The organism is Novosphingobium sp. 9 (assembly GCF_025340265.1).
In the GTDB taxonomy this organism is placed as follows: domain Bacteria; phylum Pseudomonadota; class Alphaproteobacteria; order Sphingomonadales; family Sphingomonadaceae; genus Novosphingobium.
This window is the reverse complement of sequence record NZ_CP022707.1, coordinates 453615-511285: the sequence shown is the minus strand read 5'-3', so window position 1 is coordinate 511285 and position 57671 is coordinate 453615. Positions and strand designations below refer to the sequence as shown.

50 protein-coding genes, 1 tRNA gene and 4 pseudogenes (2 of these 55 cut by a window edge) are annotated in these 57671 nt (G+C 65.3%); 24 read left to right on the top strand and 31 right to left on the bottom strand.

Going from position 1 to position 57671, the window contains the following annotated elements; all coding sequences use genetic code 11:
- The 3 genes from CI805_RS02535 to CI805_RS02525 all read right to left on the bottom strand — a co-directional run.
- Positions 1-105 carry the 5' portion of a phytase gene (locus CI805_RS02535; protein ID WP_260925889.1) on the bottom strand. 960 nt of this gene lie to the left of the window's left edge, so only the first 105 of its 1065 coding nucleotides appear in the window; its start codon is at positions 103-105; its stop codon lies off the left edge, out of view.
- Between the two features lie 54 nt (positions 106-159).
- Complete coding sequence (locus tag CI805_RS02530) at positions 160-2946, bottom strand: TonB-dependent receptor (RefSeq protein ID WP_260925877.1); 2787 nt, start codon at positions 2944-2946, stop codon at positions 160-162.
- A gap of 346 nt (positions 2947-3292) precedes the next feature.
- Positions 3293-3367: transfer RNA gene (locus CI805_RS02525), tRNA-Thr, on the bottom strand.
- 114 nt (positions 3368-3481) lie between these two features.
- Here CI805_RS02525 and CI805_RS02520 point away from each other — a divergent pair.
- From CI805_RS02520 to CI805_RS02475, 10 genes are all read left to right on the top strand, one after another.
- The gene (locus CI805_RS02520) at positions 3482-3700 is read left to right on the top strand and encodes a hypothetical protein (protein WP_260925876.1); all 219 of its coding nucleotides are present in this window, start codon (positions 3482-3484) and stop codon (positions 3698-3700) included.
- Positions 3701-3811: 111 nt separating this feature from the next.
- Positions 3812-4498, top strand: a complete 687-nt coding sequence (gene gpmA, locus CI805_RS02515; protein WP_260925869.1) for a 2,3-diphosphoglycerate-dependent phosphoglycerate mutase — start codon at positions 3812-3814, stop codon at positions 4496-4498.
- Positions 4499-4537: 39 nt separating this feature from the next.
- Positions 4538-4993 (top strand): 5-(carboxyamino)imidazole ribonucleotide mutase, encoded by a 456-nt coding sequence (gene purE, locus CI805_RS02510; protein WP_260925867.1) that lies wholly within the window; start codon positions 4538-4540, stop codon positions 4991-4993.
- A 24-nt stretch (positions 4994-5017) separates the two neighbouring features.
- On the top strand, positions 5018-6076 hold the full coding sequence (locus CI805_RS02505) for a 5-(carboxyamino)imidazole ribonucleotide synthase (RefSeq protein ID WP_260925855.1): 1059 nt from the start codon (positions 5018-5020) through the stop codon (positions 6074-6076).
- Between the two features lie 14 nt (positions 6077-6090).
- Complete coding sequence (locus CI805_RS02500; protein ID WP_260925843.1) at positions 6091-6576, top strand: dihydrofolate reductase; 486 nt, start codon at positions 6091-6093, stop codon at positions 6574-6576.
- Positions 6577-6588: 12 nt separating this feature from the next.
- Entirely contained in the window at positions 6589-7536 is a 948-nt protein-coding gene (locus CI805_RS02495) for a bifunctional riboflavin kinase/FAD synthetase (protein ID WP_260925840.1), read from the top strand.
- An 81-nt stretch (positions 7537-7617) separates the two neighbouring features.
- The gene (ileS, locus tag CI805_RS02490; protein WP_260925837.1) at positions 7618-10608 is read left to right on the top strand and encodes an isoleucine--tRNA ligase; all 2991 of its coding nucleotides are present in this window, start codon (positions 7618-7620) and stop codon (positions 10606-10608) included.
- Positions 10605-11135, top strand: coding sequence for a signal peptidase II (gene lspA, locus CI805_RS02485; RefSeq protein WP_260925835.1), 531 nt, complete (start codon positions 10605-10607; stop codon positions 11133-11135). Before ileS ends, lspA begins: the two co-directional genes overlap by 4 nt.
- A gap of 4 nt (positions 11136-11139) precedes the next feature.
- A complete protein-coding gene (locus CI805_RS02480) occupies positions 11140-11556 on the top strand; it encodes a DUF3035 domain-containing protein (RefSeq protein WP_260925832.1) in 417 nt (138 codons plus the stop codon).
- Positions 11557-11740: 184 nt separating this feature from the next.
- Entirely contained in the window at positions 11741-13648 is a 1908-nt protein-coding gene (locus tag CI805_RS02475) for a bifunctional sugar phosphate isomerase/epimerase/4-hydroxyphenylpyruvate dioxygenase family protein (RefSeq protein ID WP_260925830.1), read from the top strand.
- Positions 13649-13733: 85 nt separating this feature from the next.
- Here the strand turns inward: CI805_RS02475 and CI805_RS02470 are convergent, their stop codons facing one another.
- Positions 13734-15083 (bottom strand): MFS transporter, encoded by a 1350-nt coding sequence (locus CI805_RS02470; protein WP_260925828.1) that lies wholly within the window; start codon positions 15081-15083, stop codon positions 13734-13736.
- 120 nt (positions 15084-15203) lie between these two features.
- Complete coding sequence (locus tag CI805_RS02465) at positions 15204-16115, bottom strand: LysR family transcriptional regulator (protein ID WP_260927721.1); 912 nt, start codon at positions 16113-16115, stop codon at positions 15204-15206.
- A 143-nt stretch (positions 16116-16258) separates the two neighbouring features.
- Between CI805_RS02465 and CI805_RS02460 the strand changes: the two genes are divergently transcribed.
- Both CI805_RS02460 and CI805_RS02455 read left to right on the top strand, forming a co-directional pair.
- On the top strand, positions 16259-16906 hold the full coding sequence (locus tag CI805_RS02460) for a hypothetical protein (RefSeq protein WP_260925826.1): 648 nt from the start codon (positions 16259-16261) through the stop codon (positions 16904-16906).
- Positions 16900-17256 carry a hypothetical protein gene (locus CI805_RS02455; protein WP_313958540.1) on the top strand — a complete coding sequence of 119 codons (357 nt, stop codon included), beginning with the start codon at positions 16900-16902 and terminating at the stop codon, positions 17254-17256. The genes CI805_RS02460 and CI805_RS02455 overlap by 7 nt, the downstream gene beginning before the upstream one ends.
- Here the strand turns inward: CI805_RS02455 and CI805_RS02450 are convergent.
- From CI805_RS02450 to CI805_RS02435, 4 genes are read right to left on the bottom strand one after another with little or no spacing between them, the layout of a single operon-like run.
- Positions 17216-18064, bottom strand: coding sequence for a hypothetical protein (locus tag CI805_RS02450; protein WP_260925824.1), 849 nt, complete (start codon positions 18062-18064; stop codon positions 17216-17218). The two genes, CI805_RS02455 and CI805_RS02450, sit on opposite strands and share 41 nt — an antisense overlap.
- On the bottom strand, positions 18064-19572 hold the full coding sequence (locus CI805_RS02445; protein ID WP_260925822.1) for an alpha-amylase family glycosyl hydrolase: 1509 nt from the start codon (positions 19570-19572) through the stop codon (positions 18064-18066). The genes CI805_RS02450 and CI805_RS02445 overlap by 1 nt, the downstream gene beginning before the upstream one ends.
- Before the next feature lie 5 nt (positions 19573-19577).
- Entirely contained in the window at positions 19578-20915 is a 1338-nt protein-coding gene (locus tag CI805_RS02440) for an alpha-amylase family glycosyl hydrolase (RefSeq protein WP_260925820.1), read from the bottom strand.
- A complete protein-coding gene (locus tag CI805_RS02435) occupies positions 20912-21397 on the bottom strand; it encodes a hypothetical protein (protein ID WP_260925818.1) in 486 nt (161 codons plus the stop codon). Before CI805_RS02435 ends, CI805_RS02440 begins: the two co-directional genes overlap by 4 nt.
- Before the next feature lie 346 nt (positions 21398-21743).
- On the opposite strand from CI805_RS02435, the gene CI805_RS02430 reads away from it, so the two are divergent.
- From CI805_RS02430 to CI805_RS02410, 5 genes are read left to right on the top strand one after another with little or no spacing between them, the layout of a single operon-like run.
- Positions 21744-23120 carry an arylsulfotransferase family protein gene (locus tag CI805_RS02430; protein WP_260925803.1) on the top strand — a complete coding sequence of 459 codons (1377 nt, stop codon included), beginning with the start codon at positions 21744-21746 and terminating at the stop codon, positions 23118-23120.
- Positions 23090-23326 carry a hypothetical protein gene (locus tag CI805_RS02425; RefSeq protein ID WP_260925801.1) on the top strand — a complete coding sequence of 79 codons (237 nt, stop codon included), beginning with the start codon at positions 23090-23092 and terminating at the stop codon, positions 23324-23326. The genes CI805_RS02430 and CI805_RS02425 overlap by 31 nt, the downstream gene beginning before the upstream one ends.
- Positions 23323-23718 carry a hypothetical protein gene (locus tag CI805_RS02420; protein ID WP_260925799.1) on the top strand — a complete coding sequence of 132 codons (396 nt, stop codon included), beginning with the start codon at positions 23323-23325 and terminating at the stop codon, positions 23716-23718. Before CI805_RS02425 ends, CI805_RS02420 begins: the two co-directional genes overlap by 4 nt.
- Before the next feature lie 13 nt (positions 23719-23731).
- The gene (locus tag CI805_RS02415) at positions 23732-23923 is read left to right on the top strand and encodes a hypothetical protein (RefSeq protein ID WP_260925796.1); all 192 of its coding nucleotides are present in this window, start codon (positions 23732-23734) and stop codon (positions 23921-23923) included.
- Positions 23923-24777, top strand: coding sequence for a sulfotransferase (locus tag CI805_RS02410; protein WP_260925793.1), 855 nt, complete (start codon positions 23923-23925; stop codon positions 24775-24777). The genes CI805_RS02415 and CI805_RS02410 overlap by 1 nt, the downstream gene beginning before the upstream one ends.
- A 1-nt stretch (position 24778) precedes the next feature.
- Here the strand turns inward: CI805_RS02410 and CI805_RS02405 are convergent, their stop codons facing one another.
- The 11 genes from CI805_RS02405 to CI805_RS02355 all read right to left on the bottom strand — a co-directional run bounded on the left by CI805_RS02405 (position 24779) and on the right by CI805_RS02355 (position 40492).
- The gene (locus tag CI805_RS02405; RefSeq protein ID WP_260925791.1) at positions 24779-25657 is read right to left on the bottom strand and encodes an EamA family transporter; all 879 of its coding nucleotides are present in this window, start codon (positions 25655-25657) and stop codon (positions 24779-24781) included.
- Positions 25658-25709: 52 nt separating this feature from the next.
- Positions 25710-27773, bottom strand: coding sequence for an MGH1-like glycoside hydrolase domain-containing protein (locus CI805_RS02400; protein ID WP_260925788.1), 2064 nt, complete (start codon positions 27771-27773; stop codon positions 25710-25712).
- A 270-nt stretch (positions 27774-28043) separates the two neighbouring features.
- The gene (locus CI805_RS02395; protein ID WP_260925785.1) at positions 28044-30950 is read right to left on the bottom strand and encodes a TonB-dependent receptor; all 2907 of its coding nucleotides are present in this window, start codon (positions 30948-30950) and stop codon (positions 28044-28046) included.
- 185 nt (positions 30951-31135) lie between these two features.
- Complete coding sequence (locus CI805_RS02390; protein ID WP_260925782.1) at positions 31136-32584, bottom strand: glycoside hydrolase family 43 protein; 1449 nt, start codon at positions 32582-32584, stop codon at positions 31136-31138.
- A 123-nt stretch (positions 32585-32707) separates the two neighbouring features.
- The gene (locus tag CI805_RS02385; protein ID WP_260925780.1) at positions 32708-33739 is read right to left on the bottom strand and encodes an arabinan endo-1,5-alpha-L-arabinosidase; all 1032 of its coding nucleotides are present in this window, start codon (positions 33737-33739) and stop codon (positions 32708-32710) included.
- A gap of 29 nt (positions 33740-33768) precedes the next feature.
- Positions 33769-34407 carry a 2-dehydro-3-deoxy-6-phosphogalactonate aldolase gene (locus tag CI805_RS02380; protein WP_409934921.1) on the bottom strand — a complete coding sequence of 213 codons (639 nt, stop codon included), beginning with the start codon at positions 34405-34407 and terminating at the stop codon, positions 33769-33771.
- Entirely contained in the window at positions 34404-35342 is a 939-nt protein-coding gene (locus tag CI805_RS02375; protein ID WP_260925778.1) for a 2-dehydro-3-deoxygalactonokinase, read from the bottom strand. Before CI805_RS02375 ends, CI805_RS02380 begins: the two co-directional genes overlap by 4 nt.
- On the bottom strand, positions 35339-36904 hold the full coding sequence (locus tag CI805_RS02370; protein WP_260927715.1) for an alpha-N-arabinofuranosidase: 1566 nt from the start codon (positions 36902-36904) through the stop codon (positions 35339-35341). The genes CI805_RS02375 and CI805_RS02370 overlap by 4 nt, the downstream gene beginning before the upstream one ends.
- Positions 36905-36957: 53 nt before the next feature.
- Positions 36958-37884, bottom strand: a complete 927-nt coding sequence (locus CI805_RS02365) for a Gfo/Idh/MocA family protein (RefSeq protein WP_260925776.1) — start codon at positions 37882-37884, stop codon at positions 36958-36960.
- Positions 37885-37887: 3 nt separating this feature from the next.
- Positions 37888-38895, bottom strand: a complete 1008-nt coding sequence (gene araD1, locus CI805_RS02360; protein ID WP_260925773.1) for an AraD1 family protein — start codon at positions 38893-38895, stop codon at positions 37888-37890.
- A 70-nt stretch (positions 38896-38965) separates the two neighbouring features.
- Positions 38966-40492 carry an aldehyde dehydrogenase (NADP(+)) gene (locus CI805_RS02355; protein ID WP_260925770.1) on the bottom strand — a complete coding sequence of 509 codons (1527 nt, stop codon included), beginning with the start codon at positions 40490-40492 and terminating at the stop codon, positions 38966-38968.
- Positions 40493-40602: 110 nt separating this feature from the next.
- Here CI805_RS02355 and CI805_RS02350 point away from each other — a divergent pair, with 110 nt between their 5' ends.
- On the top strand, positions 40603-41364 hold the full coding sequence (locus CI805_RS02350) for a FadR/GntR family transcriptional regulator (RefSeq protein WP_260925767.1): 762 nt from the start codon (positions 40603-40605) through the stop codon (positions 41362-41364).
- 88 nt (positions 41365-41452) lie between these two features.
- Here the strand turns inward: CI805_RS02350 and CI805_RS02345 are convergent, their stop codons facing one another.
- Complete coding sequence (locus tag CI805_RS02345; protein ID WP_260925765.1) at positions 41453-42781, bottom strand: sugar MFS transporter; 1329 nt, start codon at positions 42779-42781, stop codon at positions 41453-41455.
- A 152-nt stretch (positions 42782-42933) separates the two neighbouring features.
- Between CI805_RS02345 and CI805_RS02340 the strand changes: the two are divergent.
- The 4 genes and pseudogenes from CI805_RS02340 to CI805_RS02325 all read left to right on the top strand — a co-directional run bounded on the left by CI805_RS02340 (position 42934) and on the right by CI805_RS02325 (position 47652).
- A pseudogene (locus CI805_RS02340) lies at positions 42934-44082 on the top strand (aldose epimerase family protein).
- Positions 44083-44097: 15 nt separating this feature from the next.
- Positions 44098-45888, top strand: a pseudogene (locus CI805_RS02335) (IlvD/Edd family dehydratase).
- 125 nt (positions 45889-46013) lie between these two features.
- Positions 46014-46866, top strand: a pseudogene (locus CI805_RS02330) (SMP-30/gluconolactonase/LRE family protein).
- Positions 46867-46947: 81 nt separating this feature from the next.
- Positions 46948-47652, top strand: a complete 705-nt coding sequence (locus CI805_RS02325) for a Crp/Fnr family transcriptional regulator (protein ID WP_260925762.1) — start codon at positions 46948-46950, stop codon at positions 47650-47652.
- 73 nt (positions 47653-47725) lie between these two features.
- Here the strand turns inward: CI805_RS02325 and CI805_RS02320 are convergent, their stop codons facing one another.
- From CI805_RS02320 to rpe, 7 genes and pseudogenes are all read right to left on the bottom strand, one after another.
- Positions 47726-48205, bottom strand: coding sequence for a Fur family transcriptional regulator (locus tag CI805_RS02320; protein WP_260925759.1), 480 nt, complete (start codon positions 48203-48205; stop codon positions 47726-47728).
- A 58-nt stretch (positions 48206-48263) separates the two neighbouring features.
- Positions 48264-48419 (bottom strand): hypothetical protein, encoded by a 156-nt coding sequence (locus CI805_RS02315; RefSeq protein ID WP_260925756.1) that lies wholly within the window; start codon positions 48417-48419, stop codon positions 48264-48266.
- 203 nt (positions 48420-48622) lie between these two features.
- Complete coding sequence (locus CI805_RS02310) at positions 48623-48832, bottom strand: hypothetical protein (protein ID WP_260925753.1); 210 nt, start codon at positions 48830-48832, stop codon at positions 48623-48625.
- 48 nt (positions 48833-48880) lie between these two features.
- Positions 48881-50471 (bottom strand): annotated as a pseudogene (gene purH / locus CI805_RS02305) (bifunctional phosphoribosylaminoimidazolecarboxamide formyltransferase/IMP cyclohydrolase).
- Between the two features lie 312 nt (positions 50472-50783).
- Complete coding sequence (locus CI805_RS02300; RefSeq protein WP_260925751.1) at positions 50784-51053, bottom strand: hypothetical protein; 270 nt, start codon at positions 51051-51053, stop codon at positions 50784-50786.
- A gap of 6 nt (positions 51054-51059) precedes the next feature.
- Positions 51060-52880 carry a heparinase II/III family protein gene (locus tag CI805_RS02295; protein WP_409934920.1) on the bottom strand — a complete coding sequence of 607 codons (1821 nt, stop codon included), beginning with the start codon at positions 52878-52880 and terminating at the stop codon, positions 51060-51062.
- Positions 52881-52954: 74 nt separating this feature from the next.
- Positions 52955-53617, bottom strand: a complete 663-nt coding sequence (gene rpe / locus CI805_RS02290) for a ribulose-phosphate 3-epimerase (RefSeq protein WP_260925749.1) — start codon at positions 53615-53617, stop codon at positions 52955-52957.
- Positions 53618-53870: 253 nt separating this feature from the next.
- Between rpe and CI805_RS02285 the strand changes: the two genes are divergently transcribed.
- Positions 53871-54365 (top strand): DUF2141 domain-containing protein, encoded by a 495-nt coding sequence (locus CI805_RS02285; RefSeq protein WP_260927713.1) that lies wholly within the window; start codon positions 53871-53873, stop codon positions 54363-54365.
- Between the two features lie 62 nt (positions 54366-54427).
- Here CI805_RS02285 and CI805_RS02280 read toward each other — a convergent pair whose 3' ends face one another.
- Genes CI805_RS02280 through CI805_RS02270 form a run of 3 tightly spaced genes read right to left on the bottom strand, consistent with a single transcriptional unit; the run spans position 54428 to position 57298 of the window.
- Positions 54428-55252: a nucleotidyltransferase family protein gene (locus tag CI805_RS02280; RefSeq protein ID WP_260927712.1), complete on the bottom strand. Its 825-nt coding sequence runs from the start codon at positions 55250-55252 to the stop codon at positions 54428-54430.
- Between the two features lie 31 nt (positions 55253-55283).
- Positions 55284-56207 (bottom strand): hypothetical protein, encoded by a 924-nt coding sequence (locus CI805_RS02275; RefSeq protein ID WP_260925747.1) that lies wholly within the window; start codon positions 56205-56207, stop codon positions 55284-55286.
- Positions 56208-56254: 47 nt separating this feature from the next.
- A complete protein-coding gene (locus tag CI805_RS02270) occupies positions 56255-57298 on the bottom strand; it encodes a diacylglycerol/lipid kinase family protein (protein WP_260925744.1) in 1044 nt (347 codons plus the stop codon).
- A gap of 243 nt (positions 57299-57541) precedes the next feature.
- Between CI805_RS02270 and CI805_RS02265 the strand changes: the two genes are divergently transcribed.
- Positions 57542-57671, top strand: partial view of a CDP-alcohol phosphatidyltransferase family protein gene (locus tag CI805_RS02265; RefSeq protein WP_260925741.1) — the 5' end (the start) only. The gene runs 1046 nt beyond the window's last position; only the first 130 of its 1176 coding nucleotides appear in the window; it begins with the start codon at positions 57542-57544; the stop codon falls past the right edge of the window.

Sequence of the window (57671 nt, the reverse complement as noted above, 5' to 3'; positions counted from 1 at the left end):
TATCGTCGCTGCCACGTCTGCCGCAGGATAGCGGGGGGCGGGGAGCGCCCCGGTCGTGGCGCAACCGCCAAGCAGGAGGACGGCAGGAAGAAGGGCCGGGAGCATTGCTCCCGACCCCCTGCTTCAGACCTCCGGCGATCATCGCGAGAGGCGCCTTCATTAGAACGTCGCCCGCACGCCGACCTTGTAGGTCGGGCCGTACTTCTCGAACTGCAGCAGGCGCTGGCCGCCTGCATAGTTCTGGTAGGCGAAGTATTTGGCGTTGTTGATGTTGATGACGTCGAAGGTCAGGCGCACGCCCTTGGTCACTTCGATCTTGCCCGAGAAATCGAGCTGGAAGTGATTGTCGACCATGCGGTCTTCCTCGGCGCTGTCGCCCACCTCGTCGAGGTACTTGTCGCGATAGGTGCCGGCCAGACGCAGGTCGAGCGGCCCCTTGTCGTAGCCGAGCACGACGTTGAAGGTGTTGCGGGCCGACGAGGGCAGGGTGATGTTGCGCGCCACACCATCATCGTCGAACAGCGTGCCCTTCGAGTAGGTGTATGTGTAGTTCAGCTGGGTCAGCAGGCCATCGAACGGGGCCGGAAGCATCGTATAAGCCTGGCTGTAGCTGGCCTCGAAGCCTGCGACGGTGGCCTTGCTGGCGTTCTCCGGGATGCGGAGTTCCTCATAGCTCACGCCATCGACCACGGCTTCGTCACCGGTGTAGTAGCGAGTGACGATGTAGTCATCGATCGACTTGTAGAAGCCCGAGAAGGTCAGCGCGCCGTTGCCGGTGAAGTACCATTCGATGCCTGCATCGAGGTTCCACGCCTGATAGGGCTTGAGGTAGGGATTGCCGAATTCGGCTTCGCGATCCTCGTTGACCGTATAGCGCGGAGCCAGGTCCGAAAGGTTCGGACGCATCAGGCTCTTGTAGCCCGCCAGACGCGCGACGACGTTGCCCTGCGGCGAATAGCGAATTGTCAGGCTGGGCAGCCAGTTGGTGTAGTTGCGCGAATAGCGGACCTGTTCGATCGGCGGCAGATCGTAGCTGTCGTCATCGGTGACGAGGTTGCCGGTCAGTTCGTTGTGGGTGCGCTCCATGCGCAGTCCGCCGATGACGCGAAGGGCGTCGGAGTCCCAGCGGGCGAGGGCATAGGCGGCGGTGATGTTCTCGACCGCGCTGTAATCGCTCGAATTGGAATCGACGGTCGAACCATATTCGTCGATTTCCAGCGTATCGCCGTAAGCTGCCATGAAGTCGCGACCGGCGGACTTTGCCAGAACCGGACCGAGGCTGATGCCGTTCAGGCGATAGGTCTGCGTGCCGAGGTAGTCCTCCATGGTGTAATCGACATCGCCAGCCTCATAGGTGGTGATGGTCGCATCGTAGGACTTCTTGCGCCAGCGCTGCTTGGCACCGATCTGGATGGTGAAGTCCCCCTTGTCGGTCGCAAACGTGCGGCCAAGGTCGGCCTTCAGCGCGTATTCGCGATCCTGACTGTCCGACAGCGTGGTGACATCGGTCTTGTCGAAGGTGTAGTTCGCGGCGTTGTTGACCTCGTCCGCGCCGCTGGTGAGCGTGTACGTCGGGATGCGGCGGTTGGCGTAGTCCCAGTTCACGGCGACGCCGTCATCCTCGAACTTGCTCTCGAACCGGATCGGGTCGATCGAGCCGTGTTCTTCCTCGCTCGACTTGCTGTAGCTGGCGAGCCATTTGAAGGTCCAGACGCCTGTATCGGTGTCCCCACCCAGCACGTAGGACTGGATACGCTGCCGCTCGAAGCGGTCCTTGAGGTCGCGCTGGACGGTGATCTCGCCATCTGCATCGTCGAAGGTAGCCGAAGTGGCGGTGCCGCTGCTGGGCGCTTCGTCGAAATCGAAGGTGGTGCGGCGGCGATACTCGTGATCGTCGAACTGCGCCCAGTTTCCGCGCAGATAAACCTTGGTGGTGTCGCTGGCCCGCCAGTCGAACGAGAGCGCGCCGTTGATGCGCGTGCGCTCCACGTCGTAATCGCGATATTCGATGGTCGGGCTGTAGGCGACGCCATCGTCGCTGACGTCCCAGTTGTCGGCCTCGATGTTGTCGGTCTCGAACTTGCGCTTGTAGTAGCTGATCGACCCCGCGACGCCGAAATTGTCGCCCAGCTTCTTGGTGAAGTCGAGGCTGCCCTTGGGCGTGATCTTGCCCGAATAATCGTTGTAGCTGCCCTCAAGATTGACCGAATATGTGTCCTTCTTGCGGTCGAAAGCGCTGACAGTCTTGATCTCGACCGAGCCGCCGATGGCGTCTGCGTCCATGTCAGGGGTGAGCGACTTCTTCACCTCGATCGATTCGATGGTGTCCGAAGACACCACGTCGAGTGCGACCGAGCGCACGTCCGATTCGGGAGCGGGAACCCGCACGCCGTTCAGCGAGGTCGAGTTCAGGCTGGGATCGAGGCCACGGATCGAGACGAAGCGGCCTTCGCCCTGGTCGTTGAGAATATTGACGCCGGGCAGTCGGCGCAGCGATTCGGCCACGTTCTGGTCGGGGAATTCGCCGACGGCATCGCGGGTGAGCACATCGGACACGCCGTCCGCGGCCTTCTTGCGGGACAGCGAGCTTGCCTGCGTGGCAGCCTGACCGACGACGAGGATGTCTGCATTGCCGATGCCGGTGAGCGACAGGCTGGCGTCCACCTTGCCGGTCTGCGGAACGGTGATCGTGCGGGTGACTGGCTCGGCACCCACGTAAGTGGCTTGCAGCGTGTACGTGCCGGCCGGAACCTCACCGAAAATGAAATGACCGGCGCGGTCGGTCTGGGCCGAGCGGTCGAGCTCGACGATGCGAACGGTCGCGGCCTCCAGCGGACGGGTGCCAGTCGAATCGGCGATGCTGCCCGCCACCTCTCCGGCATGAGCGATAGTGGCGAACGATGCGCTGGCCATCAGGCCTGCGAGAAGGCGGAGAGAGGTTTTCATGCTTGCAGCCCCTGTTGCAACAATGCGATTGGGGGCGCCTTAGGTGTAATATGTGACGGTAAATCGCGACTTTGATGTCAATTCAATGACGATGCAAGTGCGCAACAGCATCGGCTATCAACCTGCCGTCACGGCGTTTTCCCTCGGAAATCTGCGTAATTTCGGTGCATTTTTGTGTATGTCGGGAAAATGAAGAGGGCGTCATCCGCCTTGATTGGCGCGAAGGTGCCCTGTTGCGACGTTGATAATATGTCATGAAATCGTGCGCAACTTCGGTTGCACGCAACAAGATCCGCTCAGGCGCAAAACACCTGACCGTTACAAATCACCAAGTTTGGAAGAGAGATGGTGCTGCTGGGGAGGATTGAACTCCCGACCTCACCCTTACCAAGGGTGCGCTCTACCACTGAGCTACAGCAGCGTCCGGCGGGGGACCGTTTGGTGCCCGGGACAGGGGCGCGCTAATGTCTGCGTCGGAGAGGATTGTCAAGCGCGGGTTGCACATTGTTTTGCATCGCGCCACATCGGGCAGGCCATGACCGATGAAAACCCCGCTCACGAACCCCTCTCAAGATCGACGCGCGTGCCGGAAAGCCGCGAGGATCGCCTTGCCGCCAAGCTTCGCGAAAATCTTCGCCGTCGCAAGGTGCAGGCGCGCGCCTTGCAGGTCGAACCGGCATCGGGCGATGCGTCTGGTGCGACACAGGGCGCCGAACAAAGCGAATCGGGCGCTCTTTCCAAACCGGTCGTCTAAAGCTAGGGCCTGTCGCTCGGCGCGGTTTCCTCGCGTCGGCAACGTACCATTGACCGTCCCGCGCGCCTCCATCGGGACATCGCGCGGCCCAATCTGCAGGAGTCCGTCGCCTTGCCACGCCTGATCCTCGTTCGCCACGGCCAGAGCCAGTGGAACCTCGAGAACCGCTTCACCGGCTGGTGGGATGTTGACCTTACGGAAAAGGGCGAGGCGGAAGCCCGCGCGGCGGGTGAACTGCTCAAAGCAAAGGGCATCGCGCCGACGGTGGCGTTCACCTCGCTGCAGACCCGCGCGATCAAGACGCTGCATCTGGCGCTGGAAGCGGCCGGTCTGCTGTGGATTCCGGAAACCAAGGACTGGCGCCTGAACGAGCGTCACTACGGCGGGCTGACCGGCCTCGACAAGGCCGAAACCGCCGCCAAGCACGGCGACGAGCAGGTCAAGATCTGGCGCCGCAGCTTCGACACGCCTCCGCCGGTCATGGAAGCGGGCAGCACCTTCGATCTTTCCACCGATCCGCGCTACGAAGGCATCGACGTGCCGATGACCGAGAGCCTCAAGGACACCATCGCGCGCGTTCTGCCCTATTACGAAGGCTCGATCGTGCCGCACCTGAAGGCAGGCGCTACGGTGCTGGTCGCGGCGCACGGCAATTCGTTGCGCGCGCTGGTGAAGCACCTTTCGGGAATCTCGGACGACGAGATCACCGGTCTTGAAATCCCGACCGGCCAGCCGATCGTCTACGACCTCGACAGCGATCTGGCCGTGCTCGACCGCTACTATCTCTCGGAGCGTTGATCTCGTGACCACTCCCGTTGTCCCCCGGTTGCCATCATCATGGGCAGCCAGTCGGACTGGCCGACGATGCAGCGTGCGGCCCACATGCTCGATGGGCTTGGCATCGCCTATGACGCGCGCATCGTCTCGGCCCACCGCACGCCCGACCGTCTGGTCGAGTTCGCCAAAGGCGCCGAGGCAGAAGGCTTCAAGGTCATCATCGCCGGTGCCGGCGGCGCGGCGCACCTGCCGGGCATGGTCGCAGCGATGACGCACCTGCCGGTGCTGGGCGTGCCGGTGCAGAGCAAGGCGCTGTCCGGTCAGGACAGCTTGCTCTCGATTGTCCAGATGCCTGCGGGCATTCCTGTCGGCACGCTGGCGATCGGCGAAGCGGGGGCGGCCAATGCCGGTCTGCTCGCCGCCGCCATCCTTGCGACCAGCGATGCCGATCTGGCGGAGCGCCTGAAGGCGTTTCGCGAAGAGCAGACCGCCAGCGTCGCCCAGCGTCCCTCCTGATCTGAAAAGCGCCTCGAACCTGACATGATTGCTCCCGGCGAAACCATCGGCATTCTCGGCGGCGGCCAGCTTGGCCGGATGATCGCGATAGCTGCCGCCCGTCTCGGCTACCGCTGCCACATCTATGCGCCCGAGCCCGACTCCATCGCGGCCGAAGTCAGCGCGGCGTTCACCTGCGCCGCATGGGACGATGCCGAGGCGCTGGCGAAGTTCGCGGCGGATTGTGCGGTAGTGACTTACGAGTTCGAGAACGTTCCGGTGGCGCCGCTCGCCGCGCTGGGCGATGTGCCGCTGCTGCCGAATACCCGAGCGCTGGAAACCGCGCAGGATCGCCTGTCGGAAAAGCGCTTCGTCACTGAACTGGGCGGTACGCCCGCGCCGTTCGTGCCGGTCGATTCGCCCGAAGACCTGAAGGCTGCGATTGCCGCGATCGGCGCACCGGGCATCCTCAAGACCCGGCGTGACGGCTACGACGGCAAGGGCCAATGGCGCATCATGTCGCCGGGCGACGCCGAGGGTCTCGACCTGCCGGTTCAGGCGTTGATCTACGAAGGTTTCGTCACCTTCTTCGCCGAGTTTTCGGTGATCGTGTGTCGTGCAGCGAATGGCGAGGTTCGATTCTACGAATCGGCGCTCAACGTTCACGAGCAGGGCATCCTGGCGACCAGCACGGTGCCGACGCCGCAGGAGATCCTGTGGCAGATTCCCGAAGCGCGTGCTCTCGCTGCCAAGGTGGCCGAAGCGCTCGATTATGTGGGTGTCCTCACGCTTGAATTCTTCGCGACCGAGAATGGTCCGGTGTTCAACGAGATGGCGCCGCGCGTTCACAATTCGGGGCACTGGACCATCGAGGGGGCGCTTTCGTGCCAGTTCGAGAACCACGTCCGCGCGATCTGCGGCCTGCCGCTCGGCGATCCGGGGCTGGTCACGCGCGGTGCCGTGATGCGCAACCTGATCGGCGACGACGCGCATGACTGGGCAGGTATCCTGTCCGACCCGGCGAACCATCTGCACCTCTATGGCAAGGCAGCGGCGCGCCCCGGTCGCAAGATGGGGCACGTGACCCGGCTGGTGCTGGACTGAAGGCCGGAGCCCGCGTGAGCCAGACGCTCTTCCTGATCTATGCGCGCGCCGAAAACGGCGTGATCGGTCGCGATGGCGATCTGCCGTGGCGGCTTCCGGCGGACCTGAAGCACTTCAAGGCGCTGACCATGGGCAAGCCCATGATTATGGGCCGCAAGACGTTCGAGAGTTTCCCGTCGCCGCTGCCGGGCCGTCGCCATATCGTGCTGACCCGCGATACGACTTGGCAGGCCGAAGGCGCGGAGCCGGTCGCAACGGCTGAATCTGCGCTGGCACTGGCCGGAGAAGGCGACATTGCCATCATCGGCGGCGCCGAGATCTTCGCGCTGTTCCTGCCGCAAGCGGGCCGCGTCGAACTGACCGAGATTCACGCTGCCTACGAGGGGGACACAGTCGTGCCGCCCTTGCCGCCCGAATGGCGCGAGGCCGTGCGCGAAGAACATCCGGCAGACGGAGGGCGTCCCGCTTACGCTTTCGTCACGCTGGTCCGGGACATATAGGTTCATCCGATCATGATTCGCCTCGATAACCGCCAGCCCGTCTCCCATGCCCTCCACGGTGCCGTTCTGGCGCTGGGTAATTTCGACGGGTTCCATGCCGGGCATCAGGCGGTGGTGGGGGAGGCGGTGCGCTGGGCGCGTGAACTTGGCCGCCCGGCCATCGTCGCGACCTTCGATCCGCACCCTGTGCGCCTGTTCAAGCCCGAGACCCCGCCGTTCCGCCTGACCACGCTCGAGCAGCGGCAGGACATGTTCCTGGCGGCGGGCGCCACCGCGATGCTCGTGCTCCATTTCGACCGCGCGATGGCGGGGATGGGCGCCGAGGAGTGGGTTCGCGAGCTTCTTGGCAAGCAGTTGGGCGCGGTCGGCGTGGTGACGGGGGAGGATTTCACCTTCGGGCGTGGCCGCACCGGCAGTCCTGCGCTGCTCCAGAGCGTCGGCGCCGAGTTCGGCCTGTCCGCCCGCACGGTCGGCCCGGTGCGCGACGAGGAAGGCGTGATCTCCTCCAGCCGCGTGCGTCATGCGCTTCAGTTGGGAGACTGCCAGACGGCGATGCGCCTGCTGACCCGGCCCTTCGCAGTGCGCGGCGTCGTGCAGCACGGGGCCAAGCTGGGCCGCTCGATCGGCTTCCCGACGGCCAACCTCGAAATGGAGCGCTATCTGCGTCCGCGCTATGGCATCTATGCGGTCAAGGGGCGCCTGCCCGATGGCCGGGTGCTGCCCGGTGCCGCGAATCTGGGGATTCGCCCCACCATCGAGCCGCCCATCGAACTGCTGGAACCCTACTTCTTCGATTTCTCCGGCGATCTCTATGGGCAGGAGATCGAGGTGGAGTTCCACCACTTCCTGCGCCCCGAAGCCAAGTTCGATTCGCTCGATGCCCTGATGGCGCAGATCGGGCGGGACTGCGAACAGGCGCGCGACCTGCTGGGCGTCACTCGCCCGGTCTCGGGTTTCTGACCGAAAACCGGCGATGTGAACGCTGCGAGGACGCTAAGCGCTCTTCCAACAGTCCCGCAATTGCTCTAGTGCCCGCCGGTCATGACCGAGCAGCGCGATTTCAGACCGACCGTCTTCCTCCCGAAGACCGATTTCCCCATGAAGGCTGGGCTTCCCCAGAAGGAGCCGGGTATTCTGGCGCGCTGGCAGGCGGACGACATTTACGCCAGGACGCGTGAGGCGCGCGCCGGTCGCGAACAGTTCATCCTTCACGATGGCCCGCCCTACGCCAATGGCGACATGCATATCGGCCATGCGCTGAACCACATCCTCAAGGACATGGTCGCCCGCACGCAGACGCTGCTGGGCAAGGACGCGCCTTACGTTCCCGGCTGGGACTGCCACGGCCTGCCGATCGAGTGGAAGGTCGAGGAAGAGTACCGCAAGAAGAAGCGCAACAAGGACGAGGTTCCTGCCGAGGAATTCCGCGCCGAATGTCGCGCCTATGCCGCGAACTGGGTGAACGTCCAGCGCGAGCAGTTGAAGCGCCTCGGCGTCAACGGCAACTGGGACAAGCCCTACCTGACGATGGATCCGGAAGCGGAAGGCACCATCGTCGGCGAACTGCTGAAATTCGCCGAGAGCGGCCAGCTCTATCGCGGCGCCAAGCCGGTGATGTGGTCCCCTGTCGAGAAGACCGCACTAGCTGAGGCCGAGGTCGAGTACGAGGACATCACCTCGACCCAGATCGACGTGGCGTTCGAGATCGTCGAGTCGGCCGTGCCGGAACTGGTCGGCGCTTATGCGGTGATCTGGACGACGACGCCCTGGACGATCCCGACCAACCAGGCGCTCGCGTATGGGCCTGAGGTTGAGTATGTTGTTCTCCAGACGTCTTCACTTGGTGTAGTGGGTTGGGGCGAGCAGGAATCCGCAGCTCATGAGAATGTGGGACGCGCCTTATTCGGTCGAAAATTCCTGATTGCGGCTGATCTGCAAAAGACTTTTCAAGATCGACTGTCGGCATACCTGACTGCCTTGTTGAAAGCGGCAGGCCATGACAGCAAAGTCATCTTCCAAGCGAATGCGGAAGTATGGCGTGGCAAAGGCTCCGACCTTGCCGGAACCACAGCCCGCCACCCGATGCATGCCCTCGGCGGGTTCTTCGCCGAGCCGCGTCCGCTACTCGCAGGCGATTTCGTCACCACGGACAGCGGCACCGGCCTCGTCCACATGGCGCCCGACCATGGCGAGGACGACTTCGAGCTGTGCAAGGCCAACGGCATCGGCCCCAAGTTCGTGGTCGAGGCGGACGGCAAGTACCGCGAGGACTGGCTGTGGCTGGCCGGGCAGGGCTCGGTCATCAACCCCAAGTTCAACGCGCCCGAGGGTCCGATCTGCTCGGACCTGCGCGAAGCAGGTGCGCTGCTGGCAGCCTCGGCGGACTACAAGCATTCCTATCCGCACTCGTGGCGTTCCAAGGCCAAGGTGATCTACCGCTGCACGCCGCAGTGGTTCGTGCCGATGGACAGGCCGCTCGAACGTGTCTCGACTTCGCTCGACACGAACGGAGAACAGAACAAAGGTCCGTTCGGGTCGAGCGAAGTCGAGACCCCGACCCTGCGCGAAACGGCGATGCAGGCCATCGCCGAGACGCGTTTCGTCCCCGAAAAGGGCCGCAACCGTATCGGCGCGATGGTCGAAGGGCGTCCCGACTGGGTGCTTTCGCGCCAGCGCGCATGGGGTGTGCCGATCACGCTGTTCGTCGATCGCAAGTCGGGCGAGTACCTCGTCGACAAGGCCGTGAACGCGCGGATCGTTGCGGCGGTGCGTGAAGGCGGCGTCGATGCCTGGTCCGATGCGCGCGCGCAGGAATACCTCGGCGATGCCTATGACGCCGAGCAATTCGAACGCGTTACCGACATTCTCGACGTGTGGTTCGATTCCGGTTCGACCCACGCCTTCGTGCTCGAATCGGGCAAGTGGCCCGAACTGCTGCGTCCCGAAGGCTACGAGGGACCGCATGCGGATCTCTACCTCGAAGGCTCGGATCAGCATCGCGGCTGGTTCCAGTCCTCGCTGCTGGAGGCCTGCGCAACGCGTGGGCATGCGCCCTACAAGGCGGTGCTGACCCACGGTTTCACCATGGATTCCAAGGGCATGAAGATGTCCAAGTCGCTGGGGAACACCATCAGCCCGCTGAAGGTGATGGAGACCAACGGCGCCGACATCATTCGTCTCTGGGCGCTCTCGGTGGACTTCACCGAAGATCACCGCATCGGCGACGAGATCCTGAAAGGCGTTGCGGATCAATACCGTAAGCTGCGCAACACGTTCCGTTACCTCTTGGGTGCGCTGGACGGGTACAACGCGGCAGAGACGGTACAGAACGCAGGCGAGATGCCCGAACTGGAGCGCTACGTGCTCTCGCTGCTGGGCAAGCTTGACGCGACGCTGAAGCAGGCAGTCGCCGACTACGATTTCAACACTTACGTCCGCGCGCTGCTCGATTTCTGCAACGAGGACCTCTCGGCGTTCTTCTTCGATATCCGCAAGGACTGCCTCTACTGCGACGCGCCCGGCGATCCGACCCGCCGCGCCTATCGCACCGTGCTGGACGTGCTGTTCCAGGCGCTGGTGCGCTATGCCGCGCCGGTGATCGTGTTCACGGCAGAGGAAGTCTGGCAGAGCCGCTACCCCGATGCCGAGAGCGTTCACCTGCTCGAATGGCCGGAAGTCCCGGTGGTCGAGGCCGACGCTGCACGCTGGGATGCCCTGCGCGCGCTGCGCCAGCAGGCGACCGAGGCGATCGAGCCGCTGCGCCGCGAGAAGACCGTGCGCTCCAGCCTGGAAGCCGAAGTCACTGTGCCGGAGGCCGCCATTCCGGCAGGCTTCGACGAGGCGCAGCTGGCCGAACTGTTCATCACCGCGAAAGTCCATCGTGGGCAGGGCGAGGCGGTGACTGTCACCCCCTCGCATGACCACAAGTGCGGTCGCTGCTGGCGCCATCTTCCCGAAGTTTCGGAGGATGGCACGCTGTGCGACCGTTGCGAGGATGCCGTGGCGCTGTTCGATGGCGAGGTCCAGGCGTGAGTACGGTTCGCAACCCTTGGCCGCGCCGTGTGATCGGGCTGGTCTTTGCCGCTGTGGTCTTCGCCGCCGATCAGGGGCTGAAAGGCTGGCTGGTCAATGGCTTGCAGCTGCGCGAAAAGGGCGTGATCGACCTTTTGCCGATCTTCGACTTCCGTTTCACGCAGAACCCCGGCGTTTCGCTGGGCCTGTTCACGGCGGGCTCGCCGGAGGGGCGCTGGGCGCTGGTGGCGATGACCGCCGCGATTGCCGGTTTCGTGTTCATCTGGCTGCTGCGCGAGAAGCGCCTGTTCGAGATCGTCGCGCTGGGCGGCGTGCTGGGTGGTGCGCTGGGCAATATCCGTGACCGGTTCACGCTGGGCTATGTCGTCGACTATGCCGACCTGCACTTTGGTGAGTGGCGCCCGTTCCTGATCTTCAACCTTGCCGACGTCGCGATCACGCTCGGCGTCCTGTTTATCCTTGCCCGATCCCTTCTTTCGCGCGACAAGCCCGAAGATGTTGCGGTCGATCCCGCCCCGGAGAGTTGATTTGATGCCGATGAAGAAAGTCGTTGCCCTCCTCGCCGTCGCTGGCGGCGCGTTGCTCGTGTCGGGCTGCGGCAACACCAGCATGTTCAACCACGCCGGGCCTGACGAATTCGCCGTGCAGCGCCAGGCGCCGCTGGTGATCCCGCCGGACTTCGCGATTGCGCCGCCGAAGCAGGGTCAGCCTCGCCCCGCTGACGATTCGGTGCAGCAGCAGACGCTGAATGCCCTGTTCGGTGGTTCGCAGCCGCGCAGCTCGATCGAATCGAACGCGCTGAGCATGGCCGGTTCCGCCGACCCGGCGATCCGTTCGACGGTGGGCGATCCCAACACCTATACGGTCGCCAAGGACCGCGTGACCCAGCAGATTCTTGCGGCGCCGGAAGGCGATGGCCGTGATGCGCAGACTGCCGTGGGCGGCTGAAATTCAGCCGATCACGAACTGAAGTGATGAAAAAGGCCGGGGCATCGCTCCGGCCTTTTTCGTTATTGATGACGAGGCTTCCGGCCAAATCATAACAATATGGTATGGACCGCCCAGTTACTGCCGCTTCGTTGCCGCGCCGCAGAGGCGTATCCTGCTTTCCGAACCAACCGGAAGGCGAGCCATGTCCAGCGTTTCTCCATCGACAGCCCCCACCAACGCCGTCGCCACGGTGTCGCTGAGCGGCACGTTGCAACAGAAGCTTGAGGCCGCTGCTGCTGCCGGGTACGATGGCGTCGAGATCTTCGAGAATGATCTGATCGCCGCGCCGCAGCGCCCCGTCGAGATCAAGCGCATGCTCGACGATCTGGGCCTTGCCTGCATGCTCTACCAGCCGTTCCGCGATTTCGAGGGGATGCCGGGTGACATGCGCGCCCGCGCATTCGATCGCGCCGAGCGCAAGTTCGACCTGATGGGCGAAATCGACTGCGACCGCATCCTTGTCTGCTCCAACTGTTCGCCGCACTCGTCGGGTGACGTGAACCAGATCGTGGCCGACTTCCGCGAACTGGGCGAACGCGCACAGGCACGCGGCATTCGCGTAGGGTACGAGGCGCTCGCCTGGGGGCGGCATGTCAACGATCACCGGCAGGTCTGGGACATCGTCAGCCAGGTCGATCACCCGGCGATCGGCATCATTCTCGACAGCTTCCACTCGCTGTCGCGCCGCATCCCGAGCGAGAGCATCGCGCAGATCCGCGGCGACAAGATCGTCTTCGTGCAACTGGCCGATGCGCCGGTGCTGGATATGGATCTGCTCTACTGGAGCCGCCATTTCCGCAATCTGCCGGGGCAGGGTGGGCTCGACGTCACCACCTTCGTCGCCGAGATTCTCAAGACCGGCTACGACGGCCCACTGTCGCTGGAAATCTTCAACGACCGCTTTCGCTCGGCCTCGACGCGCATGGTGGCGCAGGACGGGCATCGCTCGCTGGAATATATCCGCGACGCGGCGCTGCATCTCAATGGCCAGCCCACGACGATGCCCGCGCCTCAGGCCCCGCTGAAGGCCGAGTTCGTCGAATTCGCGGTGGCGCCCACCGACAGCGCACGGCTTGGCGATACGCTGGGCTCGCTGGGGTTCCGCCATGCCGGGACGCACCGCACCAAGAAGGTCACGCGCTGGAAGCAGGGCAACGTCAATCTCGTCGTCAATGCCGAGGAGAAGGGCTTTGCGCGCTCCTATCGCATAGTTCACGGCCCTTCGATCTGCGCGATCGGCGTTCGCGTGGCGGATGCTCAGGCCGTGATGGACCGGGCAGCGGCGCTCGGAATCAAGGCCTACAGCCCCGAAGGACGCCCCGGCAGGATGGCGATGCCTGCGCTGCGCGGTGTTGGCGGCAGTCTCGTCTATCTGGTCGAGGACAGCGGTGCGGAAGCGCTCTGGGCCCACGAGTTCGCGGCAGTGGCAGAGGCAGGCGATCTGTCGGCGCCCGATGCCGTGCGTGAGATCGACCATCTGGGCGCGGTGGTTCACGGCGACGAGTTCCTGTCGTGGCAACTGTACTGGCGGGCGCTGTTCGGGCTGGAAGGCCGCGATGCACAGGACGTGATCGATCCTTCGGGCCTCGTCAGCAGTCAGGCCTTCCAGTCGCCCGATGGCGCCTTCCGTGTCACCATTAACGGCACCGATGCCCGTGAGACGCTTTCGGCGCGGTTCCTGGCGCAGGGCATGGGCGGCGGCTTCCAGCACGTCGCCTTCGCGTGCGAAGACATTGCGGCGGCATCGACGGCGATGCGGGACAAGGCGGCGTCGCTGCTGGAAATTCCGGCGAACTACTATGACGATCTGGTGGCGCGCTTCGGCTTCGATGAGGCGAAGATCGCGGCCATGGCCGAGGGCAATCTCCTCTATGACGAGGATGCAGCGGGAGCGCCCTATCGCCAGTTCTACAGCCGTGCCTTCGACAAGCTGTTCTTCTTCGAGTTCGTTGAGCGCGAGAACGGCTATGGCGGCTATGGCGCACCCAATGCGGGGATTCGTCTGGCGGCGCAGACCCGGCATCGCGACCCGGAGTTGATAAAGGACTGAGCGGCGTCTCCGCCGAGCAACGAAAAAGGGCCCGACGCCACCGCGTCGGGCCCTTTTTCGTTGGGCTGGAAAGATGGCTCGCGTGTCAGTCGCGCTTGGTTGCTGTCACCAGCGCGCAGCAGATGCCGGACGCTATCGCAGGGACGGCAAAGACCGCGAAGATCGTCGCGAGAGGCACTTTCTCGGCCAGCATGTAGCCGCCCAGCATCGGGCCGATTACGGCGCCGATGCGACCGATGCCCATCGCCCAGCCAAGACCGGTGCTGCGGACCTGTGCGGGGTAGAACTGGGCAGCGAGCGGGTAGACGCCGTTGAAGCCGCCCTGCACGAACACGCCGATCAGGAAGGCGACGAGGAGCGTCTCGGCCAGCGGCATCGAATAGGCGCCGAACACCACCAGCGCGCCTGCGGAGCACAGCAGATAGCCGAAGATCGAGCGGCCAAGGTCCAGCTTCGAGCCGACGAGGCCGATCGAGGTGATGCCCAGGAACGCGCCGACGTTGTAGATCGCACCGGCATAGATCGCCTGCGTTTCGGGCAGGCCCGCCTCGATCGCCAGCTTGGGAATCCAGCTGATGACGAAATAGAGCGTCATGAAGCCGAAGATCGTTGCCGCCCACAGCAGCGAGGTACCGAGCATGCGGCCTTCACCCACAACGCCGCGCAGGCCCGCGCTGCCCTTGGCGGCAGTCTTGCGCTCGGGCAGGGCGTCCAGCGGCGCGCCGCCGATGCGGGCCAGGATCGCGTTGGCCTGCTCCAGCGCGCCCTTGGGCTGGCGAGCGAGCAGGAAGTCGAGCGATTCGGGCAGGAAGAAGATCACCAGCGGCAGCGAGCACAGGCATAGGGCAGCGGCGCCCAGCAGCATCGCCTGCCAGCCGTGCGTGGCCAGTTGTCCGGCAACGATGAACCCGGTGAGCGTCGCGCCGATGGGATAGCCCGCCTGCAGGAAGCCGACCGCAAACGTGCGGTGCTTGGCAGGCGCATATTCGGCCGTCAGCGCAGCCATGCTCGCCAGAACCGTGCCGATGCCGACGCCCACCACGAAGCGCGAGACGATCAGTTCGGTGATCGATCCGGCGATTGCGGAGCCGAACATCGCGACGGTCATCGTCAGCATTGCGGCAAGGATCAGGCGGCGGCGGCCGAACTTGTCGGCCAGCGGTGCGATCAGCAACCCGCCTGCGGCCATCCCGGCGAGGCTGGCGCTGAACACCACGCCGAGTCGATCGGGCGTGACCTGCCAGTCCTTGGACAGCGCGGGCGCGATATAGGACAGGATCAGCACGTCCATGCCGTCCAGCATGTTGAGAATGAAGCAGATCGCCACGACCAGGATCTGGAGGCGCGACCAGCCGTCGGTGCGTTGCTGCGCGGCCTCGTCGACCGTCACATAAGGCCGCACCGATACGGTGCCGGCTGGGGAATAAGTGGCCATGTCACGCCTCTCCAGTATCGCGCGTGTTCGCGTCCGTCCGCCCGGGACCCTCCGGGAATGCTGTAAGGTTCCGTACCGGATGGTTCATTTCCAGCCCTCCCGGCACGCTTATGCATACCGTTAAGTTATGGCAACCCTGTTCCGGACCGCATTTCGGTGCGTGGACGTGGCACGTTGAGCAAGATTGTACGCGCAATTTCCTCGAAGGTCTCGCCGATCATCGGGCGTGCGGCGTCGAGATTGCGCGAGATGTAGACGGGCAGGGACCGGGCTTGTGCCTGCTGGTGCGGCTGGGCGATTTCGAGGAAGCGCACATCGGCGGCATGGCCCTGCATTGCGGTGAAACTGTCCACCAGCGCGATGCCCATGCCATTGGCGACGAAGGCGACCGCCGTTTCGGCAAAGCGCACATATGTCGCCACATCGAGAGTCTCGCCTGCCGCCTCGTACATCGCGGCGATGATCTGGCCGTGGGGTGTCCTGCCGGAATGACTGGATACGCTCACCACGCAAGTCTGCGAGTTCGACGAACTGTCGATCCGCCAGCCGGTGATCGGCAGGCACGGTGCAGACCATGCGGCCATGGCCGATCCGGCTCGACAGGATGCTGGGGTGATCGATGGGAAACACCGTCAGCGCATAGTCGCCGCGCTGGAGCACCAGCCAGTCGTGCGCCTGCTCTACCGAGAGGATGTCGAACTGGATCTGCAGCGCGGGGTAGTTCGCGGTCAGGCGCGCCAGCATGCGTGGGAGCACCGAGTGCCCCAGCGAGGGCGAGGCGCCCACCCGGAACGTGCGGTCCGCGCCTTTGCCCAGCCGAGAAATCACATGGTCGAGATCGCTTATGCCCTTGTAGACATGCTCGATTTCCTCGAACAGTACGCTCGCCTCGCGGGTCGGGACGATGCGGCCACGGGTGCGGTCGAACAGGCGGAACTGGAGGCGGTCTTCCATATGCGCGAGCATGCGGCTGAGGCCGGGCTGCGAGGTGCCCAGCATCTTGGCGGCGCCGCTGATGGTCTTGGCGATCATCACCGCGCGGAAGATTTCGATCTGTCGGATCGTCAGCATGGTTCCGGCTAGCACTTCGTGAGGCATGCGCCAATCGGCCGGTTTGCCCAGTCTGGCAGGGGTGGGTTAGGGGCCTCTATCCAGCAGTTAGAGGTGGGTTAGACATGCGCGAGATTTCAGTGGCCATTGCCGGTTTCGGGCGGGTCGGACGGCAGATCGGCGAACTGCTGCTGGCCCGTCGCGAACGCTATCGGGCGGTGTATGGCACGGATGTCCGGCTGGTCGCAGCCTGCGGATCGAGAGCGGGTCTGGCCTCTTCAGAGGGGTTGGAAGTGGCAGATTTCGGACGTTTCGAGGCTGGGCGGCACGGATCCGATTTCCTCCTGTCCGCAGGTCCCGATGTGCTGATCGAGGCTGGGCCGAGCGATTTCGTGATGGGCGGTCCGGCGCTGGAATACCTTACGGCGGCACTGACGGCGGGGATCGATGCGGTGGTCGTCTCGAAAGGCGCACTGGTTCATTCCGGTGTGCAATTACGGGCGATTTCAGAAGGTTCCGGGGCACGCCTGAAGATCAGCGGGGCGACGGCGGCGGCCTTGCCGACGATCGATCTGATCGAGACCGGGCTGCTCGGCTGCCGGGTTCTGGCACTGGAGGGGGTGCTGAACGCGACCACGAACTATCTGCTCAACGCCATGATTTCGCGGGGAATCGAGTATGCCGAGGCTCTGGCGGAGGCACAGGCGGGGGCTTTGCCGAGGCCGATCCCGCCCGCGATGTCGAGGGGTGGGATACGGCCTGCAAGCTGCTGATTCTGGCCAACTTCGGCCTCGGGGCAGAGCTTGCGATGCGCGATATCGACGTTTCCGGTATCCAGCACGTGACGGCGGCGCAGGTACGAGAGTGGCGCGAGTCCGGACTCGTTCCGCGTCTTGTGGGCATGTTGAAGACGACAGAGACGGGGTACAAGGCGACTGTAGGCGTCAGAACCTACGCCAATGACGATCCGTTCGCGCATATCGCCGGAAAAACCAAGGCGCTGCGCGTCACCACCGATGCGATGGGCGAGATCGTCACCATGGGAGGCGGGGCCGAACCGATGGCGACCGCCAGTGCCGCGCTCAAGGACCTGGAACTGTTGCTGGCCCGGCCGCGCCGCTGATCACGTCTCCGGCATCGATTGCGAGCCAGCCGTCGTCGATGTCCGCATGTTCGAGGCGCTCGCTGCCGGGTTTGGGAATCCGCAGCGTTTCCTCGCGGCCATCGTATCGGCGTGTCACGATCCAGCGGCGTGCGTTCTCCTCCAGCACGTAATCGCCGCGGGCGTAGAGATCGGGATCGTGGGCGCGGCGGGCGAACAGGTGCCGGGTGAGCGCCAGCTTGCGCCCCGAAAGCGAGGCCTCGTCTCCCGTCAGTGCGGCAATGGCAGCGTGATCGACGGGGCGGCGGTTGTCGGGATCGGTCAGGGCAACATGCTCGATCTCGCTGCCGCGATAGATGTCGGGAATACCGGGGGCGGTCAGCTGGAAGGCAACCTGCGCCAGCACCAGCGCTTCGCGTACCGTATCGAAATCCGCCGCCTCCGCTGCCGACCACAGGCGGTGCCGCTCAAGGTCAGAGAGCATCCCGAGACAGAGCTTGGCCGTTTGTGCTTCCACGGCTTCGTCCGGGGCTTCGTGCGAGGACAGCGCCTTGCCTTCGCGCAGGGCCTTGGCGAGATGCGCGGTAATACGCGCTTGCGCTTCTGCGGCGCCGCGCATCACGAGCGCGGTCTGCAAGGCATAGAGCCCCAGCGCTTCGGGCAGCCGGGCCATGGCGGCGCGTTTGCGGGCCTCGGCATAGAGCCGCGTGGCCAGTACCGGTCGCCAGGCCAGCGCGATCAGCGCAGCACGGGCATCGACGCTGCGCTTGGTATCGTGGGTGGAAAGGGTGGAGAGGGCCAGCGGGGTTCGTGTCGCACGGGCTTGCATCAGCGCGGCGAACGCCTCTGTATCCAGCGTGCCGAGATCGGGCTCGGCCCCACTTCGCATAGCGCCAGACAGGCGACATCGCGATAGAACAGCGTGTCTTCTTCGGACTTGGCGGTAAGCGCGCCGGTCAGTTGTTCGAAGCGGGCCGCGAAGGCACGGGCCGGAGGATCGTCGGGCGCGTGGAGCAGATCGGCGAGCAGCATCGCGCCATGATCGGCATGACGTGCCAGCGCTGCCTGCGCCTGTGCAGCCGGTGGGCAACCGTCGGCTGTATAGGAGCGATAGACCGGCCAGTCGCAGGCCAGTGCATCGAGCGCATCGGCCAGCAGTGCATCGTCGTGACGGGCAGCGAGACCTGCGCCATCGTCGCCGTCCGCCGCAAGCGCTTCGCGGGCTGCTGCGAGCACGCGGGCGCGTTCCGGTGCGAACATATCCGCCAGCAGTTCGCGGCGCACCGTCTGCATGGCCTCGGCATAGCGTTCGGGGATCGCACCCTCGGCGGCTTCGCGCAGAGCGGCAAGGCCTGCTTCGGGAAGCAGCAGGCGGGTGAGCGGGGCAATGAATTCGTACCCGCTCATTCCCGCGACCGGCCAGGGCGGCAGCGTTTCGTCCGCCTTGACGATCTTCTCGATCCAGATCGGGATCGGTTCGGACGATACGGCGTCCAGTGCCGTGCGCAGGCGGTGGAGATAGCCGCCGGGCCGCGCAAGGCCATCGACATGATCGACCCGAATGCCCTGTATGCGGCCCGCGGCAACCTGATTGAGTAGCCAGCGATGCGTGGCCTCGAACACGGCAGGGTCTTCCTGCCGGACTCCGATCAGCCCCGTCACGTTGAAGAAGCGGCGGTGGATGATCCGATCTGCCGTGTCGCGCCAGTGACCGAGGCTCCAGTGCTGTTGGGCCAGCAGATCGTCGAGCGCGGGGCCATCGAGAGGGCGCTCGCCTGACACCAGCGCGATGGCGAGCGGGGTGGGATTGAGTGGCCAGTCTTCGTCGTAGATTCTGAGGCGCGGGTCCTCGGCGGTCCCGGCCATGGCGATCGCTCGAGCATCGAGCAGGTCGGTGGCCGGGCGATCCAGCACCGGGGCGTGCAGGCGACCGCGAGACCAGTCGATATCGAATATCGCGGCGTGTTCGCTTTCCTCTCCGTGGCGCAGTACGTCGGCAAGCAGCGGGTTCTGCGGGGTGAAGGCCATGTGGTTGGGCACGATGTCGAGAACCAGGCCGATCCCGGCGTTGCGGGCCGTATCTGCCAGAGCCTCGAAAGCGGCTTGCCCCCCCAGTGCCCGATCTACTTCGGCAGGGTTCGCCACATCGTAGCCATGGGTCGATCCTCGCGCGGCGGTGAGCAGTGGGGAGAGGTAGAGGTGGCTGATCCGCAGCGTCTTCAGCCAGGGCAGAAGATCGCGCGCGGCGGAAAGATCCACGCCATTGCGCAATTGCAGGCGATAGGTGGCAACAGGCGTGGGAATTGGTGGGACCTCGGGCGATGAACTGTCGGGCATCGGTATCACTCCGCTAACGGGCGCGAGATCGCGGTGAAGGAGAGCGCGAAGGGACTGTCGGCGCTTTCGAGAACGAGCAGGGCATGGTCGTGTGGTGCGAAGGCATCGTTCGCGCTGGCTTCGCCCAGTCGGGCGCGCAGTGCGAGGCGACCGGGGACAAAATCCCACAAGGCATCGATTACCGTGCCTTCCCGGTCGACATCGCAGGCGGGCATAGGATTTGCATGGAGCAACGGCGCCACGTGCGCGGCACGCAAGGCGAGCAGGCGCGTTACGAACGCTTCGTGCGCGTGCTGGGCGTCGCTGCGCGGAAAGCCGATGCGCGATGCGGCGAACGTCGCCGGATCGAGCGGGTCCGGCACGTCGCCGCCGAACGAGGCGAACAGCGCGAACTCTTCCGCGCGGCCCTTGCGCACCGCTTCGGCCAGGTCGCCGGAGAAATCGCAGAAGAACTGGAAAGGCGCATCGGTGAGAAACTCGTCGCCCATGAACAGCATCGGCGTGAAGGGGGCGAGCAGTGTCAGCGCGGTCATCACGCGCAGGGCATGTCGGTCCGTTACCAGATGGTGCAGGCGTTCGCCTTTCGCGCGGTTGCCGACCTGATCGTGATTGCCGAGGAAATTGACGAAGGCGGTGCGTGGCAGATGCGCGCTCGGCTCGCCGCGAGCATGGGAGGCAGGCGAGGCGGTGCGGGGCTGGCCCTGCTCGACATAGCCGTCGCGTAGGGCCGTCTCGATATCGGCGAGCGGATCGACGGCGAAGGGGGCGTAGTAGCTTTCGGCCTCGCCCGTCAGCAGGCAATGGACGGCGTGATGCCAGTCATCGTTCCAGGTGCCGTCGAACGGCGCCTCGGGCGTGAAATAGCGTGCCTTGTTGCGCTCGTCTTCGGTGACGAGGTGGATGGGGCGGCCCCAGTCGCGTGCCTTGATGCGGGTGCCCAGTTCATCGAGGAAATGCACCTCGCTGCGATCGTCGATGGCGTGGACGGCATCGAGCCGCAGGCCGTCGAGCAGGTAGTCTTCCAGCCAGGCCAGCGCACTGCCAAGGAAGTATTCGCGCACGGCGGGCACTTCCCAGGCGATCCCTTCGCCCCAAGCCGATCGGCGTCCGGTGTGGAAGAACGAGGGGCACCATTCGGCGAGGTAATTGCCGGACGGACCAAGGTGGTTGTGTACCACGTCGAGCAGCACGCCGATGCCCAGCGCATGGGCGGTGGCGACAAAATCGCGCAAGTCCTGCGGCGTACCATAGACATTGTGCAGGCACCAGGGCAGCACCCCGTCGTAGCCCCAGCCTCGCGTTCCGTCGAACTGGGCCAGCGGCATGAGTTCTATCAGCGTCACCCCAGCGATTTCAGGCGCGGAAGCTCACGGATCGCAGCAGCCAGCGTACCAGTGGGGGTGAACGTGCCGAGATGAAGCTCGTAGATTACGGCATTGCCCCAGGCGATGCCCTGCCAGTCGCGATCGGCGGCTGACGCGGCTGACGCGGCTGACAAGGCGCGAAAGTCTGTCAGAAGACTTGGGCCGTGAACGTCGCCTGCCTGTACGCGCGCGGCGGGATCGGGCCGATCACGTCCATCGAGGCGCCAGAGATAGGACATGCCGGGATCGGCTTGGGTTTCCACCTGCCACCACCCGTCGCCTGCCGGTTCCGCCGGGATGGTCGCGCCTCCGAGGAGAAGCGCCGCTTCGGCGATATCCGGTGCCCACAGGCCAAAGCGCCAGCGGCTCTCGGTAGTAGCGAGAGCGTCGACGGGATGAGCACCCCACCGGGCGCCAACCGCAGCAATCGTAAAATCGGCAGGGGCAATGGAGACGGTCATGATGGCGGCCTCGCTTGAATTCGGTGCGGATCATCGAATCCCGATGTCGCCGGAATGCGCGAAATGCTCTGCCGTTCCCGGTGCCGCGGGCGAATGGACAAACGGGCGCCGCATGTGTGACGAAACGCGTGGATTGCGTGACAATTTGCTACAAGCTCGAAATCCGAGGGCTACACCCCTGCGCCAGCTTGGCGAAGATGGTGTGCCAGAACTCAGGATTTTCCTCGCCCCGATGGAAGTGCATCGATGGGCTTGCCCCCCGGTATTTACAATCACCGGAGGAATTACTTCCGTATGGAAGTAATATTTTCAACGATTTTATTCTGCCGATGCAGGCATCCCAGCGATGAGCGCATCGCGTTTACTATTGCATGCCCGTACCGGTCTGCTTGCCTTGTGCTGTGCCAGCTTGTGCGCCGCAGGCGGTCGCTGGGCGGTGGAGAACCCCGATGGCATGGGCGCGCCAGCGCTCAAGGTTCTGGCCAAGGCGCCGGGCTTCGCCGCCGACACGATCGGAGATCTGGTTCGCAACCCCTTCGATGAATCGCTGACGCCCGATGCCTTCGCCGGCAAGCATGACTACCTGCCCGTGCCAGACCATACGGGCCACGGGATCGATGGTTTGGTCATGCGCCGCGATCTTGCCGGACCCACGCCGTTGCCCGGCTGGCGACTGCTAGTGGGGATTTTCGAGATGCAGGGCAGGCCGGGCTACGCCGTGTTGGCGATCTCGCCGCAGATGGCGATCGAGCGGGTTTGGCCGATCGAGGGTGCGATGCTGGTCGAGCGCCATCTTTCGGTAGGACAGGCACCGTTCCCGCACGGCTTTGCGGTTTTGCCCGACGGTTCGATGGTGCTCGGCTTCGATAGCCAGTTGCTGCCAGTGCGTTTCAATGCCTGCGGCCAGTCCATGTGGATCGGAGACGAGCGCCTGACCCACGCGATCAACCCGACCGATGACAACCGCTTTGCCTGGAGCATCGGCGCGGAGGACGATATTCGCAAGATCGATCTCGCCTCCGGGCATACCGTGCGCGACATCACGGTGGATGCGATCCGCAAGGCTAACCCCGATCTCACCGTGCTCGAGATGCGCCGGGTCGACGATAACGCGCTGGGACAGAACCCGCGCGGCGATGCCGGTCGCTATTATCACGATGCGTTTCACACCAACGATGCCGAGCCGTTGCCCGCTGCCTATGCCAAGGCTTTCCCCGAGTTCCGCGCGGGCGATCTGCTGGTCAGCATGCGCTCGCTCAATCTGGTGATGGTGGTCGATCCGGCGACGCTGAAAGTGAAATGGCACGCCAATGACGTGACCTTGCGCCAGCACGATCCGGACTGGGAGCCCGATGGCACGATCACCGTGTTCGACAACCAGAACGGTCGCCAGTCGACCCGCATCGTCCGCTTCGATCCGCGTAATCCCGACAGCGATCACAACTATGCGGTGGCGCTGGCGGGGGGACCGCTCGATTTCTATTCGCGCATTCGCGGCAAGCACCAGAGCCTGCCCGATGGCGGGATGCTGATCACCAGCTCCGAGCAGGGCCGCATCTTCGAGACCGATGCGCAAGGCCGCATCGCGATGGAGATGCTGGTCCACGATCCCGAACAGCCGGGCCAGAACTTCGTGGTCTCCGAAGCCCGCTGGTTCCCGACCGATTCTCCCACTTTGCACAAGGTGCTGTCATGTCCCGCGAAATCTTCTTCCGCTTCGTAGTTCTCGGCGTTCTCGCAGCGTCGCTGATGGCCAGCCCGGCGCAGGCCTACGTCGGACCGGGATCGGGGCTGGGCGCCATCGGCGTGGTGTTCGGTGTGATCGGCACGGTGTTCCTTAGTCTCGTCTCGCTGGTGTGGTATCCGCTCAAGCGCGGTTATCGCCGGGTGCGCGGCGCGCTTTCGCGGATTCGCGGCGCGGCCGAGTGAGCGCGTTGGCGGCGATTGATGCAACGGCCTGGCTGATCGCGGCAGGGTTGTGCTGCGTGGCGAGCGAGGTGTTCTCCCGCCTGCCGATCCTGTCGGTGACGATGGGTATGGCCGGGCACGGGCGCGCGGCCGGAAAGATGCTGCTCTCGCGTCGGATTTCCGAGCACTGGAAAGAGCGCATGGCGCCGGTCTACGCGCGCCGGATGGGCGCCTCCACGCTGGTTCTGGCGGGCTGGTTCGTGTTGTTCGCAGCGCTCATCTCGCTGCTGCTGCTGGCAGGCGAGCGGTTGCATCCCGGCCTGACCATGCGGCTGGAGAGCGGCATCGGGCTGCTTTTCGCGCTCGCCGTCTCCAGTCTCTACCTGCTTGTCCGCAAGTACGTCTCGCGATGAAGGATAGCGCTGCGTGAACCCCGGTGCCGATTACAGCCTTGCCGATCGCCTGCTTCACCGCATGGCGCTGGGCGTTCCGGCGCTGGCCGAACTGACCTTCGATCTTGACCAGAAGCTGTCGGGCGGTGCGGAAAAGGCGAAGCGCGCGCAACTGGGCGAACATGTCTTCGTGACTGGCCTTGCCCGCGCGGGACGACGGTGCTGATGCGCGCGATCCATCAGGGCGGCGCTTTCCGGTCGCTGACCTATCGCGATATGCCGTTCCCGCTGGCGCCCAATCTGTGGGCGAAAGTATCGGCGCGCTGGCGGCAGGAGCAGGTCGATGCAGCGCCGCGCGAGCGGGCCCACGGCGACCGTATCCTGACTGGTGTGGACAGCCCTGAAGCGCTGGATGAGGTGTTCTGGCGCATGGAGTGCGGCAGCGACTACATTCGCCGCGATGCGCTGGTCCCCCACCGGGTTGAGCAGCGCACGATCGAACGGTTCCGGGCTTACGTCGCGGCCGTGATCGCTTCGGGCGGCGAGGGGCAGCACCGCTACCTGTCGAAGAACAACAACAATGTCCTGCGACTGCCGGTCCTGATAGAGGCGTTTCCGCGCGCCAGTGTGGTCATTCCTTTCCGCGATCCCGCCAGCCACGCCGCCTCGCTGTGGCGCCAGCACCGGCACTTTACCGCGATGCAGGCCGAGAATCCTTTCGTGCGTCGTTACATGGACTGGCTGGTCCACCGCGAGTTCGGCAGTGGGCACCGTCCTTTCCGCTTTGGGGATCGACTGCCCGAAGATCTGACGCCCGATCAGCCCGACTATTGGCTGGAGATATGGATGAGAGTCCACACGGCCCTGGTCGAACAGGCGAGCGGGCAGATGGTCTTCGTCTGCTATGAGGATCTCTGCAGCGATCCGGCGGTGTGGCAGGGCATTGCGCAGCGGCTGGGACTCGAAACGGGACGGCCTGATTTCTCGGCGAGCACGGTGCCGGTCGATCTGCTGTTTGATCCGGCGCGGTTGGCCCGTGCCTGCGCGCTCTATGCCGATATGCGCGAGTGGGTGGTCTGATTCAGCCGCTGCGGCGCGCGCTGGTGATGGCGCTGCCTGCCGAGCCCGCCATGATGAGCGCGATTGCCAGCCATTGCAGGGGGCGCAGCACTTCGCCCAGCACGACGAAGCCGACCAGCGCGGCAACGGCAGGCGCGGTCGACAGCAGAATGCCCACGACATGCGCGGGCAGGCGGTGCAGCGCCTCGATCTCCAGCGAATAGGGCACGGCGCTCGACAGTACGGCAACGCCGAGCGCGACGGTGAGAATCCACGGCGTGAACAGCAGCGGGCCTGCGGTCGCCAGCGCGGGGGGCATGGCCATCAGCGTGGCGACCACCATGCCCCAAGCCACAGCATCGCCGCGCAACGTGCTCGATACGCGCTTGCCGAAGACGATGTAGAGCGCCCACGAGGTCGCCGCGCCCAGCGCGAACAGGACGCCCAGAGGATCGAGACGGGCATCGGTGCGCAGGGGCAGCAGCAATATAAGGCCGCCGCCCGCCGCGATCAGCCACAGCACGTCACGGATCGAACGCGAGCGGCTCAGAACCACGGCGAGCGGGCCGAGCACTTCGAGCCCCACGGCGATGCCGATGGGAAGCCGGGCGATAGCCTGATAGATCAGCACGTTCATGCCGCCCAGCATCACGCCGTAGCCGAGCAGCGCAGGCAGGATCGCGCGTGGTGGCGGGCGTCGCCAGGGACGGCGTAGCGCCATCAGCACGATCAGGGCGAGCAGAGCGCGAAGGCCGGTCGCACCGAAAGCACCGATGGTCGGGAACAGATGCTTGGCAAAGGCCGCCCCGGCATTCTGCGCGGTCAGCGAGAGCATGATCGCGCCCGCCCCGATCATCGTGGCACGGGTATGGGAGATATCAGGGCAGGCCGGGTCAGTCATTGCCGCCCCGCTTACAGGCGAAGCGGGCAGCGGGATATGAAGATTTCAGGCGTCAGCGTTCGGACAGTGCCTTGAACTCGGCGAGGCGGATGGCCTTGCCGTTCGTCGGGGTCATCGTCACGCGGATCTGGGTGACGGTGCGGGCCGGGAAAGTCACGCGCGTGACGCCGTTCGCCAGCGGGTTCGCTTTGCCGAGCGGGTGCCAGGCGCCGTCCCTGGCATCGCGATACTCCAGCGACGCATCGGCAGGCACGGCATAGCCCTTGCCATCGTCGAAGAAGGCGAGTTCGGCAGCCGAAAGCGTGACCGGCTTGCCGAAGTCCACCGCGTACCACTGTGGCGCGGTGCCGGGGGCGGAGTTCCAGCCATTGGGCAGTTCGGGGAAGAACCAGAGTCGCCCGTCGATGGCATCGTGCAGGTTCTCAGGCTCGGTGCCGCTCGATGCGCTGGCGAGAGGATACTGGCCGCGCACCAGTTGCACGGCGCGGTCGATCTCGCCCGTCACCGGCGGCGCGGCCTTGCGGGCGAGCGGGACTTCGATTCGGGCCAGTGCATCGCGGTGCGCGACCTCGCGCCCATCCACGGTCACGGTCAGCCCCTTGCGGCCATAGCGCCTGCCGTCGGCATCCCAGGTCACGCCCACCAGATGGCCGTGATAGGGTACATCGACCACCCGGAACCAGCCGAGGGCCTGCGGATCAGTGGCATCGGGCAGCAGCGGGTTCACCTCCAGCACATTGTCGGCGCGCGGGCGGATGCCGACAAGGCCGGACAGGATCAGGTCGTTGTAGCCGGAGTGGAAGTAGTGATGGCTGCGCGCGAGGCCGACGATGGGCTTGCCGGTGGCCGGATCATAGTCCTCCTCCAGATCCAGCCGGTCGCCCTGATAGTGGAGCGCAGTGTACTGACGCAGCAGGTCCATGAACGTGCTGCGCGTGACCGGGCCATGGTCATGATAGTGGTCGAGCAGATTGATCATGCCCTCCAGAACCTGCGTCGTCTGATAGGGCCAGACCGGGCCGTTCCACTGGCACTCACGCGCGGTGCCTTCATAGCGGTACTGGCGCATGTAGTATTCGTAACTGGCTTCTGCCGTGCGCATGCCGTGTTCGCCCGCCAGCGATTTCGCGTCGAGCAGATGGCTCCAGGCGGCGGCGTGGGTAGCATCGTCGGGCGCGAGGTCGAACATCCACGGCAGATAGCCGACCAGTTCGCGGTTACGGATGAAGTCCCAGTAATGGACGTGTGCGTTGTCCACCTGAAACCGGTCGGTGTAGTGGCCAAGCCGTGGGTTCCACAGGTCTGCATTCATGCGCGCGGCAAGGCCCTTGGCCTCGGCGTCGTATTGCTGCTCCAGCGCAGGCTTTCCCGCGAGTGCCGCGATATGGGCGATCGCGCGGGCATTGGCGGCCATGTAGCTGTTGATCGAGGGGCGGAACGCCTGCCCACCGGTAAAGCCGTCCTTGCCGCCCGAGGCATCGATCGAGGAGACGGTATATTCGGTCGCATCAAGCAGTGGCTCGACCCAGTAGAGCCGCTTGGACCAGTCGTAGTGATCCTCCCAGAGCCCTTGAATGTGGCGCATCACGGCAAGGTGCTGCGTGACAGCCGCCTTGTCGCCATCGACGAGGTACTTCTGCCAGACCGAATCGGCCATATAATCCGAGAAGTGCCGGTCGTTGCCGCCCTCGTACATGAAATCGACGTAGTTGCTCACGAAGCGGCGGTCGCGCAGCCAACGGCCTTCGGTGATGTGGAAGCCGCTGGCATCGTTGAGGCTGGCGTAAGGATCGCGCTGCCAGGGCACATCGTCGGCGAACTCGGTGGTGACGTAGCCCTTCTCGCCCAGATCGCGCTGATGGGCGCGATAGATCTGCCAGCGATAGTAATAGACCGCGTCGATTTTCGGGTCGGCGGATTCGAAGAAGGGGATACGGTTCACGTACCAGGCGGCGTCGTTGCCGAAGCGCTCGCGAGCAATCTGCGGGATATCGAGACCGGGCGCCGTGGTAGTCGCGCGCGCTGCCACCGTCTTTGCGGCATCGGCAGGAAGCGAGGAGAATGCGCCGATCAGCGCGGAACCGGCCAGCAGCAGGGCCAGGGTAGGGCGGATCATCGGCGTCTCTCCTTGCAGGCGGAGCGCGCTGGCGAGGCCGCGCCTCCTCTCTCTCGAACAGGGCATCTTAAAACAGGGCAGCGGCCGCTCTCGTCCGGGCCCCAGGTCGACACAGTCGATACCCGAAGCGAGAGCGGCCGCCGGTGCCACCATCCCATCCTTACGGTGGGGAGGCGGCGGGGTCATGTCTAGGCGATCAAGTGCCTGATTGTATTTCACTCCGACAAATAAACTGTCGTTTTCAAGTGTGGCCGGCTGCTGGCCAGTCCATCACTGGAACGTGAAGCGGGCGCCGATGGCGAAGGTGCGCGGGACCAGCGTGTTGCCGAGGTTGGTGGTGTCCTGGCTGCCCGCATCGCCAAACTTGTAGTAGCTCTGCTGCTTGGTCTTGGTCAGGTTCACCGCATCGAAGGTGATCGCGACGTCCTTGATGACATTATACGTCAGCTGGAAGTCAAGGTTGCCGGTCGAGCGATACCACACGCCGATCGGGTTCGCGAACAGGCGCGCCTCGTTGTTGTGCAGGAAGCCCTTGCGCCAGACATACGAAAGGCGGGCGCTGATCGGACCGTGATCGTAGGCCAGCGTCGCGTTGTACGAGAACTTCGAGACGTTGAAGAACTGCGAGTGCGTGTAGGCCGTCACGTTGCCGTTCTCGTCGAAGCTTTCCGGAATCGTCTGATCCGAATCGAGAACCGTGGCGCTGCCCTGGAAACCAAGACCATTGAGCAGGCCGGGCAGATAGGTCGGGAAGTAGGTGAGACCCACTTCAACACCCTTGAGCCAGCCGCTCGACGCGTTGGCCGGACGGGTGATCGAGAAGTAGTCCGTCGCGCCGGCCTCGATGCCGTTGTTCGGGATGTACTCGTAGGAGACGATCGGCACCACCAGCCCGGAGATGTCACGCTTGAAGCCGGTGACGGTAAGCGCGCTGTTGCGGCCGAAGTACCATTCCAGCGCCACGTCGTAGTTCTTCGAATGCGTGGGCTGCAGGTTTGCCGTACCTGCCGAACCGCTGCCGTAGCCTACGTTGGTGAGGTCGCCGGTGAGCGAATAGGTCGGGTTCACGTCGCCGAAGTTCGGACGACGCAGCGTCTCGCCGTAATTGAAGCGCAGGCGCAGGTTCGGCATGATCTCATAGCGCGCCGTGAAGCTGGGCAGGAACTTGCTCGACCCGCGCGACACGCCGGTGTGGGCATAGCCGTTGTAACGGTCGTAGAAGTCGTAGTCGGTATCGATATCGACGTAGCGTACACCGGCTTCGAGATCGAGCGGACGACCGAAGATCGTCAGCTGCGCGTCGGCCAGCAGGTAAGCCGACATCGTGATTTCCTCGATGTTGAAGGTCTTGTTCAGGACAAGGCTGTCCGAGGTGGGCAGGCCATAGAGACCACGCACCATGTCGGCGTTCTTGTAGAGCCAGTTGCTGTCCACGTTGATCCAGCTGCGCGGCACATCGCCTTCGCCCTTGTAGAAGCCCGAGTTGGTGAAATAGGCCTCTTCGGGCAGGCCCGACAGGTTGGTGGCGGTCAGCGGAGCGTTGGCATCGCCGGTACGCATGTAGCTGGCGGCCTTACGGTCATCGACGCGCAGGCCTGCCTTGATGCGACGCAGGAAGCCCTCGTCCCAGCCATAATAGCCGTCAAGCGTGCCGGTCAGCGCGCTGCCCTTGTCGCGGTTGGCGTTGTCGTAAAGTTGCGCCACGTTCCAGGTGCTGGCCTGAGTCAGCAGCGAATCGTCGTTGAAGTGCCACGAGGGGATGCCGCCGCCAGCATTGAAATCGACGTTGATCTCGTCCGCCACGCGGTCGGTGCGCATGGCGATGAACGTGGAGCTGACCGTGCTGGTCTGGTAGGCGAGATCGGCGGTGATCTTGCCCTGGCCGCCGCCCACGTCCCACTGGCCGTTCAAACCGTAGACCCAGCTGTCGGTCTTGGTCTTGGTGACGTCGGCCGAATTGAAGCCGTAGACGTCGCCAACCGTGCGCGACTTGACGATGTTGGAGTCCGGATAGAGCTCGATCGCGCCGGGGTTGCCCCACCAGTCGACGAAGCTGAAGCTCATGTCGTTGTAGGTCTTGCCCCGGAAGCCGGTGTAGAACACCTCGGCGGTATAGACCGAACTGGAATTGGGGGCCCACTGCAGTGCTGCGTTGAACGAGGGCCGCTTGCGCTCGCCGTAGAGATCGTTGAGGAACACGGCGTCGCGCGACAGGACGTAGGGAACGTCCTGGCCGTTGATATTGAGCGTGGAGCCCGGCGCGGTTGAAAGGCCCGCGTCGAGACCCGGCGTCCAGATGCTGCCACCCGGATTGCTGGCCGTGACGGCGCGGCAGTCGGTGGGCTGGATGCGCTCATAGGCTACCCACTGGGCGCTCTGACAGTTTGCGCTGGGCGTGAAGCTGGGCAATGAGCCATCGGTCAGGAACGGCACCAGTGCGCCAGCCGTGGCGCTTTCGGTGCGGTACTTGGTCTTGGCATAGCTGCCGTTCACCAGCAGTCCGATATCGCCGATGGGGGTTTCCCAGCGATCCGAGACGAGCAGCGCGACGTTCGGGTTGTAGGTGTCGGCCACCTCGTCATAGATGCCGCGCACGAGACCCGAGATGGCGAGGCCCTTGAAATCGAACGGGCGGCGGGTCTTGACGTCGATCTGTCCGGCAAGGCCGGTTTCGAGCTGGTCTGCCGAGCGGGTCTTGTAGACGTCGACCTGCTTGACGAGGTTCGCCGAGATGTCCTGCAGTGCGAAGCTCTGACCGGTCGAGGTGAAGATGTTGCGGCCGTTCATCGTCGTCACCGCATCGGGCAGGCCGCGGATGGTGACGGTCGCCGCTTCGCCGCTGGCGCGGTCGGTGATCTGGATGCCGGTCACGCGTTGGAGCGCTTCGACGACGTTGTTGTCGGGCAGCTTGCCGACGTCCTCGGCAACGACCGAATCGACGATCTGGATCGAGTTCTTGCGCACGTTGAGCGCGCCGACGATCGAGGCGCGCACACCGGTGACGATGATCTCGCCAGCCTGTTCGGCCTGTGCCGAGGTCGCCTGAACGTTGCCGGTGGCGGCAGCGTCGGTGTCGGAACTGGCCGGTGCGGCGGCGGTGTCCTGCGCGTGCGCAACGCCCGCGAGGCTGAGTGCAATGACCGATGCGGTGCAGAATGCAAATGGCTTGAGCGCCATGGTCCAACCCTCCCAAGTTTTGGGGCTGGCCGATACCATGCCCCTCGTGATTACTCCGGCTAATTATTTGTCGGAGTTATTTCACGCAAGAGGAAATGTACGCTGGACTGCAAAAAGCTCTCAGCTTTGTTGCAGGAAAGTCGCAAACCGCGATTTCCTGCAACAATTGTCAGACATATTCGCGATCAATCGGCCTGCCACTGCGCTGCCGGGCTGCTCGCCGCCGCCAGTGTGACGCCGGTTTTGCCCGCCGCCAGCGCGAGTCCCTCATGCCCTTCACAGACGAATCGCACTGCGTTTCTGCCGCTCCCGGCAACCCGACGGAAGCGCCCGGCTGCGGGATTGGCGGCGACGCTGGCGAGCGGGACGAGTTTCACCGCGCCGCTGACGTCTGCGGCCAGAACATGGTCGCGCAGCAGGATCGGCGAGAGATGGACGGTGCCGTCCCCTGCATCGAGGCTGCGGAACTGGGTGTTGGGCAACGGTGCGGCGCCCACGATCAGATCGGTGCTCTGATGCGCCAGGTAGGCATCGTTTCCATTGGCCGAAAGGAAGCGTTCGGGCATCGGTCCATTGCCGACCGGCACGCCGAAATCGGGCATGCCATCGGGCTTGAAATAGAGCCGCTGGACGCGGGTGTGGCGGTTGGGATCGAACAGCGGATCGCCTTCGATTTTTTCATAGTCACGCCCGTGGTAGACGAGCATGGTGTGGCCTTCGAGATCGGTGGTGAAGCTGTTGTGACCGGGGCCGTAGACGCCGGTTTCCGGGCAGGTGACGAAGACCGGCTCGGGCGATTTGGTCCAGCTGGCCGCATCCATCAGGTTTGCGTCCGCTTTGGCCCACAGCAGGCCCAAGCAATAGCGGGCATCGGTGGCGGAGGCGGAATAGCTGATGAACACCCGGCCCTGATGTTCGAGGAATGAGGGTGCCTCGTTCACCTTGTACCCCCGGATTTCCCAAGGCAGCGTCGGCACGGTCAGGCGCACCGGCTTTGCTGCCAGCGTCAGGGCAGAGGCCATGGGCGCAAGATAGAGGTTGGAGTTCGTCTCGATCCCCGGTTCGCGCTGCGCCCAGCAGAAATAGCGGATGCCGCGATGGACGAAGCTGGTCGAATCGAGGTTGAAGCTGTCCCACGGCGCCTTGAACTCGCCCAGAACCGACCAGTTGCCGGTCATCGGGTCCGGCCCGTCGCAGATTACGGCATAGGTGCGGATGCGGAACACGTCCTCGCCGCCGCCGCTGGGGCCTGCCGCGAAATACATCGTCCAGTGCCCATCGACGAGGTGGAGTTCGGGCGCCCAGATGAAGCCGGACATCGGACCGCTGGCGGCATGGCGCCACAGCACGCGCTCCTCGGCGTCATGCAGGCCTTCCAGCGTGCGGGCGCGGCGCAGCACGAGACGGTCGTATTCGGGCACAGAGCCAGTGAGGTAATACCAGCCGTCGGTATGGCGGAAGACCTGCGCGTCGGCGCGGTTCTTGACCACTGGGTTGTCGATGTCGGGGGCAGCCAGTGCGGGCTGGTGGACCGGTCCGGTGTCACCAATGATGGTCTTGCCGTTTCCCGTGCAGGCGATGGGCAGCAGCGCGGTGCCGGCGGCGAAATGGCGGCGCGTCAGGGTGAATGCCATGTTTCGTCCTCTTCCATGTCGGGGTGCCTGCCGATGCTTGGGGGCAGGTCGTAAGCCAAAAAGGACGCATCACCCGCTTCGGGGAACCGGGCGATGCGCCGTCAGGTGGGTTCGGTAATCAGGTCAGTATCGGGCGACGGGCCAGCCGTCCGCGCCCCAGATCAGCGGCGCGATGCGCAGCGTGGGTGCGCCCTCGTGCTGCTTGTCGTAAGCGTGATAGACGAGGTAGGTCGTGCCGTCGGTATCGGTGAAAGCGCCGGGATGGCCGGGGCCGCGGAAGCGTCCCTTCTCCTTCAGGTCGGCGCGGACCAGCACGCTGCCGCCGCCTTCCAGCGCCTTGCTGCCATCCTTGCCAAGGTACGGCCCGGTGACGCTACGCGAGCGCGAGATCACTGTGTAATAAGTGCTGTTCACGCCCTTGCAGCAGTAATCGAACGAGGTCAGCAGGTAGTACCAGCCGCCGTGCGGGAGGATGAACGGCGCCTCGATCGCGTCGGGCGCGCCTGCCGGAACAGGACGGCGGGCCAGCGAGATCGGCTTGGTGCCCGACGCGGGCTTGCCGGTTTTCGGATCGAGCCTGAACAGCTTGATCCCGGTCCAGAAGCTGCCCAGCGTCAGCCATTGGCCGCCCTGCGCGTCCTTGACGAAGTTCGGGTCGATGGCGTTGAAATCGTCCGCTTCGGTCGACATCACGACAAGGCCGTGGTCGGTCCAGTGATAGTTCGCGGAAGACCGATCCAGTGTCGGGCTGGTGGCAAGCCCCACCGCAGAGCGGTTCGAGCCGAAGGTCGAGACCGCGTAATACAGCCGGTACTCGCCGTTCTCGTAGGAGATGTCGGGCGCCCAGATGCCTTCGGTGCCGGGCACGGCCTTGGTCGCCCATGCGGGCAGGGTGTCGAACACCGGCCCCGCATTGACCCAGTGGACGAGATCGGTCGAGGTTTTCTCGCCGATGTAGCGCCCGATGGTGTTGTAGACGTGGTAGGTCTGGCCTTCGCGGATGATCACCGGATCGTGGACCGGGGTGATCGCGCCGGTCAGCCGGTCGTTCAGCGTGTTTGTGCCTTCCGGAGCCTGCGCGCCGCCCGACGCGGGAAGCGCCAACGCGATCAGGGCTGCGGTGCAGACTGCCCGCAGTGTGTTCCTACCGATCATGATCATTCTCTCCCTGAAGCGTGGCTTCGTCAGCAGGCCGACCAGGCCGCGACCAGCGCGGCGGCGCGTTCTCCGACCACCTCGGCGCTGTCACCCGGCTTGTAGAGGCTCCCGCCCACGCCGATGCCGAACACGCCTGCGGCGCGGAACTCGGCGACATTGGCCGGGCCGACGCCGCCGACCGCCCAGACGCGGCAGTCACGCGGCAGCACTTCGCGCACCGCCTTCACATAGCCGCTGCCCAGCACAGAGCCGGGGAACAGCTTGAGATCGCGCGCGCCCGCGCCGACAGCCGCGAAGGCTTCGGTCGGAGTGAGAAAGCCGGGCAGCACGTCCATGCCGCGCTCCAGCGAGCGGGCGATGACGGTAGGATCGGTATTGGGCGAAACCATGAACGTGCCGCCTGCATCGGCGAGTTCGTCGGCCAGTGCCGGGCTGGTCACGGTGCCGCCGCCGATCGCCGCGCGGTCTCCCATCGCGGCGACCATCGCGGCGATCGAGCCCGCTGGATCGGGCGAATTGAACGGCACCTCGATCAGCCGCACGCCTGCGGCGACGAGCGCCTCGCCGATGGCAACGGCCTCTTCGGTACGCACGCCACGCAGGATGGCGACCACGGGAACGGCGCCTTGTGCCAGAACCTCGTTGACGGTCAGGGCCTTGGTCATTGGGAATCTCCAGAGGTGTTACGGGCCACGTTTTGAGCCGCATGCGCCTGCGCGATGCGAAGGCCCGCGAGGACGGCGGCATCGCCTTCGATAGTCGTTGCGCCCAGTCCCTGCGCCGCCAGCGCGCGCTCGTAAAGCCCGGTGAGTTTCGGATCACCGATCAGCACCACATCGGCAGCGCTTTCGGTCTGGCTGGCGATCTCTCCGCCGATCAGCACGCCCGAAAGATAGCCGCGTGACCATTCGCTTGAGCGGCCATCGAGCATGCGCGCAGCACGCGCCTCGAACAGCGCGCCGATCGCAGGTTCGGCGGCGCGTTCCAGCCCGCGCGCAAAGCCTTCGTCGAACGAGCCATTGCCCGCATCGTCACCGCCCATCGTCGAATGGCCACAGAGCAGCGCGAAGGTCTCGCCCGTGGGGCAGGTGCGGTAGCCGGTGATCGTGCCGTCGATCAGTTCCACCCACTTGGTATGGGTGCCCGGCAGCACGATCAGGTGGCGGCCCTTGCCGAGTTCGGGGTTCAGCGCGATGGCGCCGAAGACCTGGGTCTCCTCGCCGCGCATGACTTCGGGCACGCCCTCTGCCGAACGCCATGAAAGGCCGGGCAAAACGGCCACCGGAATGCCTGCCACATCGGTTTCGGTGCGCGAGGCCAGCCAGCCGTCCAGATCCACCGGGCAGGGCGCATAGCCCGCCGCGACGAGCGCGCGCGGGGTGCCTGCCATGCCGCAGATCAGCACGTCCGAGATTGGCGCCTCGGCTACCCATGCGGAGAGCCGCTCGGCCAGTGCGGCGCGCGCACTGGCCGGATCGAGCGTCCCGACGCCGGGGCCGTCCACCCGCGCCACCACCTCTCCCGCCGTATCGAGGCGGAAGAGGCGCAGGCGGGTAGTGCCCCAATCGCCGACGACAGCAGTGGCGCCCGAGGTGCTCATCGCAGCGTCAGCACCACGACCGACTTCGCGGGCAGCGTCACCACCAGCTTGCCGCCCTCAAGACGCGCAGCCGAGAACGCGGCGGGCTTGATCGCCTCGGGGGCCTCGAAGGTATTGTGCGCGTTCATCGCGGCGGCGGTCAGGATCGTGCCGTCGACACTGCTGGCGTTCACGCCATCAAGCGCGATCGTCACGGTGTTGGGCTGGTTGGGATCGAGGTTCGACAGCGCTACATGGATCAGGCCGTCCTTGGCCTTCACCGTCGAGCCGCTGACGGCAGGCATCGTGAACTTGCCGGCGGCATAGTTCGGCCCGTCGATCTTGATCGGCAGCACGGTTGCGTCCTGCCACGGCTTGTACATGTCGTAGACCCAATAGGTCGGGGTCTTCACCATCTTCGAGCCGTCGGTCAGGATCATCGCCTGCAGCACGTTCACCATCTGGGCGATGGCGCTCATGCGCACGCGGTCGGCGTGCTTGGCGAAGATGTCGAGCGTGGTGGAGGCGACCAGCGCGTCACGCAGGGTGTTCTGCTGGCGCAGGAAACCAGGATGCGTGCCCGGATCCTGTGCGAACCAGGTGCCCCATTCGTCCACGGCCAGCATCACGCGCTTGGCGGGATCGTACTTGTCCATGATCGCCGAGTGCTTGGTGATCAGCTCGTCGATGTGCTCGGCGTTCCACAGCGTGTCGGCCCAGTCCGCTTCGGTGAAGTTGATCGGGTCGGCATGCGGCGGCCAGCCGCCACCGGGCAGCGTGTAGTAGTGGAGCGAGAGACCGTCGACCTTGTCGCCGGCGATCCGCATCATCGTGTCGGTCCAGTTATAGTCGTCGACATTGGCGCCGGACGCGATCTTGAGCGTCTTGGTGCCGTCCGGCACCTTGACGAACGTTGCGTAGCGGCGCGTTTCGTCGGCGGCGAATTCGGGCCGCATGCTGCCGCCGCAACCCCACAGTTCGTTGCCGATGCCGAAGTAGGCGAGCTTGTACGGCGCCTTGTGGCCGTTCTTGCCGCGCTCGTCCGCCAGCGAACCGGCAGGGGCAGTCATGTATTCGACCCACTCGGCCATTTCGCGCGGTGCGGCATCGCCGACATTGCCCGAAACATAGGCCTCGGCGCCGACCTGACGCAGCAGCTCGAAATATTCGTCGGTGCCCACGGTATTTGGCTCGGTCACGCCGCCCCAGTGGGTGTTGACCTTGACCGGGCGGGTGTTCTGCGGGCCGACGCCTTCACGCCAGTGGTACTCGTCGGCGAAGCAGCCGCCCGGCCAGCGGATGACGGGCACCTGCAACTCGCGCAGCGCCGAGACGACATCGTTGCGGAAGCCGTTGGTATTGGGGATCTTGCTGCCCTTGCCGACCCACAGGCCCCCATAGATGCCGTTGCCGAGATGCTCGGCGAACTGCGTGAAGATTTCCTTGTGGTACTCCGGCCCCGGATGCGCGGCGTCGAGCGTCGCGGTGGTCGGCGTGCCGCCGGTGTCAGCCTGAATCGGCGCCGCCAGCGCCGATCCGGCCATGAGCAGCGCGAGGCCAGCGCGGCGCAGGTTGCGGGTGATTGTCGTCATTGTCTGCCCCCTCCCAGGGAATTGTGTGCTGGGGTACGTCGTGTTCAGTCGTGGAATTCTTCCACCGCGATCCGCTTGCCGCGCAGGAACGCATCAGCGACGAGGCGGAACGGGTCGAGATCGACATCGCTGCGGCCACCCCGGATCAGGTTGGCGAAGCGTGCGTAGAGGCCCGGATATTCCAGATCTTCGGCATGCTGCACGCCCGAAGGCAGGGTCAGCACGGCGCCGCCATTGGCGAGCTTGAGCAGGCCCGCGTCGGTCTCCACCTCAATGTCCCACGATTGCGGGCCGGTCTGGCGCCAGTCGAGGTCCATGTGGATCGGTGCGCCGGCGGTGTCGCGGAAGTGGATGTCGGCAGCGATCGGTGCGGCGCGGTTGGCGGGCAGGCTGAGCGTTGCCGACTGCAGGAATACCGGGCGCGGCATGATATGCGTGAGGATCGAGAGCGCGTTGATGCCCGGATCGAAGACGCCGAGGCCACCCGGCTCCCAGATCCAGTCCTGCCCCGGATGCCACACGCGCACGTCCTCGCGCCAGGCGATCCGCACCGCGTCGATGCGGCGTTCGGCCAGCCAGGCCTTGGCGGGCGCGACACCGGCGGCAAAGCGCGAGTGCCACGAGGCGAACAGCGTGACGCCGGTCTTCTCGGCGAGCGCATTCAGGGCCATCACTTCGGAGAGCGTGGCGCCCGGCGGCTTCTCAAGGAAGGTGTGGACGCCTGCGCGCAGGGCCTGCGCGGCCAGGTCGTAGCGGACCTGCGGCGGCGTGCAGAGCGCCACCGCGTCGAACGCCGGGCCTTCGGCCAGCAGCGTGTCGAAGTCCTTGAAGTGCGCGACCGTGCCCGGCCCCGGATCGCGCGGGCTGACCGTAGCCGCCAGCGAGAAGGCCGAATTACCGGCGATCGCGGGCAGGTGCTGGTCGCGCGCGATCTTGCCGATGCCAACGACGGCGATGCGGATCGGGTCCATGGCTCAGAGCGCCTTCACGACAACGGTGTGCTCTGCGGCACGGGCCAGCGGGCTGGCGAGCGGCAGGGTGAAGGGCGCGGCTGAAATCTCGAACACGTCGCCTTCCAGCGTCTCGATGCCGTCGCTGAACGAAAGCGTTGCCGTGCCGAAGAAGTGGACATGCACGTCGCCGGCGCGGCGGAACAGGTCGTACTTGAAGTGGTGATGTTCCAGGTTGGCGAAGGTGTGCGACATGTTCGCCTCGCCCGACAGGAACGGCTTTTCCCACAGCGTCTCGCCGTTGCGGACGATCTTGCTGGTGCCCTCGATGGCGGCGGGCGGCGTGCCGATCAGCAGCTCGGGGCCAAGCGCAGCCTGACGCAGCTTCGAGTGCGCGAGCCAGAGGTAGTTGTGGCGCTCGGTCACATGGTCCGAGAACTCGTTGGCAAGCGCGAGACCGAGGCGGTAGGGAGTGCCGTCTTCGCCGATCAGGTAGATACCGGCCAGTTCCGGCTCCTCGCCGCCGTCCTTGGCGAATGCAGGCATGGTCAGCGTTTCGCCGGGGCCGACGAGCTGCGATCCGTCGCCCTTGTAGAACCATTCGGGCTGCTGGCCGACTTCGCCGGCTGCGGGCTTGCCGCCTTCGAGACCCTCGAGGAACATGCGCATCGAATCGGTGACATGCGCGCCGGTTTCGGCAGCCGAAGCAGCGGCCTTGTGCATCTTGTCGCGACCTTCGGCCGAGCCGAGGTGGGTCAGGCCGGTGCCGGTCAGCAGGACGTGGGCCGCGTCGGCATGGTCGATGGGGGCAAGCAGGTTGCCTGCCGCCAGTTCGGCGGCGATGTCGACCGCCTCGCCTGCTTCGCAAGCCGCAGCCGCTTCGGCCAGGGTCTGCCCGGCAGCGATGGCGGCCAGCGCCAGTTCGCGGATCGAGGCAGGGCCCTTGAGGAAGCGGGCGCTCGGCCCTTGTGCGAAGATCACGGAACGCGAGCCATCCGGCGCGCGATGCTGCAGCAGGCGAAGGTCAGTCATCAATCTCTCCCGGACGCGGCGCGCTTCTGTTTTGATGGGAGCGCGCCGCGGGATTTTACGAAGTTAAGGGTTACAGGGTCAGCACGCCGTCGATGAGGCGCGGGGCGCCGTCACCCTTGGCGCCGTCTCGCAGTTCGGGCGGAAGCACACCGTCGCTCAGATTCTGGTAGCTGACGGGGCGCAGGTAGCGGTCGATCGCCATGCTGCCGACCGAGGTCGTGCGCGGATCGGAGGTCGACGGGAAGGGGCCGCCGTGAACCATCGCGTGGCTCACTTCGACGCCGGTCGGCCAGCCGTTGGCGAGGATACGGCCCACCTTGCGCTCCAGCACCGGCAGGACGCGGGCGGCAATCGCCTCGTCGGCTGCGTCCATGTGGAGCGTGGCGGTCAGCTGGCCTTCCAGACCCTTGAGCAGTTCGACCATCTCGGCCTCGTCCTGACAGACGACGAGGATCGAAGAGGCGCCGAACACTTCGTGCCCCATCGCCTTGTCCGCCAGGAACTTGGCGGCGGTGGTGCGGAACACGATGGCGCCACCCGTGGTGGTCGAACCGTCGGCGCCCTTGCCGACAAGATCGACGCCGGGGTTGCCTTCCAGTGCTTCGACACCCTTGGCATAGGCAGCAGCGATGCCGGTGGTCAGCATGGTCTGCGGCTGTGCCTGCGTGACGCCAGCCTCGGCAGCGGTGACGAAGGCGTCGAGACCTTCACCCTCGATCGCGAGGATCAGGCCGGGGTTGGTGCAGAACTGGCCTGCGCCCATCGTCAGCGAACCGATATAGGCGGTGCCGAGGGCCTCACCGCGTGCCTTGAGCGCTTCGGGAAGCAGCAGGACGGGGTTGATGCTCGACATTTCGGCATAGACCGGGATCGGCACGTCGCGGGCCGCTGCCAGCTTGGCAAGGGCGAGGCCGCCGCCGCGCGAGCCGGTGAAGCCTACGGCCATGATGCGCGGGTCCTGCACCAGCGCCGAACCCAGCTCGTTCGAGGGACCGACGAGGTGCTGGAACACGCCTTCGGGAAGCCCTGCATCGGCCACGGCCTTGCTGATCGCCTGTGCCACGAGCGCGCCGGTGATCGGGTGGGCCGGGTGGCCCTTGACGACGACCGGGCAACCGGCGGCGAGCGCCGAGGCGGTGTCGCCGCCAGCGGTCGAGAAGGCAAGCGGGAAGTTCGAGGCGCCAAACACCGCGACCGGACCGACCGGGATCATGCGCAGGCGCAGGTCCGGGCGGGGCAGCGGGGCACGGTCGGGCAGCGCGGGGTCGATGCGCAGCTGCTGCCACAGGCCCTTGCGGACGTAGTCGGCAAACATCTTGAGCTGGCCGCAGGTACGGCCACGCTCACCTTCGCCGCGACCGCGGGGCAGGCCGCTCTCGGCGATGTAGGCTTCGATCAGCGGATCGCCGATCGCCATGATCTCATCCGCGATTCGCTCAAGGAAAGCGGCGCGGGTTTCGCGGTCCGTGGCGCGGTATACGTCGAATGCAGCATCGGCCTTGGCGCAGGCTTCTGCCACATCGGCCGGTCCGTGGACGGCAAAGGCGTCGCCCTGCGGCTCGCCGGTTGCAGCCACTACGGAACGAAATTCAGTCATCGGGACTCTCCTATTTACTCCGACATATTCGGGTCGCGCGGGAAACGCAATGTTTGTCGTTCCTTCATGCGCAAGGCACTGGTACGGTAGCCTCAGAGGTGAACATTAACGTGACAACGGCGAAGTTGAAGACCGGTATCGAGACGGGGCGATCCAATGAGGAGCAGCGCGGCCCTGGTCGGCGCCTCCATGGCGCGATTGCCCATAAGCTGGGAACCGAAATCTTGTCGGGCAAATATGCTCCGGGTGACATTCTTTCGGGCGAGGTTGCCTTCGCCGAGGAGTTGCAGGTTTCGCGCAGCGCCTATCGCGAGGCGATCCAGGTGCTTGCCGCCAAGGGGCTGGTTGCCAGCCGTCCCAAGGCGGGGACGCGGGTACTTCCGCGTGAGCGCTGGAACCTGCTCGATCCCGATGTGCTGGGCTGGGCCTTCGCGGGCGAGCCGGACGTGGAGTTCGTGCGCAGCCTGTTCGAACTGCGCGCCGTGGTGGAGCCTGCCGCCGCGCGCTTTGCCGCGCAACGGCGTGACAAGGCCGATCTCAAGGTGATGAAGGATGCACTGGCGGCGATGCGTCGCCACACGCTGACCACCGAGGCAGGGCGTGCCGCCGACCGTGACTTCCACAACGCTATCCTTCAGGCCACCCGCAATCCGGCGCTGATCGTGCTGAGTGCCAGCATCGGCGCGGCGGTCAACTGGACCACCCAGTTCAAGCAGCGCGCCCGCGCGCTGCCGCGCAATCCGATCCCCGATCACGTCAAGGTCTACGATGCCATTGCCGAAGGCGACGCCGATGCGGCGGCCGAGGCGATGAATGTGCTGGTCGATCTGGCGCTGGAAGATACCCGCAGTTCGATGATCGTCAGCGACTGATCTTCCGCCGTCGCAGGCATGAAAAAAGGCCCGGAAGTCGAGGTGACTTTCCGGGCCTTTTCGTGTCCTTGTGGGGCGTGCCGCGTGCTTACTCCGCAGCTTCCACGGCCTGCTGTTCTGGCAGCGCATGCGTGGTCTTCGAACCCCACAAGGCATAGAACAGGACGTAGAGTTCGCAAGCCGCCGTCAGGAGGAACGAGGTCTGCAGGCCATAGGCATCGGCGATCCAGCCCTGCACGGCCACCAGCGCGCCACCGGCAATGGCCATGACCAGCAGGCCCGAGGCTTCCTCGGTCAGCGGGCCGAGGCCCTTGATGCCCAGCGTGAAGATCGTCGGGAACATGATCGAGTGGAACAGGCCGACGAGGATCAGCGACCACATCGCCACCGGGCCATGCGCGAAGACCGTGACCAGCATCACCACGAAGGCGCCGATCGAGAAGAACGCCAGCACCTTGCCCGCGTCGATGCGCTGCATGATTGCCGAGCCGGCGAAACGGCCCACCATCATGCCGCCCCACAGCAGCGAGAGGTACTTGCCTGCCATCTCATGCGTCATGTTGCCGATGTCGGGGCGGCTGACGAAGTTGATGAACAGGTTGGCGACGCCGATCTCGGCGATCAGGTAGATGAAGATCGCGGGGATGCCGAACACCAGATTGCGGTGCTTGAACAGTTCAGGGTTCAGCAGACCCTTCTTCTTCTCGCCATGCGCCTTGCTTGAGACCATCGCGGGCAGCGGGAAGCGTGCGATCACGATGGCGAGCACGACGAGCACGATTGCGACCAGGGCATAAGGCAGGATCACCGCATGGGCGTCGGCAAGTCGGTCGGCCTTGCTCAGCACGGCATCGGCAGCAGCGGTGCCGCTCTTGGAGCGACCGAGGATCAGGTAGGCGCCGAAAGCAGGTGCGAGCATCGTACCAGCCGAGTTCATCGCCTGCACCAGATTGAGGCGCGAAGATGCGGTCTCGGGCTTGCCGACAACGGCGACATAAGGGTTCGCCGCAACCTGCAGCAACGTGATGCCGCTGGCGATCACGAACAGCATGACCAGCGTGACGCCATAGGAAGGGATGCTGGCGGCGACCATCATGCCGACCGCACCACCCGCCATGATCAGCAGGCCCGTCACCAGCGACTTCTTGTAGCCGATCCGCTCGATCAGCAGCGCCGAGGGAATCGAGGCGAAGAAGTAGGCGATGAACCACACCGATTCGATCAGCGCCGCCTGGAAATAGCTCAGTTCGAACACGCTGCGCAGGTGCGGCAGCAGCGTATTGTTGATGACGGTGATGAAGCCCCACATGAAGAACAGGCTGGCAAGCAATGTCAGCGCCGGGCCATAGCGTACGCCGGGCGCGGTGCCCGAGGTGGCCTGGCTCTGGACGTCAGACGACGAGATCACTGGCGGCATGTCGATCCTCTCGCATTCGCGCTGCCCCGGCTTCGTATGGCCCGAAATCGGGCGAACCGGCTTGCGCTCTTTCTATTTGTCGGACTATATGGGCGACGCGGACACGTCAATGCTTCGCGAACGAAATGGACGAACGAAAAGGACTGGGCGGGATGAAGAGGATGCTTCAGGGAACGGCGGCAACGGCCGTCGCGCTGGCTCTGGTATTGGCTGCGGCGCCGGGCGCGCAGGCGGCCGAGGCCACGCAGACGAGCGCGGGCAAGCTCTCCGACGGCACCGATGTGCAGGCGATCACGCTCAAGGCGGACAACGGCGTTTCGGCGACGATCCTGACCTTCGGCGCTACGCTGTGGAAGATGATGGCGCCCGATCGCAACGGCAAGACCGCAGATATCCTGCTCGGCTACGACGATCTTCACAGCTACGAGACCAAGCCCAACTTCTGGGGCTCGACCATCGGCCGCTATGCCAACCGCATCGCCAATGGCCAGTTCACGCTCGACGGCAAGACCTATCAGCTGCCGCAGAACGACCATGGCCAGTCGCTGCACGGCGGCGGCAAGGGTTTCGACATGCAGAACTGGAAGGTCGAGCAGGTGAAGTCCGGCCCGACGGCCAGCGTCGTGCTTTCGCACGTCAGCCCGGATGGTGATTCGGGTTATCCCGGCACGGTGAAGGCCAAGGTCACGTACACGCTTGACGAGAAGGGCGCGCTGACCATCCAGTTCGATGCCACACCGACAAGCCCACGGTCATCAACATGACCAACCACCGATCTTCAACATGGGCGGTGAGGGTTCCCCCGAGGGTGCGATGGACGAAGTCCTGACCGTTCCCGCCGGCCACTACACGCCGGTCAACGATCACCTGATCCCGACTGGCGAGCTGCGTGATGTCACCGGCACCGTGTTCGATTTCCGCAAGGGCCGTCGTTTCAATGACGGCATTCGCGATGGCAACGACGAGCAGATCATCAAGGGCCACGGTTACGACCACAACTTCGCGCTCGACAAGGGCCTGACCAAGACGCCCGAGCTGGCCGCCAAGCTGGAAGATCCCGCTTCGGGCCGCGTGCTCGAAGTGCTGACCACCGAGCCCGGCGTGCAGGTCTACACCGGCAACTTCCTCGACGGGACGTATCTGGGTAAGCATGGCCACCTCTATCGCATGGGGACGGCATCGCGCTTGAGCCGCAGAAGTTCCCCGATTCTCCCAACCATCCCAACTTCGTCTCGGCCCGCGTCGATCCCGGCAAGCCCTATCGGCATGTCATGATCTACCGCGTTTCCATTGACCGTTGACCTGAGGCCCCTTCTGTGACCGAAACTGCCAAGCCCAAGCTGCGCTCACGCGCCTGGTTCGACAACCCCGACAATATCGACATGACCTCGCTCTATCTGGAGCGGTATCTGAATTTCGGCCTCAGTCTGGAGGAACTGCGCTCGGGCAAGCCGATCATCGGCATCGCCAGTCCGGCAGCGATCTCTCGCCCTGCAACCGCCACCACCTGGTGCTGGCGGAGCGCATCCGCGAGGGTATCCGCGAGGCAGGCGGTATCGCCATCGAGTTCCCGGTCCACCCGATCCAGGAAACCGGCAAGCGTCCGACAGCGGGCTTGATCGCAACCTTTCGTACCTCGGTCTGGTCGAAGCGCTCTACGGCTACCCGCTCGATGGCGTGGTGCTGACCACGGGTTGCGACAAAACCACGCCTGCGATGCTGATGGCGGCGGCGACGGTGAACATCCCGGCAATCGCGCTGTCGGTCGGTCCGATGCTCAACGGCTGGCATAAGGGCGAGCGTACCGGTTCGGGCACCATCGTGTGGAAGGGCCGCCAGATGATGGCGGCGGGCGAACTGGACGCGGACGGCTTCATCAAGCTCGTCGCGTCCTCGGCCCTCGACCGGCTACTGCAACACGATGGGCACGGCGACGACGATGAACTCGCTGGCCGAAGCGCTGGGCATGATGCTGCCCGGCTCGGCCGCGATTCCGGCGCCGTATCGCGATCGTCAGGAATGCGCTTATTATACCGGCAAGCGCATCGTCGACATGGTGCATGAGGACCTGAAGCCCTCGGACATCATGACGCTGGAGGCGTTCCACAACGCCATCGTCATCAACGCCGCGATCGGCGGATCGACCAACGCGCCGATCCACCTTGCCGCTATCGCCCGCCATATCGGCGTGGAACTGCCGCTCAAGGACTGGGAACGCCTCGGGCACAAGATCCCGCTGCTGGTGAACCTGCAGCCTGCGGGCGAGTACCTCGGCGAGGATTACTACCGCGCTGGCGGTGTTCCCGCCGTGGTCGCACAGCTCATCAAGCAGGGGCTGATCAACGAGGGCGCGTTGACCGTCAACGGTAAGACCATGGGCGACAACTGCCGCGATGCCACGATCGAGGACGACCGCGTTATCAAGACCTTCGACCAGCCGCTGGTCGAGGAAGCGGGCTTCCTGGTGCTGTCTGGCAATCTGTTCGACGCCGCGATCATGAAGACCAGCGTGATCTCCAAGGAGTTCCGCGACCGTTATCTGTCGAACCCGGAAGATCCGGAGGCTTTCGAAGGCCCTGCCGTGGTGTTCGACGGTCCCGAGGACTACCATCACCGGATCGACGACCCCGCCGTCGGCATCACGCCCGAAACGCTGATGTTCATGCGCGGTGCCGGTCCGATCGGCTATCCCGGGCGGCCGAGTCGTGAACATGCGTCCGCCGGCCTACCTCATCACCGAAGGCGTGACGGCGCTGCCGTGCATCGGTGACGGGCGTCAGTCGGGCACCTCGGGCAGTCCCTCGATCCTCAACGCCTCGCCCGAAGCGGCGGCGATGGGTGGTCTGGCCCTGCTGGAAACCGGCGATCGCGTGCGCATGGACCTGAAGAAGGGCGTCGTGAACGTGCTGGTCTCGGACGAAGTTCTGGCCGAGCGCCGCGCGGCTCTCGAAGCCAGTGGTGGCTATGCCTACCCGGCCTCGCAGACGCCGTGGCAGGAGATCCAGCGTTCGGTCGTCGGCCAGATGGACACCGGCGCGATCCTGGAAGGGGCCGAGAAGTACCAGCGCATTGCCCAGACCATGGGGCTTCCGCGCGACAACCACTAGGACATGCAGTCTCAGGACTGTGAGTAAGCGCCGGCCCGCTTCTTCCTTCAGCCTTTGCCCTTGCGGGTATGAGGCTGGACCGAAGGGCGGGCCGGACGCATGTTGGAGAGGAAGGGTTTGAAACGATGACGCTATGGCGCAAGATCGACCGCGATGTCCGCGATACCTTGGGGAGGGCGCCATGTGGTCCGCCCGCGATAACGCCTTCTACTGGGTGGATATTCTTGCCCCTGCACTGAACCGCCTGTCGTTGGCGGATGACAGCATCGCGCGCTGGGATATGCCTGCGCCGCTCGGCTGGGTGGCCTCGCGCGAGGCAGGCGGTCTTATCGGCGGTTTCCGCGATGGCGTGGCCGAGATCGCGCTCGATCCGGTCAGCGTGGCGGATCGCCGCGATCCCGAACCGCACCTGCCCGGCAATCGCATGAACGATGGCAAGGCGGATCGCCACGGCGCGGTCTGGTTCGGCACCATGGACATGGCGGAAGAGGCCGATTCGGGCGCGCTCTACCGCCTTTCGCCCTCGGGCGAATGGCAGGTGATCGACAGCGGTTATCGCGTGCCCAATGGCCCTGCATTCTCGCTCTGCGGGGACTGGCTCTACCACAGCGATACCGCGCGCCGCACCGTGTTCCGCTTTCGGCTGGAGGCCGACGGCGCCGTCGATCGTCAGGAGTTCATTCGCTTTTCCGATGCCGATGGCTACCCCGATGGGATGACCGTCGATGCCGAGGGCTGCCTGTGGATCGCCCATTGGGGCGGCGCGCGGATCAGCCGGTTCGATGCCGAAGGCAAACACATGCGCTCGATCGAACTGCCCGCGCAGCAGATCACCAATATGGCGTTCTGCGGCCCCGATCATGACCGTCTGTTCGTCACCAGCGCGCCATCGGCTTGCCCGAAACCGAGTACGACGGTGCGCTGTTCGAGGTTGATTGCGGGGTTCGGGGGCTTCCGGCGGGCACCTATAAAGGTTAACCCGCGAGGTAGGACAAAACGCCGCAAGTCCTTGAGCCGATGTTACTTGAGCGGGACTTGCGGCGCTGGTAATCCTTTGTCATGTCCTCCTGTGACCTCTGCGTTGTCCGTAACCGGGCGATCTGCGCCGCACTTCATCCCGTCGAACTTGAGGCGCTCAACACCATCGGGCGCACGCGGCGGCTGGAGGCGGGCGAGTCGCTGATGTGGGAGGGCGAGGATTCGGTCCTCGTCGCCAATGTCATCGACGGTGTGCTCAAGCTTTCGACCAATACCGAGGATGGCCGCGAGCAGATCGTCGGCGTCGTCTATCCCTCTGACTTTATTGGCAGACCTTTCGGTGGGACGACCGGCCACGGTGTGACCGCGCTGACCGACGCCACTGTCTGCGTGTTCGCACGGCGCGATTTCGATGCCTTTGCGCGCCAGCATCCTGCGCTGGAGCACCGCCTGCTGGAGCGCACGCTGGGCGAACTGGACCGCACACGCCGCTGGATGCTGCTTCTGGGCCGCAAATCCGCCTCGGAGAAGCTGGCAAGCTTCCTGCTGGAGATGGTGGAGCGGCTCGGGCCGAAGGGCTGCGCGGCCCATGCAGGACCCGGCGGCAGCGGGCCGCTGGTGGACCTGCCGTTTTCGCGTCAGCAGATCGCCGATGTGCTGGGCCTCACCATCGAGACCGTCAGTCGCCAGTTTACGCGCCTGAAAAACGAGGGAATTATCGATCTGCCTTCGCGCCGCGAAGTGCGCGTGGTCGATCTCGACGCGCTCACCGCTGAGGCGGGCTAAAAGGCACCGAGAAGGGGGATAGACCGGGTCTAAAGGGGGCAAAGAACGCTTCAGGCGTTTTCAGACGACCCTTTCAGCCGTCGCTGCATTCCGCGCAGGTGCCGCGCAGTTCGACCACCGGGCGCACATCGGCAAACCCCGCGTTCTTCGCCGCCGCGATCAGCGATCCGGTGAGCTTGTCGTCGTCGATATGGACGGCGCGCCCGCAGGCATCGCAGATCAGGAAAATGCAGTCATGCCGGCAACCGGGGTGGCTGTTCGCGAGGTAGGCGTTCGCGCTCTCTACCCGGCGCGCGAGGTTGGTGCGCACGAACAGGTCGAGGATGCGGTAGACCGAGTTGGGCGCCACCCGCTTGCCACGCAGCGCCGAGACGCTTTCGGCAAGATCGTAGGCAGAGGCGGGAACCTGGCGCTCGGCAAGGGCGGCGAACACGTCGGCGCGCATGTCGGTCCACTGCTCGCCGGCTTCGACGAGCGCGGTGTGGGCGGCCTTGGTCAGGCTGTCGCCGGAGTGTTCGTGGTGGCTGTGCTGGGTCGCGGACATGGACCCCATATGGCCCCTGTCCGCTGTTGCCGCAATGGCTGGCTTGAGGGCTGGTTCTGCCGGGAAATCAGTGCTGGATGGCGGGCGCGGCTTCGGCGGCGGGGACGATCCCGTCCGACAGCGAGGTGGCGCGCTCGAGACCCAGTCCGCCCAGCACCAGCAGCGCGCCGCCGGCGAAGCCGAGCGCGAGGAAGCGGTAGAAGTCGGCCTTGAAGAGTCCCATTATTCGTGTCCAGATGGTTGCATGTGCGAGCGTGCACTGCGGTGCGCTCGCGGCCCATTTGGACTTTCGACCCTTTCAGTCCAGTGAATTATCGGCACGTGGAGTTGCGCTTGCGTCGAAATGTTTGTGCACTGCGGCAGGCTGAGGGAACCTGTCGGCGAACCGTCATGAACAAGTCCTAGAGAACCCGCCCTTTTTGACTCTTACGCCGAAATCCAGCGCATCAGGCCGCCAAATACAGCGGCCACGACCAGCAATGCCAGCGGCACGCCGAGGCAGATAAACGGCAGCGCCGCCGCCGCGATCATGCGGCGGCGCGAACGCAGGCGGCCCGAACGCAGGAGCACGGCGGCGCTCATCAGCCCGGCCAGAAAGGCCAGTGCGAGCAGTCCGCCGAGTCCCGATACGTCCATGGTGTCCCCTGAATTCCTGTCAGGCGATTTCGGCCCTGCGCTGTCCGATCAGTGCTTGAAGTGGCGCATGCCGGTGAAGACCATCGCCAGACCCGCCTCGTCGGCAGCGGCGATCACTTCGTCGTCGCGGATCGAGCCGCCCGGCTGGATCACGGCGGTGGCGCCCGCTTCGGCAGCGGCCAGCAGGCCATCGGCGAAGGGGAAGAACGCGTCCGAGGCGACCGCCGAGCCGACCGTGCGCGCCTGTGCCCAGCCGAACTTCTCGGCCGCTTCGGCGGCCTTCATCGCGGCGATGCGCGAGCTGTCGCGGCGGTTCATCTGGCCCGCGCCGATCCCGGCGGTGACGCCATCCTTGGCATAGACGATCGCGTTCGACTTGACATGGCGGGCCACGGTCCAGGCGAACAGACAGTCGCGCAGTTCGGCGTCGGTCGGCGCGCGCTTGGTCACGACCTTGAGATCGTCGAAGCCGATGGCGCCGTTGTCGCGGCCCTGCACCAGCAGCCCGCCGGTGATCGGCTTGACGGTCAGGCCGCCACGACGCGGATCGGGCAGTTCGCCGGTCAGCAGTAGGCGCAGGTTCTTCTTTTTGGCGAAGAATTTGCGTGCTTCCTCGTCGGCATCGGGCGCGACGACGACTTCGGTGAAGATCTTGCAGATCGCTTCGGCGGTGGGGCCATCGAGCGTCTGGTTCACCGCGACGATGCCGCCGAAGGCCGAAACGTCGTCACAGGCCAGCGCGCCTTCCCAAGCGTCCAGCAGGCTGTCGCCCTGCGCCACGCCGCAGGGTTGGCGTGCTTGACGATGACCACCGCAGGCTTCTGGCCGCGGAACTCGGCAGCCAGCTCGAAGGCGGCGTCGGCATCGTTGTAGTTGTTGTAGGACAGCTCCTTGCCCTGGATCTGCTCGCCTTGTGCGAGACCCTTGGTGAAGGGGCCGACGGGGGTGTAGAGCGCGGCCTTCTGGTGCGGGTTTTCGCCATAGCGCAGCGTGGTCGAGAGGCGACCGTTGACGCTGAGCATCTCGGGGAACTCAAGCCCCTGATCGGCGAAGGCGAACCACTGCGAGATCATCGAATCGTAGGCGGCGGTCTGCGCGAAGGCGCGCGCGGCCATCAGCTTGCGGAAGGCCAGCGTGGTGCCGCCGTCCGTGGCTTCCAGTTCGACCAGCAGGCCCTCGTAATCAACCGGGTCGGTGACGATGGTGACATAGGCGTGGTTCTTCGCCGCCGAACGCACCATCGAGGGGCCGCCGATGTCGATGTTCTCGATAATGGTGTCGCGGTCAGCCCCCTTGGCGACGGTCGCCTCGAAGGGGTAGAGGTTGACGATCACCAGATCGATCGCGCCGATCTCGTGGTCGGCCATGGCCTTGGCGTGCTCGGGATTGTCGCGCACCGCCAGCAGTCCGCCGTGGACCTTGGGGTGCAGCGTCTTGACGCGACCGTCCATCATCTCGGGAAGTCGGTGATTTCGGAGATGTCCTTCACCGTCAGTCCGGCATCGCGCAGCGCCTTGGCGGTGCCGCCGGTCGAGACCAGCTCAACCCCGCGATCGCTGAGCGCCTTGCCGAGCGTGGCAAGCCCGGTCTTGTCGGAAACCGAAAGCAGGGCGCGGCGGATCTGGACGGTATCGGTCATGCGGGAAGAGGCCTTTTCGAATGCGAAGGGCGCGGTCCACCGGGATCGTCCTGCACGACGAAACCTCTGGGAACGACGGAACGGGCTTTTTTGGGCGCTTTATGCGGTGGGCCACATTCGGGCAACCCCGAGTCGCGCGCAAAAGCGTCCCACCGTGGCGGTTGTGGCGCGATGCGATGCATCGGGCAACGGGAGATCGCAATAAGGCGTCATCCCGGCGCAGGCGAGGATCGCTCGAAAGGTTGTACTGCGCTTACGACGATCCCGGCCTGCGCCGGGAAGACGGATGTGGGAGGGGCGATTTTGCGGCTTCTATCGCTTGAAGAATAGAAGCGACGCTGCGGGCACCGCAAGCAACACGCCAAGCATACCGAGCCATCCACAGACCAGAACGTAGACCATTATCGCGGCGTCGCTTAGAACCGTCGCGTAAGGATAGGCGAGGGCCGCCATCGTCAGCGACAGTATGAAGCAGCATGTGCCGGTCGCGAGCAGCTTTTTCGGGGCAATTCTGCCCTGAACCAGCCACGCGATTGCGGCCACAACCAGTATTCCGATGTAGAGGACATGCATCGAGGGCATGCCCCCTCAACCCACCTTCTTGAACAGCCAGCCGAACGAGCCGCCGCCGCGCGAGACCATGCCTTCGATCACCAGTTGCTGCGTGGCCTGCGGGCGGCCCTGCCCGTCGACCCACAGCGAATCCTCGATGGCGACTTCGCCCACGCCGCTGCCGATGCGGAACATCCACAGGCTGCCGTCGGGCAGCTGCAGGCTGGCACCCTGCTTGTCCTCGACCGGGGCCACGGTGACGCCTGCGCCGAGGTGAAAGCGGATGGCGAAGCCGATGCGGCCGCGCTTGCCCTTGCGCGCGGCGGGCACCAGCAGGTCTTCGCCGCGCAGCTCGCTGCCGTCGTCGCGCAGGATCAGGATGCGCTTGTGGGTGAGGCCATAGCGCGCGGCATAGCCGTTGTGGCTGGCCTCCAACCGGGTGGCGTTGCCGCCACTCTCGGCCTGCAGCGTCTTGCGGTCGATATCGACCATGCTGACGCCCTGGCCGATCACGCCGTTGATCAGGACGGCGGTGGAGTTGGCATCGTCTAGCGTCAGCGTCGAGTGCGCGGCGGTGGCGCGTAGGCCCTGCTCCAGCCGCACGGGAACGAGCCCGCCGCCGCTGGCTGCGCCGCCGCAGTTGACGATGATCCGCTCGCCGCTGTGCGACAGCTCGAAGGCGAGGGTGGAGGCACAGCCCGAGCGGGCCTGCCCCGGCATCGGCGGCGGGGCGGTGTCGAACTGGAGGATTGTGCGGTGTGCCGCGACGCGCTGGTAGCCCCACTGGCGCACTTCGCGTAAGGGACGGGTTCGCACGCCGCTGGCCTTGACCAGCGCGTCCACCTCGGCGCCGCTGACGGCCCAGCCGCCGTGCCAGCTGCCCAGCGAACCGTCGCCGTGGCACAGCGCCAGCAGCGGCGGCACCAGCAGGGCGATGACGTTCTCCATCGCCTCGGGCGGATCGCGCCGGGTCGCCTGATAGCAGTTGCGCAGGCGCACCAGCAGCGCGATCGCCTCCATCTGCGCCAGCGGACTGCGCGAAAGCACGCCGCCATCGTCGCCGATGGTCTCGCCCAGCGCCTTCATCAGCCCGGCCTCGCCATAGAGGCGGCGCGGGGTGCCTTCTGGCAGCAGGAGCCCTGCGGCGACGATGCCGCACCAACCCGCCACTTCGGCGAGCGAATCCTCGGCCTTGCCGACATTGCGATCGAGCCAGCGTGCGGTCTCGGCAATGGCGGCGAGCGCGCGCGAGCGGAAGGCCTTGTCGCCCGAGAGGATCAGCGGCGCGAAGCTCAGCCAGTTGAGCAGGCGCATGCCGGTATTGCCCACACTCCACGCGGGGCCTTTGCCGGGGCGGCCCGGTGCCTTGGGGTTGGCCTGAAGCCAGGCGCCGAGAATGCGCTCTGCCACCGGCGCGGTCTGTTCGCGCGCGCCGCAGGCGTCGAGATCGGCGAGCCAGGCGAAGCTGTGGACGCAGCGTTCCAGCGGCGGGGCGACGCGCTGGGCGCCCGCGAAGTCGATCTGGGCAATCGCGGTTCGCGCGCCGTGGATCACGAAGTGCCCGGCGCGAAGGGCCGTGCCTGCGGCGGCATTGCCCGGAACGGCGTTGATCACGGTAGCCGTGACGCGCGGCTTCTTGCTACGCCCCAGCGGATTGCTCAGCAGCGCGGCGGGCAGGCCGAGGCGATAGGCCATGCGCAGCAGCCGTTCGCCCGGTGCGACCATCGGCGGGCCGAAATCGGCAAGCGCCAGCGCGCGGCCGGGCTCCAGTCCGTCGAGCGCGACCGGTTCGACCGGGGGCAGCTTGGTGAGGCGCGGGTCCGCCGGGTTACGGGTCAGGTCATCCTCCGCAGTCACGTCGAGGGGCGGAACCGGCGAACTTGCCTCCTGGTTCCGCCTGACAGCGCGCGAGAGGATGCCCGAGGCCACGCTTACGCGAGGCCTTTAAGCGTGCGGATGTTGCCGGCGTAGCAGTCCGGCCCGCCCTTGAAGGTGGCCGAGCCTGCGACCAGCACGTCGGCGCCCGCATCGACGCACAGCGGCGCGGTCCTCGCATCGACGCCGCCATCGACTTCGAGGCGGATATCGCGGCCCGACTTGTCGATCATCTTGCGCACCGCCTCGATCTTGCGAAGCTGGCTGGAGATGAAGCTCTGCCCGCCGAAGCCGGGGTTCACGCTCATGATCAGCACCAGATCGATATCGTCGATCAGGTAGTCGAGCATTTTGGCAGGCGTGCCGGGGTTCAGCGAGACGCCGGCCTTCTTGCCCAGATTGCGGATCGTCTGCACCGTGCGGTGGATATGCGGACCGGCCTCGGGGTGAACCGTGATGTAGTCGGCCCCGGCCTCGGCGAAGGCCTCAAGGTAGGTGTCCACCGGCGAGATCATCAGGTGGACGTCGAAGGGCTTGGCCGAGTGCGGGCGCAGCGCCTTCACCACGGCAGGGCCGATGGTGATGTTGGGCACGAAGTGGCCGTCCATCACGTCGATGTGGACCCAGTCTGCCCCGGCCTCGTCGATGGCACGGACTTCCTCGCCCAGTTTGGCGAAATCGGCGGACAGGATCGACGGGGAAATCAGGGGTACGGACATGGAAAAGGCAGTCTCCTCGAAGATCGACGATAGGCCGCAACATCTGGGGGCGGCAAGCGGTCGAAGCGCCGTTTTCCACACGCCATGTAGTGTCGCGGGCGGCCTTGCGATCCGCTATGGGACACCTGTCGGACACCTTGCGGCAAAATTCAGTGCCTATTCACCGCCTTTCGGGCACAAGGCGGCCCCTATGGAGAGCCGGGCAGGCGCCCGGTCAAAGCACGAGACCAAAAAGGCTGCGATGACGCGAACGATGTACAAGACCGCGCTGGTGTGCGGCGTGACCACGCTTGGCCTTGCGGGCGGCTTTGCCGCCACCGCCGAGGCGGCGGGCGACCATCAGGAAATCCGCAACGAGATGAGCCGCTGCAATGCGGGGTCCGGCCCCGCGCTGATGGTGACGGTGGACGGTGTGAAGTCGTCCGAAGGCAAGCTGCGCATTCAGAGCTATCGCGATACGGCGGATGACTGGCTCAAGACCGGCAAGTGGATCAACCGTATCGAGGTGCCCGCGCATGCCGGGACGATGACCTTCTGCCTGCCGATGCCGGGGCCGGGGACCTATGCCGTCGCCGTGCGCCATGACGTGAACGGCAACGGCAAGACCGATATCTCTACCGATGGCGGGGCGATGTCGAACAACCCCTCGATCAACATCTTCAACCTCGGCAAGCCGAGCTACACCAAGGTCGGCGTGCCGGTAGGGCCGGGCGTGAAGTCGATCCGGGTGACGATGAAGTATATGTGAGGAGAATGAGCCAGTCCGATCGGTTGACCGGATCGGCCAGTCTGATCGAAAGGCTCGTTCCCTTACAGGCGCTTGCGGGCCCGTGCCGCGCGGGCGGCCATGATCGCGCGGGCATCGACGAGGTCGGAAGGCTTGTCGACGTCGACGGCGGCAAGGCCATCGCGCGCAGCCACCAGATGCGCTTCCACGCCGACGCGGTGGCCCAGTCGCTCCAGCATCGCCGCCAGCGTCAGGCGACCTGCCTTGTAGCTGAAAAGCGTGCCCAGCCCGAGCCGGAAGGCGATCCGCCAGGGGCGCTTGCGGTCGGCTTCCACCTGCTGCCAGGTGTCGATCGCGTGCTGCGCGGCATCGGAGTTCAGCAGGAACAGGTTGCAGCCCGACCAGTCGCCATCGGCGAACTTGAGGTAGGTGCGCTTGGCGCCGGGCATGGCCTCCTCGACCGCGTCCTTGCGGGCCAGCAGCACGGCGACATCGGCATCTTCGGGTGCGTCGGCCAGAAAATCGAGTACCCATTCCGGGCGCAGCAGCGCGTGATCGGCGGTGGTGACAAGCAGGGGCGCGCCCATCGTCGCGAAAGCGGAGGCCACGCTGGCGCTCGGCCCGGCTTCGGCAGCGAGCAGTTCGCAGCCGAGGCGCTCGGCCATCAGGCGTACGCCGGGATCGTTGGCGGCCACGGCGATACGCGCGATCCCCGCCTCGCGCAGCGCGGTGACGACGTGCGAGAGCATCGGGCGCCCTTCGAGCAGCGCCAGCGCCTTGCTGGAAATGCCTTCGGCCACGGCCACGGGGTCGGGCTTGCCGGGGCGCTGCCCGGCCAGAATCAGCGCGCCGGGAAGCGATTGCGATGCCGCTGCGGTTTCGGCGTCAGTGTCAATCTCGGAAGGCATCTGGTCGGGGGTCATCTCGGGCACGGGAAAGTCACCCGCGATGCCGGGCGCGCCACACCTGCCAGAGCACACCGGGGGCTGCAAGGACGGGATGCTTTTCGCGCCATGGGGTGATGTGGATCGGCACGCCGGTATGGCGCTCGATTTTCCAGGCGGCATAGCGCGCGGCGCCCTCGAACGTGGTCGAGGCGCGGACCAGCCGGACGGCGTTGTAGCCCTTGCCGATACGGCGGCGCTTGCGCCACCAGCGCAGCGTGGCGACGCGCTCGGGCGTGCCCATCAGCGGGCGCATCAGGGCATCGTGATGGCCATCCTCACCGGCATCGGCGACACCGATCCCGGCATCGAGCAGGGCGACGCGCAGCAGGCCGTCGAAATGCTCGCGGTTGACCGAGAGGATCGAATCCTCGCGCCCCGGCTTCTCGACGCGGAATTCCGCGGCATAGGTCGCGCGGAACAGCGCGCGCCAGTAATCCTCGGGCGTGCCGACTTCGGGGCCGAGGGCCACCGCCAGACGACCGGCAGTGCGGGCCGCGCCGGCCACGGCCTGGGCGATCTCGGCGCCGTCGCGCTCGCTGCGTGCCCAGGCAAGGCCCGAAGGCTGGACGAAGCGCGCCCAGATCGTGGTGTCGAGCAGGTTGCCGCCCGCCGCCTCGCGGAAAGTGGCCAGCGTCATCGTCGCGACCTTGGCGCGCAGGGTCTGCGCGCCGATGTTCCATTCGTGATAGCTGACACGCGGCCAGATGCCGCTTTCCACCGGCCCATCGGTGAGCACGTAGAAATCGAGCACACCTTCGAGCGAGCCGGTGCGCAGGTTCGAGCCGTAGAACAGCACGCCTGCGGCCGGGCCTTCGGTTGCAGTCTGGCCTGCCAGTCGGCCCGCGAAGGCGCGCACGTCAGGCAGGATCGACCGGTTCAGGCCGATCGCGATGCGCTCGACGAGATCCTCGCTCATGATGGTAATGCCCCGTAAGAACCGTTGTCCGTGCGCCGCCCGCGTGCTCAGGGCACGACGAACGTCAGCTGCGGGCCTTCCTCCAGCGCATAGCGCCCGGCGGGGAACGCCTCGCCATCGAGGATGAAGCTGCCGCCAAGATCCATGTCCATGCCGCGCGTGCTGAAACGGTGCAGGCCAGCCTTCTCGAAAGCCTTGGCAAAGAAGCCGGTCAGCAGCAGCGGCAGCAGCGCCATGATCCAGCGGCGCGGCGAATCCATCACCGCCATCTTCAGGCCGGGTGCCGGGTTCGGACCGAACGGGCGCACCTTCATCGGGAAGCGCTCGAAGGTGGTGGCAACCGTCATGTAGCGATCGGTCCAGCGGCCATTGCCGCGATAGGACACGTCGCGACCGGTGTCGCGATCGACCATGCGGGTGCGCACGCTGGAACGCCAGGGGTTGCCGGCACCGCCGAACAGTGCCTGGACGATGCCCCACAGGATCGTCAGGCCCACCGCAAAGCTGTTGAACATACCGCGACGATGCGCTTCCTGTCCGGCTTCGGTGCCCACGGCGATCGCGCCGGTGCCCATGAAGAAGCCCTGCACGCAGGCTGGACGACCGTCACGCGTGGTCATGCGCAGCGGGCGACGGGTAAGCGTGTTGCCCTTGTGTGCGGCAGCCATGGCTTCGGCCAGCGACCAGTGCGTGGGCAGGCCGAGGTCGACCGCCAGTGCGTTGGTCTTGCCCTTGGGCAGGATGATCAGCGTCGGCCAGTCGTCGCCATAGACGCTGGCGCCGCAGGTCAGCACGTCGCGAACGGTGCCGTCGCCGCCATCGACCACCAGATAGTCGATACCGCGACGCGCGAAGCGGGTGAGGCTGTCACGCAGGTCCTCACGCTCACGCGGAGTCTCGGTGAGGATGTTCGAGCAGTCTTCCATCTCGGGCGCGAGGCCCTTGTTGCGGTGACTGCGGGGATTGCGGATGATGCCGACGAGCGGCACGGCACGTCCGCGCAGAGGCCGCCGGACGGTTCCGGGCAGGCTGCGCAGCAGCGGCTCACCGAAGGACGGCAGCGCTTCGAACTCGTAAATGTTCCCGTGCATGCGTACCATGTAGTACGCTTTTCGCCGAAAACCACCCAAATTTGCCCGTAGCGAACATTTGTTACAGCCTTGTGGCTTTTGGACAAGGGGAAATGCGGAGGGGATCGTAGGCCAAGTGGCGGAAATCGTTGGTTGCAATTTTTTTCCGTGACTCCCGGCGCGACCGTGATTGCATAATTTGCACCTCTTCACCGTCGGGCGCTCGCGATTGCCTCGCGCCAGTCCGTGGATTAGGGCCGGGGAATGACGCAGGAATTTGGCGAAATCGCGGCATGGACGGTAGGCGACAACACCGTCCGGCTCTGGGGCATGACGATCGAGGAGCGCAATGCGCGAATCGCACGGGCGAGCGGCATCGCGGTCGGTCGCGAGG

Bases quoted from the DNA above. Each gene is read 5' to 3' on its own strand.
- CI805_RS02465 (WP_260927721.1), bottom strand. From the start codon at position 16,115: ATGATCGCCAAGACCATCAGCGGCGCCGCCAAGATGCTGGGCACCTCG.
- CI805_RS02450 (WP_260925824.1), bottom strand. From the start codon at position 18,064: ATGCAAGCCCGTGCGACACGAACCCCGCTGGCCCTCTCCACCCTTTCC.
- CI805_RS02310 (WP_260925753.1), bottom strand. From the start codon at position 48,832: ATGGACGTATCGGGACTCGGCGGACTGCTCGCACTGGCCTTTCTGGCC.
- CI805_RS02385 (WP_260925780.1), bottom strand. From the start codon at position 33,739: ATGATCGGTAGGAACACACTGCGGGCAGTCTGCACCGCAGCCCTGATC.
- CI805_RS02395 (WP_260925785.1), bottom strand. From the start codon at position 30,950: ATGGCGCTCAAGCCATTTGCATTCTGCACCGCATCGGTCATTGCACTC.
- CI805_RS02365 (WP_260925776.1), bottom strand. From the start codon at position 37,884: ATGGACCCGATCCGCATCGCCGTCGTTGGCATCGGCAAGATCGCGCGC.
- purE (WP_260925867.1), top strand. From the start codon at position 4,538: ATGGGCAGCCAGTCGGACTGGCCGACGATGCAGCGTGCGGCCCACATG.
- CI805_RS02470 (WP_260925828.1), bottom strand. From the start codon at position 15,083: ATGGCCACTTATTCCCCAGCCGGCACCGTATCGGTGCGGCCTTATGTG.
- CI805_RS02480 (WP_260925832.1), top strand. From the start codon at position 11,140: ATGCCGATGAAGAAAGTCGTTGCCCTCCTCGCCGTCGCTGGCGGCGCG.
- rpe (WP_260925749.1), bottom strand. From the start codon at position 53,617: ATGTCCGTACCCCTGATTTCCCCGTCGATCCTGTCCGCCGATTTCGCC.
- CI805_RS02410 (WP_260925793.1), top strand. From the start codon at position 23,923: ATGCGCGCGATCCATCAGGGCGGCGCTTTCCGGTCGCTGACCTATCGC.
- CI805_RS02505 (WP_260925855.1), top strand. From the start codon at position 5,018: ATGATTGCTCCCGGCGAAACCATCGGCATTCTCGGCGGCGGCCAGCTT.
- CI805_RS02275 (WP_260925747.1), bottom strand. From the start codon at position 56,207: ATGAGCGAGGATCTCGTCGAGCGCATCGCGATCGGCCTGAACCGGTCG.
- CI805_RS02460 (WP_260925826.1), top strand. From the start codon at position 16,259: ATGCGCGAGATTTCAGTGGCCATTGCCGGTTTCGGGCGGGTCGGACGG.
- CI805_RS02325 (WP_260925762.1), top strand. From the start codon at position 46,948: ATGTCCTCCTGTGACCTCTGCGTTGTCCGTAACCGGGCGATCTGCGCC.
- CI805_RS02390 (WP_260925782.1), bottom strand. From the start codon at position 32,584: ATGGCATTCACCCTGACGCGCCGCCATTTCGCCGCCGGCACCGCGCTG.
- CI805_RS02495 (WP_260925840.1), top strand. From the start codon at position 6,589: ATGATTCGCCTCGATAACCGCCAGCCCGTCTCCCATGCCCTCCACGGT.
- CI805_RS02520 (WP_260925876.1), top strand. From the start codon at position 3,482: ATGACCGATGAAAACCCCGCTCACGAACCCCTCTCAAGATCGACGCGC.
- CI805_RS02270 (WP_260925744.1), bottom strand. From the start codon at position 57,298: ATGCACGGGAACATTTACGAGTTCGAAGCGCTGCCGTCCTTCGGTGAG.
- CI805_RS02380 (WP_409934921.1), bottom strand. From the start codon at position 34,407: ATGACCAAGGCCCTGACCGTCAACGAGGTTCTGGCACAAGGCGCCGTT.
- CI805_RS02280 (WP_260927712.1), bottom strand. From the start codon at position 55,252: ATGCCTTCCGAGATTGACACTGACGCCGAAACCGCAGCGGCATCGCAA.
- CI805_RS02435 (WP_260925818.1), bottom strand. From the start codon at position 21,397: ATGACCGTCTCCATTGCCCCTGCCGATTTTACGATTGCTGCGGTTGGC.
- CI805_RS02445 (WP_260925822.1), bottom strand. From the start codon at position 19,572: ATGCCCGACAGTTCATCGCCCGAGGTCCCACCAATTCCCACGCCTGTT.
- CI805_RS02405 (WP_260925791.1), bottom strand. From the start codon at position 25,657: ATGACTGACCCGGCCTGCCCTGATATCTCCCATACCCGTGCCACGATG.
- CI805_RS02400 (WP_260925788.1), bottom strand. From the start codon at position 27,773: ATGATCCGCCCTACCCTGGCCCTGCTGCTGGCCGGTTCCGCGCTGATC.
- CI805_RS02430 (WP_260925803.1), top strand. From the start codon at position 21,744: ATGAGCGCATCGCGTTTACTATTGCATGCCCGTACCGGTCTGCTTGCC.
- CI805_RS02345 (WP_260925765.1), bottom strand. From the start codon at position 42,781: ATGCCGCCAGTGATCTCGTCGTCTGACGTCCAGAGCCAGGCCACCTCG.
- CI805_RS02425 (WP_260925801.1), top strand. From the start codon at position 23,090: ATGTCCCGCGAAATCTTCTTCCGCTTCGTAGTTCTCGGCGTTCTCGCA.
- CI805_RS02530 (WP_260925877.1), bottom strand. From the start codon at position 2,946: ATGAAAACCTCTCTCCGCCTTCTCGCAGGCCTGATGGCCAGCGCATCG.
- CI805_RS02355 (WP_260925770.1), bottom strand. From the start codon at position 40,492: ATGACTGAATTTCGTTCCGTAGTGGCTGCAACCGGCGAGCCGCAGGGC.
- CI805_RS02475 (WP_260925830.1), top strand. From the start codon at position 11,741: ATGTCCAGCGTTTCTCCATCGACAGCCCCCACCAACGCCGTCGCCACG.
- araD1 (WP_260925773.1), bottom strand. From the start codon at position 38,895: ATGACTGACCTTCGCCTGCTGCAGCATCGCGCGCCGGATGGCTCGCGT.
- CI805_RS02375 (WP_260925778.1), bottom strand. From the start codon at position 35,342: ATGAGCACCTCGGGCGCCACTGCTGTCGTCGGCGATTGGGGCACTACC.
- CI805_RS02300 (WP_260925751.1), bottom strand. From the start codon at position 51,053: ATGCCCTCGATGCATGTCCTCTACATCGGAATACTGGTTGTGGCCGCA.
- CI805_RS02285 (WP_260927713.1), top strand. From the start codon at position 53,871: ATGTACAAGACCGCGCTGGTGTGCGGCGTGACCACGCTTGGCCTTGCG.
- CI805_RS02315 (WP_260925756.1), bottom strand. From the start codon at position 48,419: ATGGGACTCTTCAAGGCCGACTTCTACCGCTTCCTCGCGCTCGGCTTC.
- CI805_RS02320 (WP_260925759.1), bottom strand. From the start codon at position 48,205: ATGGGGTCCATGTCCGCGACCCAGCACAGCCACCACGAACACTCCGGC.
- ileS (WP_260925837.1), top strand. From the start codon at position 7,618: ATGACCGAGCAGCGCGATTTCAGACCGACCGTCTTCCTCCCGAAGACC.